The 56,707-nt window shown below is 68.6% G+C and carries 50 protein-coding genes (1 of these 50 cut by a window edge); 21 read left to right on the forward strand and 29 right to left on the reverse strand.

What is annotated here, in order from left to right:
- Positions 1-350, reverse strand: a 350-nt coding sequence (locus tag PV762_RS21430) for a contractile injection system protein, VgrG/Pvc8 family (protein WP_421037028.1), incomplete at its 3' end; no start/stop codon positions are given.
- A 271-nt stretch (positions 351-621) separates the two neighbouring features.
- Here PV762_RS21430 and PV762_RS21435 point away from each other — a divergent pair.
- Both PV762_RS21435 and PV762_RS21440 read left to right on the forward strand, forming a co-directional pair.
- Entirely contained in the window at positions 622-1,344 is a 723-nt protein-coding gene (locus PV762_RS21435) for a hypothetical protein (protein WP_421037029.1), read from the forward strand.
- A complete protein-coding gene (locus PV762_RS21440; protein ID WP_421037030.1) occupies positions 1,344-2,045 on the forward strand; it encodes a hypothetical protein in 702 nt (233 codons plus the stop codon). The genes PV762_RS21435 and PV762_RS21440 overlap by 1 nt, the downstream gene beginning before the upstream one ends.
- Before the next feature lie 246 nt (positions 2,046-2,291).
- On the opposite strand, the gene tssH is transcribed toward PV762_RS21440, so the two are convergent.
- The 12 genes from tssH to tssA form a co-directional block, all read right to left on the reverse strand.
- Complete coding sequence (gene tssH, locus PV762_RS21445; RefSeq protein WP_421037031.1) at positions 2,292-4,943, reverse strand: type VI secretion system ATPase TssH; 2,652 nt, start codon at positions 4,941-4,943, stop codon at positions 2,292-2,294.
- On the reverse strand, positions 4,940-6,166 hold the full coding sequence (gene tssG / locus PV762_RS21450; protein WP_421037032.1) for a type VI secretion system baseplate subunit TssG: 1,227 nt from the start codon (positions 6,164-6,166) through the stop codon (positions 4,940-4,942). Before tssG ends, tssH begins: the two co-directional genes overlap by 4 nt.
- The gene (gene tssF, locus PV762_RS21455; RefSeq protein ID WP_421037033.1) at positions 6,163-8,073 is read right to left on the reverse strand and encodes a type VI secretion system baseplate subunit TssF; all 1,911 of its coding nucleotides are present in this window, start codon (positions 8,071-8,073) and stop codon (positions 6,163-6,165) included. Before tssF ends, tssG begins: the two co-directional genes overlap by 4 nt.
- A 4-nt stretch (positions 8,074-8,077) precedes the next feature.
- Positions 8,078-8,572, reverse strand: a complete 495-nt coding sequence (tssE, locus tag PV762_RS21460) for a type VI secretion system baseplate subunit TssE (RefSeq protein WP_088404496.1) — start codon at positions 8,570-8,572, stop codon at positions 8,078-8,080.
- Positions 8,573-8,605: 33 nt separating this feature from the next.
- On the reverse strand, positions 8,606-9,121 hold the full coding sequence (locus PV762_RS21465; protein ID WP_421037034.1) for a hypothetical protein: 516 nt from the start codon (positions 9,119-9,121) through the stop codon (positions 8,606-8,608).
- Positions 9,106-9,744 carry a hypothetical protein gene (locus PV762_RS21470; protein WP_421037035.1) on the reverse strand — a complete coding sequence of 213 codons (639 nt, stop codon included), beginning with the start codon at positions 9,742-9,744 and terminating at the stop codon, positions 9,106-9,108. The genes PV762_RS21465 and PV762_RS21470 overlap by 16 nt, the downstream gene beginning before the upstream one ends.
- Positions 9,745-10,545: a type VI secretion system accessory protein TagJ gene (locus PV762_RS21475; protein ID WP_421037036.1), complete on the reverse strand. Its 801-nt coding sequence runs from the start codon at positions 10,543-10,545 to the stop codon at positions 9,745-9,747.
- A 57-nt stretch (positions 10,546-10,602) separates the two neighbouring features.
- The gene (locus PV762_RS21480; protein WP_421037037.1) at positions 10,603-11,100 is read right to left on the reverse strand and encodes an Hcp family type VI secretion system effector; all 498 of its coding nucleotides are present in this window, start codon (positions 11,098-11,100) and stop codon (positions 10,603-10,605) included.
- A 185-nt stretch (positions 11,101-11,285) separates the two neighbouring features.
- Entirely contained in the window at positions 11,286-11,765 is a 480-nt protein-coding gene (locus PV762_RS21485) for an Hcp family type VI secretion system effector (RefSeq protein ID WP_067271515.1), read from the reverse strand.
- Positions 11,766-11,982: 217 nt separating this feature from the next.
- Complete coding sequence (gene tssC / locus PV762_RS21490; RefSeq protein ID WP_421037038.1) at positions 11,983-13,482, reverse strand: type VI secretion system contractile sheath large subunit; 1,500 nt, start codon at positions 13,480-13,482, stop codon at positions 11,983-11,985.
- Positions 13,483-13,533: 51 nt separating this feature from the next.
- Entirely contained in the window at positions 13,534-14,043 is a 510-nt protein-coding gene (gene tssB / locus PV762_RS21495) for a type VI secretion system contractile sheath small subunit (RefSeq protein WP_067271509.1), read from the reverse strand.
- Positions 14,044-14,130: 87 nt separating this feature from the next.
- Positions 14,131-15,192: a type VI secretion system protein TssA gene (tssA, locus tag PV762_RS21500; protein ID WP_421037039.1), complete on the reverse strand. Its 1,062-nt coding sequence runs from the start codon at positions 15,190-15,192 to the stop codon at positions 14,131-14,133.
- A gap of 288 nt (positions 15,193-15,480) precedes the next feature.
- On the opposite strand from tssA, the gene PV762_RS21505 reads away from it, so the two are divergent.
- Positions 15,481-16,644, forward strand: coding sequence for a glycosyl hydrolase (locus PV762_RS21505; RefSeq protein WP_421037040.1), 1,164 nt, complete (start codon positions 15,481-15,483; stop codon positions 16,642-16,644).
- Between the two features lie 49 nt (positions 16,645-16,693).
- Here the strand turns inward: PV762_RS21505 and PV762_RS21510 are convergent, their stop codons facing one another.
- Positions 16,694-17,092: a hypothetical protein gene (locus PV762_RS21510; RefSeq protein WP_421037041.1), complete on the reverse strand. Its 399-nt coding sequence runs from the start codon at positions 17,090-17,092 to the stop codon at positions 16,694-16,696.
- A 247-nt stretch (positions 17,093-17,339) separates the two neighbouring features.
- On the opposite strand from PV762_RS21510, the gene PV762_RS21515 reads away from it, so the two are divergent.
- On the forward strand, positions 17,340-18,296 hold the full coding sequence (locus tag PV762_RS21515; RefSeq protein ID WP_421037042.1) for a Crp/Fnr family transcriptional regulator: 957 nt from the start codon (positions 17,340-17,342) through the stop codon (positions 18,294-18,296).
- Positions 18,297-18,372: 76 nt separating this feature from the next.
- Here the strand turns inward: PV762_RS21515 and PV762_RS21520 are convergent, their stop codons facing one another.
- The 6 genes from PV762_RS21520 to PV762_RS21545 form a co-directional block, all read right to left on the reverse strand.
- On the reverse strand, positions 18,373-20,499 hold the full coding sequence (locus PV762_RS21520) for a GAF domain-containing protein (protein ID WP_421037043.1): 2,127 nt from the start codon (positions 20,497-20,499) through the stop codon (positions 18,373-18,375).
- Between the two features lie 8 nt (positions 20,500-20,507).
- Positions 20,508-21,296 (reverse strand): response regulator, encoded by a 789-nt coding sequence (locus PV762_RS21525; RefSeq protein ID WP_421037044.1) that lies wholly within the window; start codon positions 21,294-21,296, stop codon positions 20,508-20,510.
- 9 nt (positions 21,297-21,305) lie between these two features.
- Positions 21,306-22,910, reverse strand: coding sequence for a hybrid sensor histidine kinase/response regulator (locus PV762_RS21530; protein ID WP_421037045.1), 1,605 nt, complete (start codon positions 22,908-22,910; stop codon positions 21,306-21,308).
- A 5-nt stretch (positions 22,911-22,915) separates the two neighbouring features.
- The gene (locus PV762_RS21535) at positions 22,916-23,593 is read right to left on the reverse strand and encodes an MEDS domain-containing protein (RefSeq protein ID WP_421037046.1); all 678 of its coding nucleotides are present in this window, start codon (positions 23,591-23,593) and stop codon (positions 22,916-22,918) included.
- A gap of 130 nt (positions 23,594-23,723) precedes the next feature.
- Positions 23,724-24,851, reverse strand: a complete 1,128-nt coding sequence (locus PV762_RS21540; protein WP_421037047.1) for a hypothetical protein — start codon at positions 24,849-24,851, stop codon at positions 23,724-23,726.
- A gap of 286 nt (positions 24,852-25,137) precedes the next feature.
- Positions 25,138-25,497, reverse strand: coding sequence for a four-helix bundle copper-binding protein (locus PV762_RS21545; protein ID WP_421037048.1), 360 nt, complete (start codon positions 25,495-25,497; stop codon positions 25,138-25,140).
- Positions 25,498-25,924: 427 nt separating this feature from the next.
- Between PV762_RS21545 and PV762_RS21550 the strand changes: the two genes are divergently transcribed.
- The 4 genes from PV762_RS21550 to PV762_RS21565 all read left to right on the forward strand — a co-directional run bounded on the left by PV762_RS21550 (position 25,925) and on the right by PV762_RS21565 (position 31,232).
- Positions 25,925-27,061 carry a TolC family protein gene (locus tag PV762_RS21550; protein WP_421037049.1) on the forward strand — a complete coding sequence of 379 codons (1,137 nt, stop codon included), beginning with the start codon at positions 25,925-25,927 and terminating at the stop codon, positions 27,059-27,061.
- Positions 27,062-27,122: 61 nt separating this feature from the next.
- The gene (locus PV762_RS21555) at positions 27,123-29,267 is read left to right on the forward strand and encodes an ATP-binding cassette domain-containing protein (RefSeq protein ID WP_421037050.1); all 2,145 of its coding nucleotides are present in this window, start codon (positions 27,123-27,125) and stop codon (positions 29,265-29,267) included.
- 40 nt (positions 29,268-29,307) lie between these two features.
- Positions 29,308-30,462, forward strand: coding sequence for an HlyD family type I secretion periplasmic adaptor subunit (locus PV762_RS21560; RefSeq protein WP_421037051.1), 1,155 nt, complete (start codon positions 29,308-29,310; stop codon positions 30,460-30,462).
- Between the two features lie 104 nt (positions 30,463-30,566).
- Positions 30,567-31,232 (forward strand): response regulator, encoded by a 666-nt coding sequence (locus PV762_RS21565; protein WP_421037052.1) that lies wholly within the window; start codon positions 30,567-30,569, stop codon positions 31,230-31,232.
- A gap of 146 nt (positions 31,233-31,378) precedes the next feature.
- On the opposite strand, the gene PV762_RS21570 is transcribed toward PV762_RS21565, so the two are convergent.
- Entirely contained in the window at positions 31,379-32,569 is a 1,191-nt protein-coding gene (locus tag PV762_RS21570) for an EAL domain-containing protein (protein WP_421037053.1), read from the reverse strand.
- A 350-nt stretch (positions 32,570-32,919) separates the two neighbouring features.
- Here PV762_RS21570 and PV762_RS21575 point away from each other — a divergent pair, with 350 nt between their 5' ends.
- Positions 32,920-33,579, forward strand: coding sequence for an OmpA family protein (locus PV762_RS21575; protein WP_421037280.1), 660 nt, complete (start codon positions 32,920-32,922; stop codon positions 33,577-33,579).
- 58 nt (positions 33,580-33,637) lie between these two features.
- Here the strand turns inward: PV762_RS21575 and PV762_RS21580 are convergent, their stop codons facing one another.
- Both PV762_RS21580 and PV762_RS21585 read right to left on the reverse strand, forming a co-directional pair.
- Entirely contained in the window at positions 33,638-33,841 is a 204-nt protein-coding gene (locus PV762_RS21580; RefSeq protein WP_421037054.1) for a hypothetical protein, read from the reverse strand.
- Positions 33,842-33,863: 22 nt separating this feature from the next.
- The gene (locus PV762_RS21585; protein ID WP_421037055.1) at positions 33,864-34,397 is read right to left on the reverse strand and encodes a hypothetical protein; all 534 of its coding nucleotides are present in this window, start codon (positions 34,395-34,397) and stop codon (positions 33,864-33,866) included.
- Between the two features lie 273 nt (positions 34,398-34,670).
- On the opposite strand from PV762_RS21585, the gene PV762_RS21590 reads away from it, so the two are divergent.
- Genes PV762_RS21590 through PV762_RS21610 form a run of 5 tightly spaced genes read left to right on the forward strand, consistent with a single transcriptional unit; the run spans position 34,671 to position 39,621 of the window.
- On the forward strand, positions 34,671-34,847 hold the full coding sequence (locus tag PV762_RS21590) for a DUF1328 family protein (RefSeq protein ID WP_421037056.1): 177 nt from the start codon (positions 34,671-34,673) through the stop codon (positions 34,845-34,847).
- 35 nt (positions 34,848-34,882) lie between these two features.
- Positions 34,883-35,419, forward strand: a complete 537-nt coding sequence (locus PV762_RS21595; protein ID WP_421037057.1) for a ferritin-like domain-containing protein — start codon at positions 34,883-34,885, stop codon at positions 35,417-35,419.
- Between the two features lie 4 nt (positions 35,420-35,423).
- On the forward strand, positions 35,424-36,914 hold the full coding sequence (locus PV762_RS21600) for a phospholipase D-like domain-containing protein (RefSeq protein ID WP_421037058.1): 1,491 nt from the start codon (positions 35,424-35,426) through the stop codon (positions 36,912-36,914).
- Entirely contained in the window at positions 36,905-39,178 is a 2,274-nt protein-coding gene (locus PV762_RS21605; RefSeq protein ID WP_421037059.1) for an AsmA family protein, read from the forward strand. The genes PV762_RS21600 and PV762_RS21605 overlap by 10 nt, the downstream gene beginning before the upstream one ends.
- A gap of 29 nt (positions 39,179-39,207) precedes the next feature.
- On the forward strand, positions 39,208-39,621 hold the full coding sequence (locus tag PV762_RS21610; RefSeq protein ID WP_421037060.1) for a response regulator: 414 nt from the start codon (positions 39,208-39,210) through the stop codon (positions 39,619-39,621).
- A gap of 111 nt (positions 39,622-39,732) precedes the next feature.
- Here the strand turns inward: PV762_RS21610 and PV762_RS21615 are convergent, their stop codons facing one another.
- Genes PV762_RS21615 through PV762_RS21630 form a run of 4 tightly spaced genes read right to left on the reverse strand, consistent with a single transcriptional unit; the run spans position 39,733 to position 44,677 of the window.
- Positions 39,733-41,352 (reverse strand): DHA2 family efflux MFS transporter permease subunit, encoded by a 1,620-nt coding sequence (locus tag PV762_RS21615; RefSeq protein ID WP_421037061.1) that lies wholly within the window; start codon positions 41,350-41,352, stop codon positions 39,733-39,735.
- Positions 41,349-42,596, reverse strand: a complete 1,248-nt coding sequence (locus PV762_RS21620; RefSeq protein ID WP_421037062.1) for an efflux RND transporter periplasmic adaptor subunit — start codon at positions 42,594-42,596, stop codon at positions 41,349-41,351. The genes PV762_RS21615 and PV762_RS21620 overlap by 4 nt, the downstream gene beginning before the upstream one ends.
- Positions 42,597-42,653: 57 nt before the next feature.
- Positions 42,654-44,117, reverse strand: a complete 1,464-nt coding sequence (locus PV762_RS21625; RefSeq protein ID WP_421037063.1) for an efflux transporter outer membrane subunit — start codon at positions 44,115-44,117, stop codon at positions 42,654-42,656.
- Positions 44,118-44,155: 38 nt separating this feature from the next.
- Positions 44,156-44,677, reverse strand: a complete 522-nt coding sequence (locus tag PV762_RS21630) for a MarR family winged helix-turn-helix transcriptional regulator (RefSeq protein ID WP_421037064.1) — start codon at positions 44,675-44,677, stop codon at positions 44,156-44,158.
- A gap of 294 nt (positions 44,678-44,971) precedes the next feature.
- Here PV762_RS21630 and PV762_RS21635 point away from each other — a divergent pair, with 294 nt between their 5' ends.
- A complete protein-coding gene (locus PV762_RS21635) occupies positions 44,972-46,711 on the forward strand; it encodes an ABC transporter transmembrane domain-containing protein (protein WP_421037281.1) in 1,740 nt (579 codons plus the stop codon).
- A gap of 83 nt (positions 46,712-46,794) precedes the next feature.
- Complete coding sequence (locus PV762_RS21640; protein WP_421037065.1) at positions 46,795-47,622, forward strand: thymidylate synthase; 828 nt, start codon at positions 46,795-46,797, stop codon at positions 47,620-47,622.
- A gap of 187 nt (positions 47,623-47,809) precedes the next feature.
- Here the strand turns inward: PV762_RS21640 and PV762_RS21645 are convergent, their stop codons facing one another.
- Together PV762_RS21645 and smc are read right to left on the reverse strand one after the other, a co-directional pair.
- A complete protein-coding gene (locus PV762_RS21645; protein ID WP_421037066.1) occupies positions 47,810-48,943 on the reverse strand; it encodes a cell division protein FtsZ in 1,134 nt (377 codons plus the stop codon).
- Between the two features lie 76 nt (positions 48,944-49,019).
- A complete protein-coding gene (smc, locus tag PV762_RS21650) occupies positions 49,020-52,532 on the reverse strand; it encodes a chromosome segregation protein SMC (RefSeq protein ID WP_421037067.1) in 3,513 nt (1,170 codons plus the stop codon).
- Between the two features lie 324 nt (positions 52,533-52,856).
- On the opposite strand from smc, the gene queF reads away from it, so the two are divergent.
- From queF to PV762_RS21675, 5 genes are all read left to right on the forward strand, one after another.
- Positions 52,857-53,288: a preQ(1) synthase gene (queF, locus tag PV762_RS21655; protein WP_067281975.1), complete on the forward strand. Its 432-nt coding sequence runs from the start codon at positions 52,857-52,859 to the stop codon at positions 53,286-53,288.
- Positions 53,289-53,320: 32 nt separating this feature from the next.
- Positions 53,321-53,746: an SET domain-containing protein gene (locus PV762_RS21660; RefSeq protein ID WP_421037068.1), complete on the forward strand. Its 426-nt coding sequence runs from the start codon at positions 53,321-53,323 to the stop codon at positions 53,744-53,746.
- A 129-nt stretch (positions 53,747-53,875) separates the two neighbouring features.
- Positions 53,876-55,114 (forward strand): succinyldiaminopimelate transaminase, encoded by a 1,239-nt coding sequence (gene dapC, locus PV762_RS21665; protein ID WP_421037069.1) that lies wholly within the window; start codon positions 53,876-53,878, stop codon positions 55,112-55,114.
- Positions 55,115-55,214: 100 nt separating this feature from the next.
- Positions 55,215-56,033 (forward strand): 2,3,4,5-tetrahydropyridine-2,6-dicarboxylate N-succinyltransferase, encoded by an 819-nt coding sequence (gene dapD / locus PV762_RS21670; protein ID WP_421037070.1) that lies wholly within the window; start codon positions 55,215-55,217, stop codon positions 56,031-56,033.
- Positions 56,034-56,089: 56 nt separating this feature from the next.
- Positions 56,090-56,707, forward strand: the 5' portion of a protein-coding gene (locus PV762_RS21675) for a PilT/PilU family type 4a pilus ATPase (RefSeq protein ID WP_421037071.1). The gene runs 549 nt beyond the window's last position; the window shows 618 of its 1,167 coding nt (coding positions 1-618); the start codon lies at positions 56,090-56,092; its stop codon lies beyond the right edge, outside the window.

Genomic DNA, 56,707 nt, shown 5'->3' on the forward strand with positions numbered 1-56,707 from the left:
CGCGCGACCGGGTGGTCCTCGAAGACCTGCTTGACGATGTCGGGGACCGACAGCTCCTGGAAGATCCGGCAGTCCGAGGTCCGAGACAGCAGCCACAGCCACGGCTTGAGCTGCATCTCGTAGACGCAGTGCTTGCCCTCGAAGCCGCGCTGCGCGAAGCGCGTCACGTAGCCGCTGAAGTAACGCGGCGCGTCGTCGCGCAGCGCGATAGTCAGCGTCGCGGGCTTGCCCAGCAGCTCCGAGGCCTGGATGTCCTTGCGCTCGCTCAACAGCGTCAGCACAGTGTCTCCGGCGTCGCTCAGACCCTCCCGCGACACACAGGTGTGCACGCGCAGAGTGTCTTCAGGCAAGGCGGTCTTGAGGCGGAAAGGTGAGGCCATGGATCTTGCTGAATCGTCCTGGCCGCACAGTAGGGGGCGCTTATCGCGCGGGTAAGAGGCGAAGGTCACTTCGGGCGGGGATCGCCCCGAAGTCCAGCGCCTTCCCCCGACATGGGGGCAGTGCTTGCCTCGATTGAAACATCCCGTTGCGAATTCCCGCCTGTGCAGAGGCCAAAGTCACTTCGGCCCGCCCGCCCTGCCCGGTACCGTGCGGAGCATCCGCATTGCGAAGGAAGCGCCCATGGCGACACGCATTCCCGGCCCCCTGGGCGCCGGAGCCAACACACACGAGATCGACGAGGGCACGATGATCCGCTCGGCGTCGCCGCTGGTGTCGCCGGTCGGCGCCGCGCCGCGCGCTGAGAAGGCGGCCGCGATCGACGACGACACCCGCGCACTGGCCGCCGTCGCCTACGGCGAGGGATCGACGGGCAACGTCTACGAGGAGATGGCCGCCATCGCCAATGTGCTGGTGCGCCAGCAGAAGGCGCGCGGCTTCGCGACGATCAGCGCCTTCATCAAGAAAGACAAGACCTTCGCCTTCGCGGCCCATGACGGCAACCAGCGGCACGACAAGCTCAAGAAGGCGACCGCCGACGAGATCGCCGCCGACATCGGCATGAGCGAGGCCGTGCGAGGCGCGCGCAACGCACTCAGCGCCACCGGCACCGACTACGCCAACGGCGGCTACTTCTGGGACGGCGCCGACATCAAGTCGAACTACGACAAGCATCCCAAGGTCAAGGCCGGCATCCATATCACCGATGCGAAGCACAACATCTACGGCATCAAGGACAAGGACGTCCCCGGTGAAGAATGGTGGCGGAGCGCGGCCGGCGCGAAGACCAAGCTGCGCGGAAAATGGGACTACAAGTACGAGTCCACCGCCGCGTACGGCGGGACGATCTTCTGGAAGTACAACGACGCCTTCGTGAAGGCCACCAACAACAAGGTGTACGACTGATGCCCAGCCCGTCCCGACTGCTACAGATCGCCGCGGCCGCCCTCGCCGGCTCGCTCTTCGCCGCGTGCGCGGCGCATGCCGACGCGGTTGCGAGGAATGCGACGGAACTGCGCGACCTGCTCCGCGGCAGCGCGACACCGACCGTCCTGGAACCGATCAAGACCGAAGGCTGGTGCGGCCCGCAGGGCTGCTTCGTCGACGTCGGCGAGCTGCGCCTGGACCGCGACAAGGGCGGTTTCGCCAAGGCGCCGGGCGGGAAGCAGCTCGTGCTCGTCCAGCACAAGCCGATGGGCGTCGAATCGCTGCCGGACATCGACTGGACGTCGACGGACGCCTATCGCGTCATGGCCGGCGGCCAGCGATGGGGCACCTGCATGGAGTTCACGCACACCGGCATCGGCAAGAGCGGCGTGTACCAGCGCTGGACCAGCGTGGTGCTGGTGCCGTTCAGCGGCGACAAGCCGGCGGGACCGGCGCATCGATTCGTCGGGTACTGGGCCGGCTGCGATTCGCTGCAGGCAGCGAGCGCGGGTCAGGTCTTGCTTCCCGTGATCGAGCGCGGCGAGCCCAAGGCCGCCAAGCCGGTCAGGCTGGTGAACTACCAGTGCTCAGCGAAAGGCTGCGAGGGGAAAGTCGACGAGCGGATCGTCGACGGAGATCCGGCGGGCGAGAACGGCGGGATGTCGATCCGGGCGAAGTGAGCGGCTGACTGCCACGGCCGCTGGCCCTCACCCCCACCCTCTCCCGCAGTGCGGGAGAGGGGGCCACCCCAGTGATCCTGCTCCGAACGGCTCGGTGCATTCGAGCCCCCGCTCGCGGGAGAGCCACCCCAGTGCTCTTGCTCCGAATGGCTCGGTGCATTCTCACTCCCTCTCCCGCTTGCGGGAGAGGGCGGGGGTGAGGGCCAGCGACGGTGGCAGTAATGAAGCCCTCTTGGAGCCAGCCTCTCAATCGAACGCGTAGTCGAAGTCCCCGTCCTTCACCGCCAGCTCGACCTTGGTGATCGCCTGGCCGTTGGTGACGCGGGTGAGGTACTCGCGGCTGATGCGCGGCAGCACCGTGTTCGTGAGGATCGCGTCGACGACGCGGCCGCCGCTTTCCACCTCGTTGCAGCGGCTGATGATCAGCTTCACCACGTCGTCGCCGAAGGTCAGCGGCACGCCCAGGTTCTCGCCCACGCGCTTCTGGATGCGGCCGAGCTGCAGGCGCACGATCTGGCCCAGCATCTCCTCGCTCAGCGGGTAGTACGGGATCGTCACCAGGCGGCCCAGCAGCGCCGCCGGGAAGATCTTCAGCAGCGGCTCGCGCAGCGCCTTGGCGATGCCTTCCGGTTCCGGCATCAGCTCCGGATCCGCGCACAGCTTCATGATCAGGTCGCTGCCCGCGTTGCTGGTCAGCAGGATGATGGTGTTCTTGAAGTCGATGTGGCGACCCTCGCCGTCTTCCATCCGGCCCTTGTCGAAGACCTGGAAGAACAGCTCGTGCACGTCCGGGTGGGCCTTCTCCACCTCGTCCAGCAGCACGATGCTGTAGGGCCGGCGGCGCACCGCCTCGGTCAGCACGCCGCCCTCGCCATAACCGACGTAGCCCGGGGGCGACCCCTTGAGCGTTGAGACCGTGTGGGCCTCCTGGAACTCGCTCATGTTGATGGTGATGACGTTCTGCTCGCCGCCGTAGAGCGCTTCGGCCAGCGCGAGCGCCGTCTCCGTCTTGCCCACGCCCGAGGTCCCCGCCAGCAGGAACACGCCGATCGGCTTGCTCGGGTTGTCCAGCCCGGCGCGCGACACCTCGATGCGCTTGGCGATCATCTCCAGCGCGTGACGCTGGCCGACGACGCGCTGGTTCAGCGTGTCCGCCAGCTGCAGCACGGCCTGCACCTCGTTGCGCACCATGCGGCCGACCGGGATGCCAGTCCAGTCCTGCACCACCGCGGCCACCGCCTGTTCATCGACCTGCGGCAGGATGAGCGGCGCATCGCCCTGCAGCGTCGTCAGTTCGGCGCGCAGCCCGGCGAGCTCGCCCAGCAGCGTGTCGCGCTCCGCTTCCTCAGGCGCGCCCTCGCCGTCCTTGCGCAGCAACGCGTGCAGTTCCAGCACGCGGTCGACCATGCCCTTTTCCTTCAGGTGACGGGCGTCCAGCTCGGCCTTGCGAGTCTGCGCCTCGTCCAGCTGCGTCGCCACGCGCTGCTTGCGCTCCGCGACGTCCATGCCGATCGCGCCTTCGCGGCCGATGATCTCGCGCTCGATCTCCAGCGCCTGGATGCGGCGCAGGCAGTCCTCGAGTTCCGCCGGCGTCGCATGCTGGCTCACCGCCACGCGCGCGCAGGCCGTGTCAAGCAGGCTCACCGCCTTGTCCGGTAGCTGACGCGCCGGGATGTAGCGATGGCTCAGGCGCACCGCGGCCTCGATGCCCTCGTCGAGCAGCGCCACGCGGTGGTGCTTCTCCAGGATGGACGCCACGCCGCGCAGCATCAGCACCGCCTTGTGCTCGTCGGGCTCGGGCACCTGCACGACCTGGAAACGCCGCGTCAGCGCGGGATCCTTCTCGATGTGCTTCTTGTACTCGGCCCACGTGGTCGCCGCGATCGTGCGCAGCTTGCCGCGCGCCAGCGCAGGCTTGAGCAGATTGGCCGCGTCGCCGGTCCCGGCCGCGCCACCCGCGCCGATCAGCGTGTGCGCTTCGTCGATGAACAGGATGATCGGCTTGGCCGAGGCCTGCACCTCGTCGATGACCTGGCGCAGGCGGTTCTCGAATTCGCCCTTCATGCTCGCACCGGCCTGCAGCAGGCCGATGTCGAGCATGTACAGCGACACGTCCTTCAGCTGCGGCGGCACGTCGCCCTGCGCCAGGCGCAGCGCGAAACCTTCCACCACCGCGGTCTTGCCCACGCCCGCCTCGCCCGTGAGGATCGGGTTGTTCTGGCGGCGGCGCATCAGGATGTCGACGATCTGGCGGATCTCCTCGTCGCGGCCGGCGATGGGATCGATCTCGCCGTTGCGCGCGCGCTCCGTCAGGTCGACCGCGTAGCGCTTGAGCGCCTCCTGCTTGCCCATGGCCGCGGGCGCGATCGCGCCGCTGGCATCGCCGGGCGCGGCGCCCGGTTCGGCGGCGCGCATCGCACGCTCGGGCGAGCCTTCGAGGATCTGGTTGAACTTCTCGCCCAGGTCGTCGACGTTGATCTTCTCGAACTGCTTGGACACCGACAGCAGCACGTTGCGCATCGACGCCGTCTTCAGCAGGCCCAGCACCAGGTGACCGGTGCGCACCTGCTGGTCGCCGAACATCAGCGAGCCGTAGACCCAGCCGCGCTCGACGGCGTTCTCGACCCAGCTCGACAGGTCGGTCACCGACGTCGCGCCGCGCGGCAGCCGGTCCAGCGAGGCCATCAGGTCGGACGACAGCTGCGCCGCATCCAGGCCGTAATGCTTGACGATGCGATGCAGGTCGGAGTCGGGCGTGTTGAGGATCTGGTAGAGCCAGTGCTGCAGCTCGACGTAGGGATTGCCCCGCAGCTTGCAGAACACGGTGGCGCCTTCGATCGCCTTGTAGGCCAGCGGGTTGAGCTTGCCGAAGAGGCTGGTGCGCGAGATTTCAGTCATGTCGATGCTCCCTTGGATGCCGGCGGCGTGGCCCGTCCCTTCACCCGCTGATGCGGATGCAGGTGCAGGTCGCCCCGGTCGTGACGATGCGGACGGCCGCCCGAGCGGCCCGTCCAGGAAGTGAAGCCCAGGCGCGCGCCGCCGCTGAGCGCCGCGGCGGGCACCTCGTCGCGACGAAGCACGGGCTGCAGCTCCCATTGCAGGTTGTGGCCGACGTATTGCCGGATCCAGTCGTTCAGCGGCCGCCACGCGTCGCCGTCGGGCAGGAAGCCCTCGTACTGGCGCAGTGTGAGCGGGCCCAGGACGACGCGGAAACGGTACTGCCGGTCCCAGGCCTTGTTGCCCGCGGAGGTGTTGCGGCCCAGGCGCGGCAGCTCGCGGCCGATGCGTTCGGGCCGCTGGCGCGCGAAGCCCAGCCGCGTGCGCTCGCCGTCCTCGACGGGCAGCCAGTGCGGCACGTGCTGCTCGATGCGCACCGGCACCTTGAAGTGGGAGGACAGGATCTTGGCCAGGCCTTCCGGATGCTGCGCGCGACCGCCGTGCAGACCGGCCTGGAACAGGCGCGCCGTCTGCGGCAGCGAATCGCCGGGCCGCTGCGCGCCGTCGAGCCCGGTCGCCGCGCCCAGCCAGGCCGCGTAGCGGTCCGTCGCCGGGCGGTCATGCTGGACGGCCGGCTGCGACTGCGCCCAGGCGCGGTAGAAGTGCAGCAGCAGCCGGTGATGGAAGACGTCGAGGAAACGGCTCAACGTCGGATCGCCGCGTTGATGCAGCCGCTCGCGCGTGTACTCGGTCAGGTGCAGCGGCATCGGCCCCTGCGGACCGAGCAGGCCGAAGAAACGCACGCCCAGGCGCGGCGCCGGGTTCTGGCCGCGCGTCAGGCTCTGCAGCGACGCCGGCGCGAAATCGAGCTCAGGCTCCTGGCCCAGCCGGATCGCCTCCTGCGACGGGCGCAGGCCGCGACCGAGTCGCGGCATGTCCGGCGTCAGCCCTTCGATACGCCGCAGCAGTGCGAAGAAATCGTGCGCCCAGGGCGTCGCCTCGACGTCTTCGAACAAGGCGCGCAACGCGGCGGCATCGGGTTCGTTGCGCTTCTCGGGCCGGCGCGCCAGCAGCGAGGCCGGTGACGGCGCGGCGCTGTCATCGGCTGCAGCGTCGGACCCGGTAGCGGACCCCGCATCGGAGCCGGCATCGTCGGAGGTGGTTCCCGGACCCTGCGCGTTCATCCGCGCTCCTCGTCCCGGGCCCGATCGCCGCGTCCTTCGGCGTCGCCGCCGATGCGCGGCGCCCAGCGCTTCACCAGGCCGCGCTGCGTCGTGCGCAGGCTCAGCTGCGTGAAGCTGTTGATCGCCGCGTGACGCGTGAAGTAGCGCTCCAGCACGCTGGCGAAGAGAAAGCTGCTGTGGCCCTGGAAGGCGTGTTCATCGAGTTCCAGCGTGATCTCGGCCCCGGTGCCGTAGCTCAGCGGTCCCGTGAACGGAAGACGGCGCACGACGGGCTTGGCCTCGACGGCGCGCACGCCTTCGACCTGCCGCAACCAGCCCGGGTCGCCGGGAGGTCCGTACAACGCAAGGAGCCGTCGCAGCGTCGCCGCCGCCTGCGCGGGCGGTTCGTCGCCCCACGGCAGCTGCTGCTGCGTCAGCAGGCCGACCAGGCTCCAGCCCGCCTCGCCCGCCGGCTGGCGGTTCACCGGCCGCGTCGGCCCATGCACCGCCTCGACCTTGAGCACCGGACCGGCCGCGTCCAGCCGCCACATGCCCGCGCCGTTGTGAGGAAGCAGCATCGGCAGGTCGCGGTTGGTGACCAGGGCGGACACCGACAGCTGCCGGATGTCCTCGCGATACGGCGCGTGGCGCGGATCGACCAGCGAGATGAAGACCTCGTCGCCGATGTAGCCGGTGCGCGGGCCCTGGTCCTTCTGGCGCGTGGACATGAGCCGCGGTTCGCGCCGCGCAGTGTAGAAACCGGGCGCCTCGGGCGGCGCCTCGTGATACGTGGCGTAGAGCGGCGCGAAGCCCTGCTGGCCGAGCGCGCCGGCACCGTAGCCGGTCACCGACTGCAGGCTGTGGACTTCGTAGTCGATCGGCCGGGTGCGGTCCGGCACGACGTGATATTCCCAGCTCCCCGTGCCGAGCTGGATCCGGTCCAGCCGCTTCGGGAAGAGATTGATCGCGGGCGTGCAGTGCAGCGAGATGCTGTCGGCATCGACCATCGCCTCCAGCGATCCGTCGCCGCGGGAGAAGAACAGCACGATCTCGAAGGAAGTGCCGTCGATGCGCGCCAGGCGGTCGGCGAGCTGATCGATCTCCAGGAACAGGAAGCGCCGCGGCATGGCCGCGAGTTCCTGCATCAGCCGACTGCCGGAAAAGATCCGGTGCGTCTCGGGCAGCAGCGCCTCGTCGGGCGCGAAGCCCAGCGGGCGGATGCTCGTCGCGGTCCGCCATTGCACCGGCACGGTAGCCGCATCGATGCCCTCGCCGGTGACGAAGGTGCCCAGCGGCGCGCCGAGCGCCAGTTCATGCAGCTTGTAGGCGACCTCGTCCGGCGCGCTCAGGTACAGCGCGAGCCGGTCCAGTCCGAGCTGCCGCACGGGGATGCCGCCGCCGGTGCTGATCTTCAGCCGCACGCCGCCGCGGCTGCCCGCCGCATCGGGCAGGCGCGTCATCGGCAGGTCCGGCGCGTGGGTGAAGTACTGGACGTCGTCCAGCGTCAGCGGCCACAGCGTGAGGTCGTGGGCGGTGCGGAACTCGCAGCGCGTGTCCTGCCCGCGCGGGATGCCGGACTGCAGCACGCTGCCGCGCGGCACCGGGTGGCCCTTGGACAGGTTGGGGTCGGTCGGATCGACGCTCAGGCGCGCGATCATCATCGACGGGATGGGCGCCAGGAAGTTCGGGTAGATCGATTCCAGCAGGTGCGAGATCAGCCGCGGGTGTTCCGCGTCCAGCTTGAGCTGCACGCGCGCGGACAGGAAGGCGAAGCCCTCCAGCAGCCGTTCGACGTAGGGGTCGGCGACCTCGGCGTCCTCCAGCCCGAGCCGGGCGGCGATTTTCGGGAAGTCGCGCGCGAACTCGGCGCCGACCTCGCGCAGGTGGGCGAGTTCGTCGTTATACAGGCGCAGCAGGCGCGGATCCATGTCCTCAACCCTCGCGCACTTCGACCTGGCCGGCCTCGAGGTCCATCTGCGTGCGCAGCAGGATCTCCAGCGGGATCGGCTGCGCCCACAGGTGGCCGCGGATGTCGAACTCGATCACGTTGTGCGTGTCCATGACGCTCTGCGTCTCGATCGCCCGGACCTCCAGCGTGTCGGGCAGGATGCGCGGCTCGAAGCGCAGGATGGCCTGGCGGATCTGCTTCTCCAGCAGGTGCACGTCGATGCGCGAGGCCAGTTGCCCCGACAGCGCCGGCAGTCCGAAGTTCAGCACGCTGTCGCCCACGTGGCCGTAGGGATCGCATTCCTTGCCCATCGGCTGGATGGCGTTGAACAGCCAGCCCAGGTCGCGCAGCACCGCCTGGCGCAGCTGCGACTTGGTCATGACGCGGCGTTCCTCCGCCTCGACGCGGTGGAAGGGATCGTCGTCGGTCAGCCGGTCCAGCAGGGCCGGTTGCAGGCGGTCGCGGTGGATCTGGCTCATGAGGTGCGAGGCGATGCCCGTCGGATCGACCGGTCAGGGTGCACTGGAAGTGTCAAGGCGCCAGAACTTCACCTTGTTGAAGGCGGCATCCTTGCCCCACGCATCAAAGACCGTCTTGTCCCCGTTGCTCATGGCACCGGGCCAACTGCCGATGGAGGTCGACATCGCCAGCGGATAGAGACCCGTGGCCCGTGCCCTGATCTGCTTGCCACCGACCGTGATGTCGAATCCGCCGTTGAACTTTTCCGCTCGCGGCAGTGCGACCACGACATGCCCATTTCCGTCCTGCGTCGCGCCGCCGACGATCAACTCGCCTCGGCTGGCGCGTTCCGCCACCTCGCTCAGCGGCGTTTCCTTCCAACGCTTGTCCTGGATCAGCGCCGGGATCAGGGCGTTCGCGACCATGTAGGGCTGGTCCGGCAAGAACTGCTTGATCACATACCAGACGGAATGGCTGCACGACTTCGGGTACTTGATGTAGGCCTCGCCTGCCACACGCTCGAGTTTGGCCACCGCTTGGCGGTCCACCGGTGTCACGACTTCGGACATGGATCTTCCTTGGAGTCGGTCGGGCCGACGGGGTAATAGCGGCGCTGGGACGCATTCCATTGCAGCGTCGGCAGGTCATACGGTCCGCTCACGGCCGGGTTGTCCACATGAATCCTGATCTCTTGCGGGATGCCACCCTTCCAGCGTCCGTGCCGGATCTCCAGCATGGCCGGCTGATCCCACGGGAAGAGCTGCGAGAGTCCACCCAGGCAGCGGAACTCGCGATCCACCAGCAGTGGCGTCGGGAATTTCTCCCAAGGCGCGTCGTCGGGCTTCCCCTCGTAATACTCGAGAGTGAAGATCGAAATCAACGCGACTTGCGCCGAAGCTGCTGGCGCAGCCATCTCGCATCGCCGCGTGAAAGCCAGGTAAGGCTGCCACGCAGCGGGCAGGCGCGCCTTGTCTTCCGCACTCAGCGGCGAGCAGGCACCGGCATCCAGCTTGCGCCAGTCGCCGGGCTTCTTGGCAGTCTTGGTTGACTTGGCGCTCGCGAAGACCGACGCGGGCTCCTTTGCAACACCATCAGCCCAGGCCGACGTAGCAGCCAGGCAACCCACCAAGACCACGGCGAACGCGGCGCGAGCCCCCCCGCGCGAACAGGTGGGCAGCAACTCTCGATTCATTCAAGACCTCAGTTCAATGAGGCGCGCGTCGAGCAGCCCCGTCTCGCCCTGGTCGGTCATCAGCACGCGCTGACCGACGCCGGCGTACTGGTCGTCCTGCGAGCCCGGCAGCGGCTGCCATTCGGTGCGGCGCGCCATCCAGACGCGCTCGTCGTCGAAAGCCACCGTGCGCGGATACCGCGTCGGGATCAGCGCGACGGAGCCGCCGCCGTTGGGGAATTCGAGGTGCGCCGGCGCCCACACGAGGTCGCGCAGGTCGGTCGGCGCCTCGATGTGGATCTCCTTGATCGCGGAGAACGGCACCCAGCAGTAGCGGCCGTTGATCACCGCCTCCAGCACCGGACCGATGCGCGAATCGCCGTCGCAGATCCAGTCGAAGGCCTGGCCGTCGATCGCGCCCGCGCTCGCGGGCGCGGCGTCCAGCGCCTGCGCTCTCAGCTGCCGCGCGCCGGCGATGTCGCCGTCATGCTCGACCTTGAGCGAATGCACCAGGTTCGCGACCCATTCGGCCGGCTCGCCCATCACCATCGGCGTGGTGCGGCCCTCGAAGACGGCCTCGCGCACCAGCTCGCACTTCAGCGCTTCGCGGTAGGTGTTGACCATCGCCAGCGTGCCGGCGTCGAGCTCGCCGCAGACTTCCAGCTGCGCGGCCGCGCGCGCCCACTGGCCCGTCACCGCCAGCAGCTGGAACAGCATCGTGCGCAGCTTCGCGTCCTGCGGACGCTGACGGACTTCCGCCTGCGCCGCGGCCAGCGCCTCAGTCGGGCGGCCCGCCGCCAGCAGTTCCTGCACTGCGCTCATTCAAGACTCCCGTGGAATTCAATGCCCCGGCGGGCCCGCGGGCGCGCCGGAAGGACCTCAGGTGAGGTCGTCGTCGAAGGTGTGCGTGCCGCCCATCGCGCCCTTGGCGTTCTGGGTGCGGTACTCGATGTTGACCTTCTGGAAGCTCATCGAGATGCGCTCCACCGGCGCGCCGGTCTCGTCGCAGTTGATGTCGTAGGACGCGATGCGCGCCTTCTCCAGCGTCAGGCAGAAGTAGTCCTCCTGCGAGCCGCCGGCCTTGCGCAGGTAGAGCTTGGAGCTCTTGACCTCGTCGTTGGTCGCCACGGCGCTCATCAGCGCGGTGCTCGCGCTGTCCAGGCCCTTGGTGATCGTCAGCTGGCGGTAGCTGCGGCGACCGGTCTGCTGACCGGCCACGGCATCGCCCGCCGCCCCCACGCCCCAGCTGAAGCCGCGCACGACGATGTCGTTGGCGTGGCCCGCCGAGGTGGATTCGCCTTTGACCTTGCCCGCGCGCTTGAGCGACAGGTCCAGGTACATGTCGGCGCTGCTCGCGCCGCTGGTCAACGGATTCATCTTTCGCTCCGGCATGGACAACGGATGACGGCACCTGCTGGCACCCGACGGCACTCGACGGGATCACCCACCGCCGTACCGTCATTCGTTGTCCGAGCGCGGCGCGCCGGACCGGAGTCCGTCGCGCCGCGGGATCGTCGAAGAGGAAGCGCCGGCGCGAAGCCGGCCCTTCCCCGTTCAACATATCAACGCGTTTCGGTCGTGGCCACGTTCCAGCCGAACTTGACCGCGCCGCCCAGGCCGCCCTTGGCGTCCTGTGCCTTGTACTCGAACTCGATGTCGGCGTAGGACACCGACACGCTTTCGCTGATCTCGCCGCCGGCCGAAGCGGACGGGGAGACGGCGGTCACGAGGACTTGCTTCAGGGTGACCTTCAGGAAGTCCTGCTGGCCTTCACCGGCCTTGCGGCAGGTCAGCACGGCCTGGTCGAAGTGCTTGCCCGAGGCGCAGGCCTTGGCCAGCACCGGGGACGCCTTGTCGTAGTAGTGCGCGAACACGAACTGGCCAGGAACGCCCTTGCCCTTGCCCGAGCCGGTACCGGCGGCGGCGGTGCTTTCCTGACGCACGTCCCACGACCAGGCCAGCAGGTCGATCTCGCCCTTGTGGTCCTTGTGGGTGGATTCGCCTTCGACTCCGGCGAACTTCAGATTGGCGTCGATCGTCATGGTCGGTTTCTCCTAGATGAACTCTGTGAAAACGGTCTCCGCCTCGACGCTGACCGCGACGGAGACCAGGGATTTCGGACCTCGAAAGATCCGGATGGCGGGGTGCCTCGAAAGTTCAGAACGCGCCTTCGGAGGCGCTCCCTTCAACACGTCGCGCGTCGTCGCGCGCGATTCTCAAATGCTTGGGGCGACGACCGCGCGGCGGTCATCGCCGTGATCACTTGCCCTTCTGCGACGGCAGCGTCGAGACCAGACGCAGCGACACGGTCAGGCCTTCGAGCTGGTAATGCGGGCGCAGGAAGAATTTCGACGAGTAGTAGCCGGGGTTGCCCGGAATCTCCTCGACGACCACTTCCGCGGACGCCAGCGGCTTCTGCGACTTCGTCGTCTCCGACGAGTTCGCCGGATCGCCGTCGACGTAATTCATGATCCACTTGTTGAGCCACTTCTCCATGTCGCCGCGTTCCTTGAACGAGCCGACCTTGTCGCGCACGATGCACTTCAGGTAATGCGCGAAGCGGTTGCAGGCGAACAGGTAGGGCAGCCGCGCGGCCAGGTTGGCGTTGGCGGTGGCGTCGGGGTCGTCGTACTCGGCGGGCTTCTGCAGCGACTGCGCGCCGATGAACGCGGCGAAGTCCGAATTCTTGCGGTGCACCAGCGGCATGAAGCCGTTCTTGGCGAGTTCGGCCTCGCGGCGGTCGCTGATCGCGATTTCCGTCGGGCACTTCATCGCCACGCCGCCCTCGTCGGTCGGGAAGGTGTGGGCCGGCAGGCCCTCGACCGCGCCGCCCGCTTCCACGCCGCGGATGCGGGTGCACCAGCCGTAGGTCTTGAACGAGCGGTTGATGTTGGTCGCCATCGCGTAGGCCGAGTTGGCCCACGTGTACTTGGCGTGTTCGCCGCCGCCGGTCTCTTCCTCGAAGTTGAAGTCCTCGACCGGATTCGTCTTCGAGCCGTAGGGCAGGCGCGCCAGGAAACGCGGCATGGCCAGGCCGATGTAGCGTGCGTCGTCGGACTCGCGGAGCGACTTCCACGCGGCGTACTCGGGCGTGCTGAAGATCTTGGTCAGGTCGCGCGGATTCGCGAGCTCCTGCCAGGATCCCATCTGCATCAGCGACGGGTTCACCGCGGCGATGAAGGGCGAGTGGGCGGCGGCCGAGACCTTGGCGATCTCGCCCAGGAGCTCGACGTCGGGCGGGCTGTGGTCGAAGTAGTAGTCGCCGACGATGGCGCCGAAGGGTTCGCCGCCGAACTGGCCGAATTCCTCTTCGTAGACGCGCTTGAAGATCGGGCTCTGATCCCAGGCCGTGCCCTTGTAGCGCTTGAGCGTCTTGCCGAGGTCGTTCTTCGAGATGCTCATCACGCGGATCTTGAGCTGCTCGTCGGTCTCGGTGTTGTTGACCAGGTAGTGCAGGCCGCGCCAGGCCGATTCCAGCTGCTGGAACTCGGCATGGTGCAGGATCGCGTTGACCTGCTCGGACAGCTTCTTGTCGATCTCGGCGATCATGGCCTCGATCGAGACGATGACGTCGCTGCCGATCAGCGTGGTCTGCGACAGCGCCTGCTGCGCCAGCGTCAGCACCGCCTGCTCGACGGCGGACTTCGCCTCGTCGGTCTTGGGCTTGAATTCCTTGTTCAGCAGCGAGGCGAATTCGCCGCCTTCGTACTCGATGCCCTGCAGTGAAGGCGCGTGTTGCGCGAGGGTCTCATCGGCCATGGTGCGTGCTCCGTGGGGTCCGTCGGTTTCTGGATGACGTTGACGCCGCGCTTACTGCGCGCCGCCGTCGGCCGGTTTCTGGGCCGTGGCCAGCGACTTCAGCAGCGCCTCGTCCTTGACGACCTTGGCGATCAGCTGCTCGGCGCCGGCCTTGCCGTCCATGTAGGTGATCAGGTTGGCGAGCTGCTGGCGCGCCTCGAGCAGCTGCTTGAGGCCGTCGACCTTGCGCGCGACCGCGGCCGGCGAGAAATCGTCCATCGACTCGAAGGTCAGGTCGACCATCAGGTTGCCTTCGCCGGTCAGCGTGTTGGGCACGGCGAACGAGACGCGCGGCTTCATGGCCTTCATGCGGGCGTCGAAGTTGTCGACGTCGAAGTCCAGGAACTTGCGGTCCGACACCGGCGGCAGCGGCTCCGTGGGCTTGCCCGACAGGTCCGACAGCACGCCCATCACGAAGGGCAGCTGCACCTTCTTCTCGGCGCCGTAGAGCTCGACGTCGTACTCGATCTGCACGCGCGGGGCGCGATTCCTGGCGATGAACTTCTGGCTGCTGGTGGCCATGGGGTGCTCCTTGAAGCGGGATCGGGTGAAAGGGGGTGACGTTGAAGAACGGCGTCGGTATCGGGGTCGGTATCGAGGTCGGGCGCTTTATTCGCTGGTCGTGCCGGCGAGCTTCTCGATCTCATGCACGCCGTCGGGATTCAGGTCGCGCATGATTTCCATGAAGCTCTTGCTCATCAGCCGCTGCGCGCGGCGGATCAGCAGCGGCGCGGGGTTGCTGGGCTCGTGGCGTTCGATCCATTCGCAGGCGCGTTGCAGCGCGCGGACGGCGTCCTCGCGGCTGGCGATCGTGCCGGGCGCGGAGACCGCGCCGACGGCCACGCCGCCGAACGCCGCTGCCGGCGCGCCGGTGGCGCCGTCCGAAGCGACGGCGTCGCCGCCGCCCTGCCCCTGCAGTTGCCCGGCGGCCGCGGCCAGCGGCTTGAACAGACGCAGCAGCGCCGAGAAATCAGGCCCCTGGCCGGCGCCGAGCGGCGCTTCGATCGCCGCGACGATGCCTTGCACCGTCGGCAGCGCTTCATGAAGGCGGGCGGCGAAGGCCGGATCGTTGGCGGCCTGCGACGACAGCCCGGCCATCAGGCCTTCGGGCGACGGCACGGACTCATCGCCCATCGGGTCGGCATTGCCCAGCGCCAGTTCCACGTCGCGCACGCGCGGACCGCCGCGCTGGCCGGTGAGGCTCGCGGCCCGCAGGTCGGCGATGCCGGCCATGACGCTGGTCAACGGCTGCAGCGCGTTCATGCGCATCGTGGGATCGTCGTGATCGGAGGCGTCCAGTTGCGGGTGCACATGCGCCCACTGCTGCTCCAGCAGACCGCGGATCAGCGCCAGACCGTCGAGGGCGGCGCTCAAACCCTGGAGCCGGGCACCGGCGCGCACCAGCCACACGGCGACACGCAGGTCGCGGGTCCGTCTGGCCAGCGTCAGGGCCTGCTCCTGGACGGCGTGCCAGTCGGGCTCCTCCGCCGCAATGATGGTGTCGCCGAACTGCTGCTCGGGTTTGCCCGCACCCGCCGCTTCCAGGGCGAGGAAGGCAGGGTCGTACTCCAGGTCGGCGCCGCATGGGGCGTCGTCCTGCAAGGGAGCCAGCAGTGAATCGAGGTCGAGGTCAGCCATCGCGTCGGAGGCAGCAAAACGGTTGCATGCCATGGACTCTATTGAGGGCTGTAACCGAGCGCAGTGGTCGAAAGTCACTTTGGCTCCACAGCGGGGCGCTCAGCCTAGGGATTGCCGCCACAGCGCAAGTCAAGCGCAGGTTCCTCGACCAGGCGCAGGACACCCTCTTCCGAGGTACCAGGATGAATGCCAGCCGTCAGCAACATTAACAATGTGTTTCGGTGCGGGACAAGAACAGCGCGGGCCACTCATACTGCGGCCCCGCAAGACCTGTCCCCTGCGTGGGGGACAGGCGATCCAACGCTGCAAGAGCTCTCCCCCATGAATCACCCGGCTGACTCCCCCCTCTCCGCGCCGACGACGGCGTTGGTCGCGCCGTCCGCGCCCACGCTCGTCGCCCCGTTGCCGCCCGGCGTCGATCGCCGTCGCCTGCTGACGCTGGCTGGCGCGAGCGCGCTGCTGTCCGCCTGCGGCGGTGGCGGCAGCGGCGGAGAGTCGCCGGCGACACCGGCGGCACCGTCCCCTGGATCGCCGCCGGCCTCCCCGCCGCCGTCGGGATCCCCGCCCGCCTCGCCGCCGCCCCCGGCCGCACCGCCGCCGTCGGGATCGCCTCCCGCTTCGCCGCCCCCTCCAGCCGCGCCTCCGCCATCGGGTTCGCCGCCGGCATCGCCCCCGCCGCCCCCGCCGCCCCCGCCATCCCCGGCGCCCGCCCCCACGGTCAAGCGCGGGGTCGCCTACGACCTCAAGGACGCGGCCGACTTCACCGCGCTGTCCGGCGGCAGCGTCGGCTGGTGGGACAACTGGGCGCTCCAGCCGGCGTCAAGCGTGCAGTCGCAGCCGTCGATCGCCGGCGCGCTGGAACACGTGCCGATGCTGTGGAATTTCAACTTCAACACGACGCAGGTCGTGGCGGCGTTGAAGGCGCGTCCGACGGTGAAGTACCTCCTGGTACTCAACGAACCCAACCTGACCGACCAGGCCAACCTCTCGCCCGCCGACGCCGCAGCGCAATGGCCGCGTTACGAGGACGTCGCACGCCAGACCGGCGTGAAGATCGTGGGCCCGGCGATCACCTGGGGCACGATGGCCAACTTCAGCGACCCCGTCGTGTGGATGGATGCGTTCATCGCCGCCTATCGCGCCGCCAACGGCGGTCGCGACCCGCAGATCGATGCGCTGGCCTTCCACTGGTACGACTACGGCCTCAAGGACCAGCTGGACCGGCTCACAAAGTACGGCAAGCCGTTCTGGGTCACCGAGATGGCCAACTGGCATAACGGCGCCGGGCCGCACATCGACACCTCGGACAAGCAGAAGGCCCAGATGGCCGACATGGTCGCCGTCTGCGAAAACCGCAGCGACGTGGAACGTTACGCCTGGTTCACCGGTCGTTGGAACAACGACGTGCACTTCACCAGCCTGTTCGGCAACACCGGCGTGCTGACGCCGGTCGGCCAGCAGTACAAGACGCTGCCGAAGGCTTGAGTCCTCCGCTCGGGGCGGCTCGACGCAATTCAACGCGATTCAACGCGACTCAGCGCAGCGCGGCCAGCAGCGCCGCCTGCAAGAGGCGGCGGCGCTCCGCCGCCTCGATGCCGCGCCCGACGGCGGGCGCGTGCATCGCCTGTACCGTCTGCACATCCAGGACCGGCACCACGGCGGCCGCCGCCAAGCGGCGCATCACCGCCGGCGGCAACCCGTCGCACGCGATCGCGCCATACAGGTGACCGAGCAGGCCCGCCATCTCTTCCAGCGCGGCGCCGTCCTCCAGCACCCGGACCGCATCCAGCACCGTGACCTGCGCGCCGAGTTCCACGGCCGCCTGCTTGAGCAGCGTCGGTCCCGGCGCGGCCTCATCCCCGCACACCATCCCCAGACGCAGGCCCAGCAAGGGCTGAGGCGTCATACGCAGATGCGGGTCGGCTGGGGGCATGTTCGGAACGAACGACGAGAGAAGCGAGGTGTGCAGCCTAGTCAGCTTCCGGAAGAAGGGGTTGATCGATGTCAACGAGCACGACGGCCAGCACTCGCGGGCGTCCTCCGCCTGTCCGGGCTCGGCAGGTCGTTACCGAACCGTCACCGAGGGTTCACCGACTGTTGCTGATCGATGTCAAGGATTGACTCCGTGTTTGCGGGCGATTCCTAGCATCACCAGCAATCCCTTCAACCACGAGACCATCATGCACAGCGCCATCGCCCTCGCCTCCCCTCCGAGCGACCTTCCCCGCGACCGCCTGCGCGATGTCCCGGCCAGCCGGCCCCGCCAGGCGCCCGCGGCGAACTCGGCGAACGCCGTCCCCCGCGACCTCGCCAAGCCGCTGCCGCTCGCCGACACGATCCTCGCGGGCGCCACGCCCGGCCTGATCGCTCCGGACCTCCGCCCGTCGGCGCGCCCGCCGCTGCATCTGTCCGTCGCGGAACCGCAGGTGTTCCCCCGCGATCCGCAGCAGCGCATGCTCGAGGTGATGCGCACCATCCGCGACATCATCCAGCCCGCCGCCAAGGTGGTGCGTGCCGGCGACATGCTCTTCCGCGCGGCCCAGCCCTTCAACACGGTCTACCTGATCAATGCCGGCGCGTTCAAGCTGGTGAGCCGCAGCCTGGACGGCCGCGAGCAGATCGTGAGCCTGAAGTTCCGCGGCGACTGGCTGGGCTTCAGCGGCATCGCGCAGGGCCGTCACCCCTGCGACGCGGTGGCCATGGACACCGGCAACATCTCCATCATTCCCTACGACACGCTGCTGCAGGCCTGCGCGCGTTATCCCGAGATGATGGCCGTGGTCCACGAAGGCATGAGCGCGGAGATCACCCATGAACGCCAGTCGCTGATGTCGGTCTGCACGTTGGCCTCGCTGGCGCGGGTGGCGGAATTCCTCTGCGCCTGGGCGCGCAGCATGCATCAGCGCGGTCTGCGCGCCGATGAACTGACGCTGCGCATGACGCGTGCCGATCTCGGCAACTTCCTGGGCATGACGCTCGAGACGGTCAGCCGCTGCCTGTCCAAGCTGAACCGCGAGGGCCTGATCGTGTTCGGCGAACGCGGCCGGCGCCAGATCTCGATCCCCAACCGGGAAAGGCTCGAACAGTTCGTGATCGGCGGCTCGATGTCGCGCGGGAAGCTGGCCGCGGCGGCGTGAGCCGGCCGACCCATCGACCGAACGATCGACCGACCGATCCGCCTGTCCGCGGCGCCTCGCGGCGCCGGCCCAGGTCTCAGCGCGCCAGCACCTTCCCGATCGCTCGCGCCAGCGCGGCCCGCTCGTAGGGCTTGGGCAGCAGGTCCCAGCCCAAGGCGCTCCCCGGCCCCGAAGCCAGCAGTTCCGCGGAGAATCCCGACATCAGCAGCACGGCGATCTCCGGCCAGGTCTGGCGGACGCGCGTCGCCAGTTCGGTGCCGCGCATGCCGGCCCCGAGCGCGATGTCGCTCAACAACAGATGCGGCAGAGGACCGCCGGCGGCGGGCTCGCCCGGATCGACGGGGTCGGTCAGTGCGCTCAGGTAGCGGAGGGCCTCCTCGGCATTGGCGCAGGCCGTGACGCTGCACTGCAGATCGTTCAGATACCGGCGCGCGACCGCGCGCACCTCGGCGTCATCTTCCACCAACAGCACCCGCAGGCCCGGCGGCACCGCCGCGGACGCTGCCTCGTGCTCGGCCGCCTCGCGGGGCGTGACCGGCGGTTGCGGCAGGATCAGCGACAGCGTCGTGCCATGACCCGGCGCGCTGTCGATGCCGATCGCCCCGAGCGACTGGCGCGCGAAGCCGTAGACCGTGCTCAGGCCGAGACCGGTGCCCCGGCCGGCCTGCTTGGTCGTGAAGAACGGCTCGAACGCGCGCTCCTTGACCTCCTCCGGCATCCCCGTACCGCTGTCCGACACCGCGATGCGGACATAACGCATCAAGCCGTCGCCGGCCCCTGCCGGCGTCGGCGCGTCCTCGTCCTCTTCCAGCTCGCGACGCAGTGCGGGCGGGATGGCCGCCAGAGGCTCGGCCTCGAAGACCAGGTCGCCCCCGTCGGGCATCGCGTCGCGGGCATTGATCGCGATGTTGAGCAGCGCGGATTCCAACTGCGCCGGATCGGCTTGCACGTCGGGACAGTCCGGAGCCACCTCGATGCGGATGCGGATGCGCTGGTCGAGCGTGCGGCGCAGCATGTCCGCCAGCGAGCGGATCATCGCGCCGACGTCGACGCTGGTCGGCTGCAGACGCTGACGGCGAGAGAACGCCAGCAGCTTGCCGGTCAGTTCCGCGCCGCGTCGCGACGCCCGTGTGGCCGCCGCGACCAGTTGCGGCGCGAAGCCGTCGTCGGTCACCGCGGGCAGCTCGGCCAGCACCTGCAGATTGCCCTGGATGACCGTCAGCAGATTGTTGAAATCGTGGGCGATGCCGCCCGTCAGTTGGCCGACGGCCTCCAGCCGCTGCGAGTGATGCAGCGCCTCCTCGGTCTGCGCCCGCTGCAGGCAGGTGCCCAGCAGGTTGGCCACCGATTCCAGGAAACGGACCTCCGCCTCGCCGAAGCGCCGCGGCTGGCGCGAACGCACGGCCAGGGTGCCCACGGCCCGTCCCCGGTCGGACAGCGGGACCGCCAGCGATGACACCAGCCCCGCCTGCCGATACGCCCCGGGCACGGCGAAGCGTCGTTCGCTGCCGTAATCCTCCACCACGACCGGTCCGCCCTGCGCCAGCACGAACCCCTGCGGCGTGTCGGGGCGGTTGGGCACCAGGAAGCCGGGCCCTTCCTCTGCCAGCAGCCCGATGCCGCCTGCGACGCGCAAGGCGGTCCGTCCCGGTTCGAGCAGGAACACCACCGCCACGTCCGCCTCCAGCGCCTGCGCCGCGATCGCCGGCACCTGGCGCAACACCTCCCGCGGGTCGAGCGAGTCCACGGCAACCTTGCCGAGTTGTGCCAGGTGCTCGCTGTAGCGCGCCCGTTGCAGCGCCTGGCGCACCCGCGGGTACTCCGCGACGCTGCGGATCGAGGCCATGGTGTACGGCAGCCCCAGCGGCTGCAGCGGGCTCAAGGCGATCTCCACGAGCACCTCGGACCCGTCACGGCGACGCGCGACCAGCTCGGTGGCGGTGCCGCCCATCGGCCGGGCGCGCGGTGCCCCCTCGTAGGCCCGCCGGTACGCGGCATGTCCGGGGCGGATGCTGTCGGGCACCAGCATCTCGACCGAGGCCCCGATCAGTTCCTCGTTGGGATATCCCAGCAGGAGGCTCGCCGTCGGATTCGCAAGCCGGATCAGGCCCTGGTCGTCCACCAGCAGCAGTCCATCCGGCGATGCGGCGAACAACGCGCGGAACACGGCGGATTCATCGACAACAGACGAACGCTCGCTCATGGCGACGCTCAGATCGAGCGCGTCGAGGTGACCCTCGGCGCGAACAGGTAGCCGGCACCCCGCACCGACTTGATCCACTGGCCTTCGCCGGAATCCGCGCCGAGCTTCCGACGCAGCCGCCCGACCTGCACGTCGATCGTGCGGTCGAATGGCCCGGACTCGCGTCCCCGGGTCTGCTCCAGCAGAAAGTCGCGCGACAGCACGCGGCCCGGATGCAGCAGGAAGATGTGCAGCAGGTCGAACTCGCCGGTCGTCAATGCGGCTTCCTCGCCGTCCGGCCCGGTCACGCGACGGGCGGGCACGTCGACGGTCCAGCCTTCGAAATGCAGCAGCGGATGAGCCGACGCGTCGACTACCAGCGACTGTGCCGGCGGCGGCGCCGGCACGGGCGCCAGGCGACGCAGGACGGCCTTGGCGCGGGCGACGAGTTCGCGCAGGTCGAAGGGCTTGGTGACGTAGTCGTCCGCGCCGACCTCCAGTCCGACGACCTTGTCCACCGCATCGCCGCGTCCGGTGACGATCACCAGGCCGCAGCGCCAGTGCTCGCGCAGTTGACGTGCGATCACGAAGCCGTCCTCGCCCGGCAACCCCAGGTCCAGGAGCACCAGATCGGGCGTGTCCGCCACCATCAGGTCCATCAGCGCGCGGCCGGTGTGGAGCTGGGTGGTGCGAAAGCCGTGCGAGCCGAGGTAGCCGGCCAGCAGCTGGGTGATGTCCGGCTCGTCGTCGAGGATGGCCACATGCGCCGGCGCGGGGGCCGGGGCGGGCGAGGAGAGGAGTAGATCGGGCGCGCTCATGAGCCTCGATTAGAGCGCGTCCGCGCGGATCAGCCGCTCCAGGGTGCGCGTCAGGCGATCCAGATCGATCGGCTTGACCATGTGTTCGTCGAAGCCGCTGCTCAGCGCCTTGTCGCGGTCGGACGCCTGACCGTAGCCGGTCAGGGCGATCAGGCGCGGCGCGGCCTCGCCGAGTTCGCGGTGGATCAGCGTCGCCAGCTGGTAGCCGTCGATGACCGGCATCCCGATGTCGAGCACCGCGGCATCGAAGCGCGACGCGCGCACGCGCTCCAGCGCCTCCTGCGGCAGCGTGGTCGTCACGACGTCGTAGCCGGCGTATCGCAGCGCCATGCCCAGCGTCTCGGCGGCGTCGCGGTTGTCGTCGACCACCAGCACCCGGCCCTGCACAGGCGGCAGCGTGTCCAGCGCCTCCGTGGCCGGTCCCGGCAGGGGCGGCACGGCGTGGATCTCCGCCGGCAGCGTCACGCGGAAGGTCGCGCCCTGCCCCGGACCGGCGCTGTGCACCGCCACCTGGCCGTGATGCATCTCGACCAGCTGCTTGACGATCGCCAGCCCGATGCCGAGGCCGCCCTTGGAGCGGTCCAGCGTCGTCGAGCCCTGCTCGAACAGCTCGAACACGCGCGGCAGCATGTCCGCGTCGATGCCCGCGCCGTTGTCCTGCACCTCGATCACCAGCGCATCGCCGACGGCCCGTGCCGCCACGCGGATCTCGCCGTTCGTCGGCGTGTACTTGGCGGCGTTGCTCAGCAGGTTGACGACGACCTGACGCAGCCGGGCCCGGTCGCCCATCAGGCGCAGCTCCGGCCCGACCTCGCAGGCGACCCGCAGCAGGTGATTGCGCTCCTCGAGCAGCGGGCTCACGCCCTCGATCGCATCGGTCAGCAGGAAAGGCACGTCCACGGGCTCGCGCGAGAGCTCGATCTTCCCGCGCGTGATGCGGGTGATGTCGAGCAGGTCGTCCACCAGCTTGGAGAGATGGCCCACCTGCCGCTCGATGATTTCATGCTCACGCGAGAGCTGGCCCGTCTGCAACCGGATCAGGTGGAGCGCCGTGGAGATCGGCGCCAGCGGGTTGCGCAGCTCGTGCCCGAGCATGGCGAGGAATTCGTCCTTCGCGCTCGCGGCGCGCTCGCGCTCGTGGTCCAGCCGGGCCGCATGCAGCCCCGTCGATGCCAGCGTCGCGGCCGCGCGCATGAAAGCGCTCTGATGGGGCGACGGGAAATCGGGCCGGGAGGAGCCGAACCACAGGCTACCGGCCCGCCCCGCCGGCCCCAGGTACAGCCGCACCACGCGCAGGGTGCCCAACGGCGATTCCAGCGCCGTCGCGCTGTCGGCGGTGTCGGGCATCTGCCGGCAGGCGACGATGAAATCGGTCCAGGCGTCCTGCGAGACGCGCACGCCCCCGAGCTGGAGGACCGTCGCCGGCGCGGCGTCCGGCACCAGCGGCGCATGCAGCAGGCAGACCGCCGTGCCGACGATGCGGTTCACCGCCTCGGTGGTCAGCTGGAGCACGGTGGCGGCGTCGCGCCCCACCCACAGGGCCGGCAGCGCGAGCAGGCCCATCAGGTCGCGCAGCGCCTGATCGGCCGCGGACGGTTCTCTTTCTCGGGACATCGTGGTCATTCAGTCCGCCGGTGAGGTCCCGGCATGGGGAGCGCCACCGGAGCGGACCGTCCCCGGCGCCTGGCCGTGGCACGGCGCGCGGACAGCTCGCGCAACATCTCGGCCGGCGGCGTGAAGAACGGATTCTCTCGCAGCACGCCGCCGATCATCGTCAGCGGATGCGTCCGCAGCAGATCCATCATCGTGGCGCCGTCGAGCGGCGCGAGGTCGTAGACGCAGATCGCCAGGCGGCGGTTCGTGTCCAGCACGCCGTTCAGGCGGGCCTCGTACGACAGCAGGTCCAGCCGGTCCATCCCTTGCCGCAGCGCCCATCCCATCTGCGCCATGACGCGGACACCGGCGAAGCCGTCCGGCTGGTGGTCCACATGGTCGCCCACATGGCGGCCGGACGCCGCCGTCGCCTGCGCCATGGCCGCGAGCAACGTGTCGACATCCACGCCCTCGGCGCCCGCCGGCCACGTCTGCAAGGCCAGTTGGCGGCGGTGCTCGCAGGCCACCACGTCGATACCGGCGCCGATCAGTCTCGCCCGATGTTCGTCCAGGCAGCCCGGCTCGATCAGGTGCAGGTTGCGTTCATTATTCTGTTCAGCCTCGCGATAGAACGGCGCCAGCACCTGGCACGCATCCTCACGGCTGTCGACGAAGGCGCAGATATGGAAATGACGGGTGATCACTGCTCTCTCGCTCCGCCCGCGGCGCCTGGGCCGACGGACGTCCTCCATCCCGAGTTGCATCGGCCAGTCGACTGGCTCTTGAGAATCGATGCGTGGATGTTAGCCGTGAAGGCCGAGGGCGAGGAGCAGCTCACACGGGATGATTCACCGTCTTGAGATAGTGACGCGCGCTGCACAAGCGCCTTTGGAAGTGCCAGAGGGCCATGTCGACCGCTTCGGGGCGCTGCCCGCCGACGCCGATCAGGTGCTGGCGGTACCGCAGGGTCTGCTGGCGCACGGATCGCACCCAATCGGCGCCTTGGGCATGGCACGCGGCACTGCGCAGCAACTGCAACCAGCCCCCCAGCACATTGACACCGAGCGCCACCATCAGGCCCGCGAGCTGCTCCGGTGCGCCCGCGGCTTGTGGCGCGTACCGCTCATGGAGCAACAGCAGCCGCATCATCAGCGCGGGATCCTTCGCCGCCGCCTCGGCCACCGCCTGGGGCGAGGCGCGATCGCGCAGCAGCCGCTGCAACTGGACGAGCACCTGCGCGTCGCAGCCCGGCAGTGTCAGCAGGGGCCGGGTCACGAGCGACGAGACGAACAGCCCCTGGAACTGCGTCACGCCCAGCTTGCAGAGCCGCCGGTGGGCGTCCATCGAGTCAACGCGTTTGCCGATGACCGCCAGATGACGTTCCGCCGCCTTGGCGGCCAGGGGCGCCAGTTGATCGGGTGGCGCGGATGCATCCAGCTTGATGTAGTCCGAATAGGGAGCGAAGTGCCAGCGCGGGTCCGATGGGTCGCGCAAGCCATCGATGCAGAAGCGCTGCCCGCGAGCATGCAGGCGGGCGACGCGCATCAGTAAGCGCGCATCGGCGGCGACGGCGCTGGTCAGATTGATCACACCGATCCGCGCGGTCAGCACGTCGGCGACTGGGCCCATCAACGCCGATTCCCCCAGGTCCAGGAACAATGATCCGGACGTCGCAAAGCCTGCGACCGAGGCATCCAGCAGCGCGTGACTCAACGCCTTCGCCGGGAGGGATGCGTCCGACGTCGACGCGTGAGGCCAGGGCGAGTCATCGTCTGACACGCTGAGGTCGTGTCCGAAGACCCGGCCGTCCTCGCCGACGATTTCCTGGTAGTCGAAGCAGGCGAAGGGATTGTCGGCCGCGACATCCTCCGGCTCGGCCAGGCTGGCGAACCAGGCATCGCGCGCGGGTTTGGGCAGCGTCGGCCGCGATGGGTCAAATGGAATGGTGTCCGGGAACGTCATGATGGGATTCCTGTTCAGAACACCGTCTCAGTGCCTGGCGACTTGACCGGACGTTTCCACCCATTTGATCGGATCGCGATTTATTTCACACGGCAACAGCTTTCAAACCGGGACCGTGAAACGATGTACGCCGTCGAGAGATATCCAGAAATATCGAGAAACTCGTCGAGGCGCACACCTTTCCGACGCCGTGCGGTGTGCTCTTCATCAGAATAGCGGTAAACATGCGGGCCGGCAGAACAGTTGTCGGCAAACGGATGCCGGCAAACGGGTGTGCGCCAAGGGTTCACGCGGAGGCGTCCAGCCTGTGGCGCTCACCCGCATGCACATCGCACGCCGCCGCGCAAGCCCTGCAGGCCTGGGCACAACGTCTGCAATGCGCATGCTGATGCTTGTCGCACTCCTCGGCGCAGGCCCGGCACAGATGGGCGCACAAGGCGCAGAAGTCGCCGTGATGCGCGGACTCCCGGGAAAGCACACCAAGGGTCGTCTCGCAGAGGGCGGCGCAGTCCAGATTCAGCAGCGCGCAGGCCTCCATCAGGCGATCACCGGAGCGGATGCAGGCGTTGGCGCACTGACTCGTCGCGAGCAAGGCTTCCGCGCAAGCCTTCATGCAAGGTTCAAGGTCTTCGGTCGGCGTCGTCATGGCTGGTCCTTGTGGAGAGAGGGACCTCCCTTCTGGCAACGGTCATTCCCCACGGCATGACTAGCAGACATTTGCTAGTTTCTTTGTGCAAACAACCCATCAATGACTGTCGACGCCGAGAGGCTGACAAATAGATGTCATTGTGAGAGGACTGGACTGGAAACGAAACTGCGCAGCATTGTGAAACAGCCCGCGGGGGTTTCTCTTGAACTGCCGTCCCATTCTCCAGATCCACTCGCCAGCGAATATTCATACTGCCAGCCGATGGCAATATCTGTTCGCTTCTCTGGCATTGATCGCCCTTCCCGCCCGCGCGGAGCGTGAAATCCCCATGCCAGCGGACGCCACAACGGCCATCCCTGTCCGATCCGTCGGCGCGTCCCACGCGGCGCCGGCCTCCCCCGATGGCGATCGCTGGGGAACGGCCATGGCCGACTTCCTCGGCGGCGCCTTGTCGGCCGATCCGTCGATCGAACGCGCCAGGGCCTCGATCGCTGCCGCGGAGGACGGCGTCACCGCCGCGAAGTGGCAGTTCGGCCCGTCGCCTAGCTTCTCGCGTCAACTGGCCGCGGGGACCAAGCGGTATGTCAACGTCCTGAGCCTCCAGCAGCCGATCTACACGGGGGGCTTGCTGACCGCCAGCCTCAACTCGGCCAGGACCGCATTGCGCAGCAGCGAAATGGAACTGCGTGCCGCCCAGCTCCAGTTGAAATTGCGCATCGTGCAGACCTGGTCCGACTGGGCCAAGGTTCGCGGGCGCATCGACAGCCTGGAGGCCTTGCACGCGGAGCACCAACAACTGCTGGACATGATCCGCCGCCGCAACCAGGCCGGCGTCGCCACCAATGCCGACGCCGCGCTGGCCGCATCCCGGCTCAGCGCCGTGCAGGCCGAACTGGCACAGGCACGGCTCGAGGAGGCGCTGCAGCGCGACCGGCTGCAGCGTCTGGCACGCCGTCCGGTCGACGACCCCCTGCGCTCGGTGCTCGATGGCGAGCTCCCGCCACCGCCGACCTTGAACCAGGTGCTCGACCGCATCCAGCTGTCGCCCGAGATGGCGATGGCCCGCGCCAACGTCGATCTGTCGCGCGATGAACTGGCCAAGGCCAAGGCTGCCCTGATGCCGACGGTGAGCCTGCGCCTGGACCGCCAGAGCGGCGCCTACAAGGACGACCACATCGGCTTCGTGTTCCAGGCCGGACTGCCTGGCGGTCTGGGGGCGCTGGCGGGCGTGAACGCGGCCCGCTCCCGCATCGCCGCGGCGGAGGCCGCCGTCGCCTCGACCGAGCAGGACCAGCTCAGCAACTATCAGCTGGAGTTCACCCGGTATGCCGCCGCGGTCGCCTCATTGCGCAACGCCGCGCTGACGACCGCGACCAGCGACGAGGTCCTGGCCTCGTATCGACGCCAGTTCGAGGCCGGCAAGCGTGCCTGGCTGGACCTGTTGAACATGGTCCGGGAAGCCCACGCCACGCGGCAATCCCAGCGTGACGCCGCCATCGACGAGCGCACCGGGATGTACCGACTGAAGCTCCTGCTCGACGACGCCCCGACCCCTGGCTGAACGTGCTCCCCTTGTTTCCGCACGTCCTCCTCCCGCACTGCGCCACTCCGAGATCACCGTCATGACATGGAATCCCTTCAAGCGCCCTGCCGCCTCGCCCACACCGCCTTCGGCCGCCCTCGCGACCGCCCTGGCGCACTGGATGCGGCTGAAGGGGCATCCCGTTCCCGTCGACCTGGTGCGCCAGCGTCAAATGGCACTGGCGCTGCCAGGCGAGGACCTTTCCACGGCGCGACGGCTGGCCGGTGCGATCGATGAACGCTCACGATTCATCCTGCTGGACGCTCCGCAACTCGCCGCGCTGCCGCTGCTGTGCCACCACGCCGAGCACGGCTGGCAGGTGATCACCGCGCGGACGCCCGAAGGGCTCTGGACCTGCGTGGGCAGCGACCACGTCCGTCGCCACCTCGTACTGGACGATCAGGCCTGCCTGCATGCGGCCATGGACGGCCAACTCGAGCCGGCGGCGGCTCGCAGCGCGCGCGGGATGATGCTGTCGCAGATCCGCGGCCAATGGCCGATCTTCCTGGAAGCGGCGGGACTGTCGCTGGTGCTGTCGACGATCGGCATCGCCATCTCCTTCTTCTCGATGCAGGTCTACGACCGCGTCATCCCCAGCCAGGGGCACCAGACGCTCTGGGTGCTCACGCTGGGCGTGGCGTTGGCGGTGGTGATCGAGTTCCTGCTCAAGCTCGCCCGCGCGGCCTTGCTCGAACCCCAGTTGAAGCAGTTGGACGTCGGGATCTCCCGGGCCTTGATGGCGCGGCTGAACGCGGTCCGGATGGACCAGCGACCCGGCTCGGTCGGCACGCTGGCGTCGCAGGTGCAGAGTTTCGAATCGATCCGCGGCATCCTGTCTGCCAGCACCCTGTTCCTGCTGTTCGACATGCCGATGGCGCTGATCTTCGCGCTGGTGATCGCGGCGATCGGCGGATTCTGGATGGCGCTGCCGGCGGTGGTGCTGTTCTGCGTGACCGTCCTGACCGGGCTGCTGCGCGCCCGTCGCATCGCGCGGCTGACCGCGAGCACTCAGTCGGGAGCGAATGCCAAGACCGGGTTGCTGGTCGAAACCATCGAGGGAACCGAGGCCATCAAGGGGCTCGGCGCGACCTGGCGTTTCGAGGCCCGGTGGGCCGCGCTGTGCGAAGTGAACGCGGCCCAGAGTCTCGCGCTGAAGCACGAGAGCGACACCACCTCCTACCTGTCCGCCGCGCTGCAGCAGGCGAGCTACATCTCGCTGATCTGCGTCGGCGCGGTGCTGGCGATCGACGGACACCTGACGCAGGGCGCCATCGTGGCGTGCTCGATCCTGTCGGGTCGCGTGCTGTCGCCGCTGGCATCCATCCCGCCGCTGCTGGTGCAATTGGGCAGCGCGCGCGCGTCCATGAAGGCATTGGATGCGATCTTCAAGCTGCAGGTGGACAACGAAGGCATCGATCGAGCGATCGTGCCCCAGGCCATGCACGGCGACCTGCGCTTCGAAGACGTCGAATTCGCCTACCCCGGCCAGAAGGAGCCGCTGCGCATCGGCAACCTGCACTTCCGGCCCGGCGAGAAGGTCGCGATCCTGGGCACCATCGGCGCCGGCAAGAGCACCCTGCTGTCGCTCGCCTGCGGGCTGACCAAACCGACGCGCGGCACGGTATACCTGGACGGCGTCGACCAGCAGCAGATCCATGCGGGATGGCGCGCGACCCAGTTGGGCTACGGCCCCCAGCACGCCTGGCTGTTCGCCGGCACCTTGCGCGACAACCTGCTGTTCGGATTGCCTGACGTCAGCGACGACCTGCTGGTTGCCGCCTGCCAGCGGACGGGGCTGTGGGCCATGGTCGCGCAGCATCCTCTCGGCCTGGATCGCAAGCTCTCCGAAGGCGGACGCGGTCTGTCCGGCGGACAGCGGCAACTCGTGGCGCTGACGCGCCTCGTCCTGGCCGATCGCGCCGTGTGGCTGCTCGATGAGCCGACCTCGGGCATGGACGACGGCCTGGAGCAGGCGACCGTGCGGCTGATGCGGCAGATGCTCAAGCCCGAGGCGACGCTGCTGCTGGTGACCCATCGTCTGTCGATGCTGGCGCTGGTCGATCGCGTGATCGTGCTGGCGCCCCAAGGCGTCCTGGCCGACGGCCCCCGCGACGAGGTGCTGGCGCGGCTGCAGGGCCGACCGGCCCCGGCTCCCGCTCTCGGATCCCCCGCCCCGGTCGTCTGAGCCCAACTCGTTCCAGGACTTCCGACATCAGGAGATTCCCATGACAATCAAGACAAGTCTTCACGAGGGCCCGGCGCGGGTGCGCTGGACCGTACTCGCCACGGTGGCGGCGCTGGGTGCCGGTTTGTGGTGGGCCTCCCAGGCGCAGCTCGAGCAGGTCACTCGCGCCGCGGGCAAGGTCATGGCATCCTCTCGCACACAAGTGATCCAGGCGCCTGATGGAGGTGTGGTGGAAAAGCTGTTCGTGCACGAGGGGGATGCCGTCCGCAAGGGCGACCTGCTGGCCCAGCTGGACAACACCAAGGCCAGCGCGGCGCTGGCCGATTCCAGCGAGAAGGCTGATGCCCTGAACGCCTCGCTGGCACGCCTGCGTGCCGAGACGCTGGGGACGCCCTACCGACCCGCCGGCACCGGCTCGTTCAACGAGTTGCAACGCCAGCTCTACGAACGGCGCAGGACGGCGCTGCAGGAGGAACTTGCGGTCCTGTCCACCTCCGCGGAGCTCGCCCGCCGCGAGGTCGAGCTCAATGAACCGCTGTACAAGGCCGGCGATATCAGTGCGGCCGAGTTCCTTCGACTCCAGCGGACCGCGAACGAGGCAGCCGGGCAGGTCACGACCCGACGCAACCGATTCCTGCAGGATTCGCAGGCCGAGCTGGCCAAGACCGAGGAAGAACTCGCCAGCGTGCAGCAGATGCTGAACGACCGGCGCGGCAATCTCGAGCACACGCAATTGCGCGCACCCGTCGACGGCGTCGTCAACCTGATCACGTTGACCACAGAGGGTGCGGTGCTGCGTCCCGGCGACGAGATCATGCAGCTGCTGCCCACCGGCGACGACCTGATCATCGAAGCGCGGCTGCGCGCTGGCGACATCGGATTCATCCGCCGCGGCATGCCGGCGGTGGTCAAAGTGGACGCCTTCGACTACAGCATCTACGGCGCGCTCGACGGCAGCGTGACCTACGTCAGCCCCGACGCGCTGACGGAACGTACGCCACAGGGCGAGCAGGCCTACTACCGCACCCATATCCGCATCAGCGGCAAGCGCTTCAAGGGTGAGAAAGCGGATCGCATCGTGATCCAGCCCGGGATGACGGCCACTGCGGAAATCATCACCGGACGTCACACCGTGCTGGACTACCTGCTCAAGCCGGTGAAGAAGACGGTCTCGGAATCACTCGGCGAGCGCTGACGCCGCGACGACCGCACGACGCCTGCGCAAGCCCCACTCACTTCACGTCATCCACCTTCATCGGCCACCATCAACAACAACTCCGAACTACAGGGGAACATCACATGATCACCGTGACCATCATCGAAGACGACGCCACCGTCCTGCAACGCCTGATCGACGTCGTGTCGGCCAGCAGTGCCTGCCAGATCGTCGGCATCGGTCGCAATCGCGGCGAATCGGTGTCCGCGATCCTCGCCAACCGCGCGGACATCTACCTGGTCGACCTGGGCCTGCCCGACGTGGACGGCATCGACCTGATCAAGCTGATCAACGAGAAGTGCCCCGATGCGCACAGCATCGTGATCAGCACCTTCGGCGACGCGAAGCACGTGATGCGCAGCCTGCGCTCGGGCGCTGCGGGCTACCTGCTGAAGGAGGAGATCCAGCCCAGCCTGATCGACAAGATCATTGCCACGCACAACGGCCATGCGCCGTTGAGTCCCGCGGTGTCGCGGCTGGTGCTCGACAAGCTGGAAAGTCTCGAGACCGGCGTGAAACCCAAGGTGGACAAGGCGCAGAAGCTCAAGGAACTCGGTCTGGGCCAACGCGAATGGAGCGTGCTGAACTTGCTGATCGAGGGTCTGCCGATCGTCGACATCGGCAGCCGCCTGTCGATTTCCCGCTTCACCGTGAACCAGCACCTGCGCTCGATCTATCGCAAGCTGAACGTCAACTCCCGTGCCATGGCCACCAGCGTGGCCCGGCTGCATGGATTGATCGACGAATGAGCCCGCGGACGACACCCGTCGTCCACCCGTCCAAGACAGAAGCCGCCCTCGGGCGGCTCTGTCGTTCATGGTCGCGGTTCCGGTTGCCCTCGCGGATCCGGACCAGGAGGCAGTCCGGCGGCGCTCAAGCTGCGGTCAAGCAGTGCTCAAGCAGCGATCCTGCCCGGGCCGCTGGCCGATCCCGCATCGCCGCTCGTCGTGGCACGACGCTCGGGGCACTGGCAGGCGGCTACAGGTCTTGCGGACAAGCGCATGCGCACCAATTGCTTGCAGAGCACGAAAGACGCCTGTTCGAGGTCCCCAGAGGTGCCCACCCGTCCCTCGCGACGCAGCCGCAGGCGGCCATCCGCAAGTTCGCCGCGCAGCAGCCGCGCCAATTCACGGTCCCTCCCGTGCACGGCGGCGATGTTGAACACCCCCAGCCAGGCGATCAGGACCGCACGCGGCAGCGATTCCAGGACATCGGCCAGCGTCTGTGCCGTCGCCACGCACTGCGGCGCGTGAATGGCCTGCACCCCCAGCAATCGCGCGACGAGGGCGGGATGACGCCCCGCGAGCAACGCCAGGGACGACGCGGCGACGCCGGCGCGGGCCAGCAAGAACATCTTCCCGGCCAGCCCCGCGTCGCACCCGGGCAGCGCGTGCACGGCGACGGTGGACGGCCTGGCAATGTCATAACCCTGGAAGTAATCTGCGCCGGCGCGGCGTGCGCGGCGCAAGGCTTCCTCGTCCTCGATCTTCTCGGCGATCACCGCCAATCCCAGTTCATGCGCCTGGCGCACCAGCGCCGGCAGCTGATCGGAATCAATGCCGACGACATCGATCTTGGCGAACTGCACCCAGGGGGCCAGCGCCCAGCGGGGATCGTCCGCGCTCACGATGTCGTCCAGCGCGAAGCGGTAGCCGCGCCCGTGGAGATCGCGGATGCGCTGCACGAGCAACGCGTCGACCTCCACGGTCTCCAGCAGCTCGATCACACCGATGTCCGGCGTCAGGGCCTCGGCGATCGGACTCAACAGGGTGCGACGATCCATGTTGACCAGCAGGTCGCCGAGGGGGTGCTCCGCGGCCGGCGCGCCGGTCAGCAGGGCGCCGTCGATCAGCGCGTTCGACAGCGCGGCGGCGGTGGCGTAAGCCCCCAGTTCGGGACCGACGGCGGCGTCGCTGGCATTCCAGCGGAACAGCAGTTCGGTGGCCACCACCCGGCCGGTCCTGTCGATGATCGGTTGGGTCGCGTAGCGCAGATGGGAGCCGAGATGCTCGTTCTCCCAGCGCGGCGTGGCGGAGGATTCGGCACCGCTGACGGGGGTGGAACCGGGTTCGGGCGAACGGGACATGGGCACTCCGCAAAGCGGTTGGCGACGAAGGCTTCATGCTATGAACCATGCTCCTCGCACTGAATAACAAGCACTTGTCATCCCACACCCGGAAATAACAGTTATCTGTGGGAGCACTGACTGCAACACGGGGCGAACGCGGCAGGTGCCGCGCTTGCCCTCCTGCGGCACGTCGGACGCGCAGGCGCATCGGAACCCGATCGGAACTCCGGTACGACGCGCGGGCAACTCATCCAGCGGCCCCGGAACTGCGCCGCCGCCACGCGGGATACTGTCTCGCGCCGGCAGCGGTACAGCCGCGCGGTTCGCTGGGTTTTCTTACCCGTATCACAAGGAGAAGCAAGATGCAGATGCGACACACCCGACTGGCCGCGGCCGCCCTGGCGGCAGCCGTCCTGGCCGGTTGCGCGAACATGGATGAACGTCAGCGCGGCACCGCGGGCGGCGCCGCGATCGGCGCCGTGTCCGGCGCGGTCATCAGTTCCGCCACCGGCGGCAAGGCGGGCACCGGCGCGCTGATCGGTGGTGCCCTGGGCGCCGTGGCCGGCAACGTCTGGTCTCGCCACATGGAAGACAAGCGCCGCGCCATGGAGCAGGCCACGCAAGGCACCGGCGTGGAGGTGACCCGCACCGCCGACAACCAGCTCAAGCTGGACGTGCCGAGCGACATCTCGTTCGCCACCAACAGCGCGGCAGTCGAGCCGCGGTTGCGGCCCGTGCTGGACGCGTTCGCGAACGGGCTCAACAACAACCCGTCGCCGACGGTCGTCCGCGTGGTCGGTCACACGGACAACACCGGCTCGGACGCGATCAACGATCCGTTGTCGCTGCGCCGCGCCGAAAGCGTTCGGACCTATCTGGCCGACCGGGGTGTCCGAGCCGACCGGATCGAGGCGGCCGGCCGAGGCTCGCGAGAACCGCTGGTGTCCAACGACACGGCCGAAAGCCGCTCCAAGAACCGTCGCGTCGAGATCTTCCTGCGCGAGCCGCAGCAAGGGTCGGGCGGCTGATAGCAGAAACGGAAAAGGCGCCCGCAATGGGCGCCTTGTCGTTTCCTGACTGTGGCGATCAGGACGCCGACCGGGTGGGACCGGGTCCCATGTGAGGCCCCGAACCATGCAGCGCACCGCCCTCGCCTTCCCAGGTAGTGACTTCCTCGGGCTTGGCGTGAGAGGTCCTGTGGCGCTGGTCGTGGCGCCGCGCCTGCCATTGCCACAGCGCGTAACCGGCGAGGCTCGACAGGGCGAGCGGAACGAGGCGTTTCATCAACATGGTGTCGGTCCTCTTCAGTCGATCAACGGGCGGGTGCGCTGGCCTTGGGCTGGCGCGGCGGCGGAACATCGGGGCCTGGGCGCATCGTCGCGCTCGGCGGCTCGGCCGGAGCCGACGGAACGCCGGCCGCGGTCGGATTCTCCTGCACCATGCGATCGATGCGGGTGAGGATGCCGCCGCTCTTCACGCTGCCGTCGCGGGTCCCCTGCCCCATCACCATCATGCGGCAGTCCTCGCGATCCTCTTCGGCGACGCGCTGGCAGCGCAGCATCGCATTGTTGGCCAGGTCCTGGGTGCTCGCGGTGCGCAGGTTGCCGCGCTGCATCTCCTGGCGGGCCGCGCCCGCTTCCTTCAGGCAGGTGGCCTGGGCCTGGCCGGTCTTGCCGGCGAGGCAGTTGGCGCGTTCCTGCTCATAAGTGGACTGGATGTCCGACTTGGAGGCGGCGCCGGCCGCGAATGCCGGCGTGGTCACGATCATGACGGCAGACAGCACCGCCCCGGCAGTGATCCAGGCGGCGGCGGAAGGCGACGTGAGGGTCTTGTTGAACTTGATCATCTGAGTTCCTTTCCAGCGCTTGGCGCCGAGGTCGGAAGACGGGGGGAGAAGATGATGCAAGGCTAGGCCCGTCGCGGTTCGTCGTCTGTCGTACCGCGCCGAAGCCGCTTGTAGGACGAGTCCGGCATCCGCGCCCACCGCACGCGGCGGCCGCTGCGGCGGCGTCCTGTCCTACACCCGGACGTGTGCCCTGCTGATCCCTTCGGTCCCCTCCCCGCTTCTACAGTGAGCCCAAGCGCCGCGCCGCGGCTGACTGCACGAAAGGACATCGTCATGTTGAAGTGGGCCCTGATCTTTGCCGTGATCTCGCTGGTGGCGGGCGTCCTCGGCTTCACCGGTCTCGCCGCCGGCGCGGCCGGCATCGCCAAGATCCTGTTCGGGATCTTCCTGGTCATCTTCCTGGTGTTGCTGGTGCTCGGGATCACCGGCTTCAACGCGCTGCGAAAGTGACCTTCGCCCTTTCCTGAACCCAGAGGAGCCAGCCCATGAACGCCCCCGAACACAAGCACCTGAAGCTTGATGAAACGGCCTTGCAACGCGCTCGCCAGCACCTCGACGAAGGCCCGGTGACGCCGAGCTATGGCCCCTGGCGCGAGGATGTGATCCGTCTGCTCAACGACGCGCTTGCAACCGAACTCGTCTGCGTGCTGCGCTACAAGCGCCACTACTTCACCGCGCACGGCCTGAACTCGCCCCGCGTCGCGGAGGAGTTTCTCGAGCACGCCACGCAGGAGGCGGTCCACGCGGACCGCATCGCCGAGCGCATCGTGCAGCTGGGCGGCGATCCGGACTTCAAGCCGGACTCGCTGACGCAGCGCAGCCACGCCGAGTACGACGAATCCAAGGACCTGAAGGCGATGCTGCGATCGAACCTGATCGCCGAGCGCATTGCCGTGGAGGCCTATCGGCAGATGATCCAGCTCATCGGCGACAAGGACCCGACGACGCGCCGCATCCTCGAGGAAGTGCTCGCCGAGGAGGAAGAGCACGCCGACGATCTCGCCGACCTGCTGAGGGACTGAGCCCATGCGCCGACGCGTCGCCGCCCTGCTCTTCGCGCTCGGCGCGAGCGTCGGTCTGGTGGCCTGCGGGACGCCGCGGGCGCCGGTGAACGGCCGCGTGCCTGATCCGCCGACCGCGGTGCCAGCGCTCACGCGGGTCGCCGCCCAGGTGGACGTGACCGGTCCACGCGGACAGATGAACCAGTCCAGTCGCGAGCAGGCGCTGCAGTCCGCGGCGGCGCAAGGGAAATCAGAACTTCTGAAGCGTCAGATCGCGGCGATGTCCGCGTTTGGCGACGTCGACCTGTATGCGGGCAATGACGCGCAACTGCTAGTCGACGGCCCGGCGACCTTCGCCGCGATGTTCGCGGCGATCGAGAAGGCGCGCCGTCAGATCATCCTCGAGAGCTACATCATCGAGGACGCCGACGTTTCGCGCCGGCTCGCCGAGCTGCTGCTGAAGCGGCGGTCGGACGGGCTGGAGATCGCGGTGCTCTACGACGGCGTCGGCTCGATGGGCACCGACGAGACCTACTTCGATCGCCTGCGCCAGGGCGGCATCGCCGTGTGCGCCTTCAACCCGGTCAACCCGCTCAAGCAGCGGACGAAGTATCACAAGATCACGCAGCGCGACCATCGCAAGATGCTGGTCGTCGATGGCGAGACAGGCTTCACCGGCGGGATCAACATCAGCGCGGTGTACTCGTCGGGCTCAGGCGGTTTCGGCAGCCGCGGCTCGTCCAAGGCGCCTCCGCGCAAGGCCGCGTCGAGCGGCTCCGGCGACGGCAAGGCCTCGGGCAAGACCGATGACAAGGCGGAGGAAGAAAACGGCTGGCGCGACACGATGGTCCAGGTGAGAGGCCCTGCGACGCAGAAGCTGCACACCCTGTTCCGCGAAGTCTGGTCGCAGCAGCACTGCGAGGGCACCGTCGCCGCGATCGCACCTCCCCCCGGCCCGCCCGCGGGTCAGCAACTGATGCGCGTGGTCCCTTCCTCGCCGCAAGACACCGAGAACCGGATCTATACGCTGCTGCTCGGCAGCATCCGCGCCGCGCAGCGCAGCGTGTACCTGACGATGGCTTATTTCGCGCCCGGGCAGGACATGGTCGACGCCCTGTGCGAAGCCGCGCAACGCGGCGTCGACGTGCAGCTGATCCTGCCTTCGCGCAGCGACTTCGGCCCGGTGATGCACGCGGGCCGCAGCCATTACGAGCGCATGCTGAAGGCCGGCGTGCGCATTCATGAACTCCAGGACGCGGTGCTGCACGCCAAGACCGCCGTCATCGACGGCGTGGTCTCCACGGTCGGCTCCAGCAACATGGACTGGCGCAGCTTCGTTCATAACAACGAGGTCAACGCCGTCGTGCTGGGCGAGGACTTCGGCGGCGCGATGACGCGCATGTTCGAGCGCGACCGGACCGCCTCCAGGACGATCGAGCTGCAGCGCTGGCAGGACCGGGGTCTGTGGCAACGCAGCAAGGAATACTTTTCCAGGATGTTTGAACAATGGTGGTGAACAACGCGCCCTCCTCCACGACGGCGCCCGCGCCGGGTCCTCGACGACGAGGCCTCCACGGCTGGGCCCTCGGCCTGATCGTGCTGCTGGTGCTGCTGCTGATCGGCGTCGGCATCTGCGAATGGCTGGGATGGCCTTTCCTGCGCCGCCCGGCGGAGCAATGGCTGAGCCAGAAGCTCGACCGCCAGGTGCGTTTCGACGGCGATGAAGACAACGCCGCCTGGCAACTTCGGCTGATCGGCGGTCTGCGGCTGCGCACGCACAGCCTCACGATCGCCGGCCCGAGCTGGAGCACGCTGGGCGGCCCGATGGTGCAGGCGCAGGACGCCGCGCTGGCGTTGCGCTACGGGGACCTGCTGGCGCTTCGTCACGAGGGTCAGGCCTTGGAGGTGAAGGCGCTCCGCGCGGGCGAGCTGACGATGCGCCTGGAACGCGACGTCGAAGGCCGCGCGAGCTGGCAGTTCGGCAAGCAACCGCCCAGCGACACGCAGGTGCGCAAGCGCCCCAACATCGACGGCATCCGTTTCGACCTGCTTGAGGTGGGCCATGGCACGGTGCTGGTGGACGACAAAATCCAGCAGCTGTCGCTGCTGGGCCGGTTCGCCTTGCGCGAGACCTGGACGACGGCGGAGGAAGCCGCTTCGGCGGTGCGCTCCGGCCGAGCGGCTTCGAGCACGGTGGAGCAGCAGCGCGCGCCCACGGCCGCGGCGCGCGTGGCCAGCGCGGCGGCTTCGGGCACCCGGCTGGCCGTGGATTTCGGCGAGCGCGTGGCGGGCAAGCCCCAGGGTGCGTCGGCGCCTGCCGATGCGTCCCGTCCGGGCGAAGGTGGTCGCTACGGCATGACGGCGCAGGCCGAGGGGCATTGGCGCGACCTGCCGATCAAGGCCAACCTGCAGACCGGTTCGGCCCTGCCCTGGCTGTCCTCGGACCCGAACGCGCCGGCCGTGCCGGTCACATTGCGCGGCAACATCGGCAAGGCGCAATTGAGCTTCGACGGCCAGGTCCGCGACCTGCTCGTCAGCCAGGGGTTGTCCGGCCAGTACACGCTGGCGGGGCCGTCCCTGGCCGCGGTGGGCGAGCCCCTCGGCGTCACCTTGCCGACCACGCCGGCCTTCGCGATGAAGGGAAAGCTGACCCGGGACGGTACGCGCTGGACGACGGCGGTCAGCCAGGCCACGATCGGCAAGAGTCATCTGAATGGCGAATTCGTCTACGACAGGAAGGACAACGGCATGCCGACGCTGACCGGCGAGTTGCGCGGTCGCGAACTCTGGTTGGCCGACCTGGGGCCGGCGGTCGGTGTCCCTGCCGAGCCCGGCGCGCCCAAGGCGAAGAAAGCGCCGTCGCGCGTCCTGCCGGACAAGCAGTTCGACCTTCCCTCGCTGCGGGCGATGAACGCCAATGTGAACGTGAAGCTGGCGCGCTTCGAATCCGGCACCGCGATCCTGCAGGCGGCCGAGCCGCTGAACGCGCGGATCGTGCTGCAGGACGGCGTACTGGAACTGCGCGACATCGACGCGCGGGTGGCGCGTGGCCAGGTCGCAGGCAACATGAAGCTGGACGGCCGCGGGCCCCAGGCGAAGTGGCAGGCGCGGTTGCGCGTCGGCGGCGTGCACCTGGAACAGTGGCTGAACCTGGAACGCAAGAACGGTCAGCGCTGGGTGACCGGGCTGATGGGCGGGCGCATCGCGCTGGACGGCGAAGGCAAGTCGACCGCCGAGCTGCTGGCAAGCGCCGACGGCCGCATGGTGCTGTACTGGACCGACGGGACCATCTCCCACCTGATCGTGGAGGCCGCCGGCATCGACATCGCCCAGGGCCTGGGCATGCTGGTGCGGGGCGATGAAGCGCTGCAGGTCAACTGCGGCGTCGCCGATCTGCGTGTCAAGGACGGCGTGGTCACGCCGCGTCCCATGGTGATCGATACCAAGGACTCGGTGGTGCTGGTGGACGGCGGCATGTCGCTGGCGACGGAGCGGCTGGCGCTGACGGCCAAGGTCGATCCCAAGGACAAGAGTCCGCTCACGCTCCGCACGCCGCTGAACATCCAGGGCACATTGGGCGACCCGCAGCTCAGCCTGCAGAAGACGCCACTGCTGCGCAAGCTGGTGCCGGCGGCGGTGCTGGGTGTGGCCGTGACGCCGCTGGCCGCGATCGTGCCGCTGATCGACCTGGGCGAGGACGCGGACCCGGAGAGCATGAAGGCGCTGTCTGAATGCAACGCACGGCTGGCCCCGACATCGAAGCGGGGCTCGGGATCGTGATAATGGGCGCCTCGCTCACGCCCATGCCCATGTCCACCGTTCCCGTCACCGCACCGACGCCCGGCACGCTGAACTGCTTCCTGGTCGAGGACAGCCCGCTGATCCGGGAGAACCTTGTCGCGACCCTGCAGGAAATGCTCGACCTCGACGTGGTCGGCACGGCCGAGGACGAGGCCGGCGCGCTGCGCTGGCTGCACGACGACGCGGTCCCCTGCGACATCCTCATCATCGACCTCTTCCTGAAGCGCGGATCGGGCATGTCGCTGCTGCCCAAGGCCCGGCTGCTGCAGCCCGAGGCCAAGGTCATCGTCTTGACCAACTACGCCACGGCCGACATGCGCCAACGCTGCGAGGGGCTGGGCGCCGACAAGGTCTTCGACAAGTCCAGCGAGCTGGACGAGCTCATCGCGTACTGCCTCGAGCTGGCATCGTCGAAGGCTTGACACCGCACGCCACCGCGCGGTCCGACCGGAAAGCATCGATCGCACGGCAGAAAGGGGTCCCGTGAGACCCCTTTCCTTCATCGAGCGATGTCGAAGTCGGCGACCGAACCGTCAGTGCGCCCCGCCCGCGTCCACCGGCGCGCCCACCTTCGGTGGCCGCTTCGTCAGCCACACGAACGCGATCAGCACGATGAACAGGACCGCGGAGGCCAGGAAGATGTCATCCGCCGCCCGCGTGAACGCCTGCTGGTCGACCAGCCGGTTCAGGTAGGCCAGCGCCTGGTCCTGGCTGAAGCCCTGTCGCTGCAACGTGTCCAGCGCCGCCGTTTCCGCCGGGTCGCCCAGCGCGAGCCGCTCCGCCAGGTGATGGTGGTGCAGCGTCGCACGGTTCTCCCACAAGGTGGTGGAGATCGACGTCCCCATCGCGCCCGCGGTGATCCGCACGAAATTCGACAAGCCCGCCGCTGCGGCGATCCGGTCCGGCGTGATGCCCGACAGCGTGATCGTCGTCAGCGGGATGAAGAAGAACGCCAGCGCCGCGCCTTGCAGGACGGTCGGGATCATGATGGTCGCGAGGTCCGTGTCGGTCGTGAAGTTCGCGCGCATCCCCAGGACGATGGTGAACATCACGAAGGCGAAACTCGCCATCAGACGCGGATCCCATACCGAGACCTTCTTCCCCGCGAGCGGCGAGAGCAGGATGGCCAGCACCCCCACCGGCGCCAGCGCGAAGCCGGCTGCGGTCGCGGTGTAGCCCATGTGCTGCTGCAGCCACAGCGGCAGCAGCACCACGTTGCCGAAGAACAGCCCGTAGGCGATCGACAGCACCGAGGCCCCGAACAGGAAGTTGCGGCGCGCGAAGAGACGCAGGTCCACCACCGGGTGGTCGTTGGTCAGCTCCCAGACGATGAACACCGCCAGGCCGACCACGGCCACCACAGCCAGCGCGATGATCTGGTTGGACTCGAACCAGTCCAGTTCCTTGCCCTTGTCCAGCATCACCTGCAGCGAGCCCACCCACAGCACCAGCAGCGACAGCCCGACGGTGTCGATCGGCAGCTTCTTGGTCGGGGTCTCGCGGGTGCGATAGATGCTCCAGGTCAGGCCGGCAGCGAACAGGCCGACCGGCACGTTGATGTAGAAGATCCACGGCCAGGTCACGTTGTCGGTGATCCAGCCCCCCAGCAGCGGGCCGACCACCGGTGCGACCAGCGTGGTCATCCCCCACAACGCGAGCGCCGTGCCTGCCTTGTGCTTGGGATAACTCGACAGCAGCAGCGTCTGCGACAGCGGGATCATGGGACCCGCGACGAGCCCCTGGAACACGCGCGCGGCCACCAGCATCTCCAGCGAATGCGCGAAGCCGCACAGCCAGGACGCGAGCACGAACAGCAGCACGCTGGTCGTGAACAGCCGCACCGCGCCGAAGCGCTGCGTCAGCCAGCCGGTGAGCGGCACCGAGATCGCGTTGGCGACGCCGAAGCTCGTGATGACCCAGGTGCCCTGCACGGGACTGACACCGAGGTCGCCGGCGATCGCAGGCAGCGACACGTTCGCGATGGACGAGTCCAGCACGTTCATGAAGGTTGCCAGCGACAGCGAGAGGGTGCCCAGCACCAGCGCGGTGCCGGTCAGCGGCGCGGGGCCGCCGGGCGGTCCTGCGGGTGCCGGGGACGCGGACGGCCCGGGGGCTGCCGGCGCGCCAGGCGCAGTGGGAGTGGCGTCGCTCATTGCACGCGGGTGGTGGTCGACTTGGCCGCGGCCTTGCCGAGGTTGGTGGCGATGATCCTGTTCACCTGCTCGTCGGCGGCCTTCTCCTGGACGTCGTAGATCGTCGTCTGCAGGCGCGGCGCGCTGGCGCCGGTCGCGGCGGCCAGCATCGCGCCGCCCTGCTCACGGATGTCGACCTGCACGTCCATCGACAGGCCCACGCGCAGCGGGTGCTCCTGCACTTCCTTGGGGTCCAGCGCGATGCGCACCGGCACGCGTTGCACGACCTTGATCCAGTTGCCGGTGGCGTTCTGCGCCGGCAGCAGCGCGAACGCCGCGCCCGTGCCCGCGCCCAGACCCTGCACCGTGCCGTGGTACTCGGTCTTCTTGCCGTAGACGTCCGCTTCCAGCGTCGCCTTCTGGCCGATGCGCAGCTTGGCCAGCTGGCTCTCCTTGAAGTTGGCGTCGACCCAGACCTGCTGTAGGCCGACCACCGCCATCAGCGGCGCGCCGGCCGCGACGCGCTGGCCCAGTTGCACCGAGCGGCGCGCGACCCAGCCGTCCACCGGGGCGATCAGCTCGGCGCGCTGCAGCGCCAGATAGCTCTCGCGCAGGCGCGCGGCGGCGCGCAGCACGTTCGGGTGATCCTCGACCTTGACGCCGTCGGTCAGCACCTGGTTCGAGGCCAGCTGGTCCTTCGCGGCCTGCAGCGCCGACTGCGCGGCGGCAGCCTGCGCGCGGGCCGAAGTCAATTGCGACTGCGCGTGTTCCAGCTCTTCCTTGCCGACGGCGCCGGTGGCGACCAGCGGCTGGCGGCGGGCGACGTCGGACTGCAGGCGTTCCAGGTCGACGCTGACGCGCTTCAGATCGGCCTCGCGGACCTTGACCTGCGCTTCGAAACCGCTGTTGTTCGCATACAGCGTGCGGACCTCGCGGACGGTCTGCGCCAGCTGCGCCTGCGCCTGTTCCAGCGCGACGCGGGCGTCGACCGGGTCCAGGCTCACCAGCTTCTGACCGGCCTTCACGAAGTCGGTGTCGTCGGCGTAGACCGCGCGGACCGTGCCGCCGACCAGCGGCGTGATCTGCACGACATTGGCCTGCACATAGGCGTTGTCGGTCGACTCGTAATGGCTGCCGACCCTCCATTCGTAGGCGGCGTAGCCCAGGCCGGCCACGATGACGACGGCGGCGATGGCCGTCAGGCCCTTCTTGCGGGTGCCGTTCTTGACGGGAGCTTGCGTGTTGTTCGGAGGCGTTGCGCTCATGATGTGCTCTTCGGGATTCTTGTGATTCGGGAGGCGATGGCGTCGGCGATGCGTCGGTCAGCGGCGATCGGCGGAGGCCGTCGTCTGGGCCGGGTCCCGTGCGGGCTCGGCGTAACCGCCCCCCAGCGCACGCATCAAGTTGATCTGCGCGTCGACGGTCAGCGCCTGCAGATCGATCTGGCCGCGCTGCTGCAGCAGCTGGTTCTGCTGCGCGCTCAGCACGGCGACGCGGCCGGTCAGGCCGGCGCGGTGGCGCTGATCAGCCAGCGCGGCCTGGCCGTCGGCGTTGGCCACCAGCGCGTCCTGCTGCGTGCGCTGCTGGCGCAGCGATTCGAGCGTCGTGTACTGGTCGCTGGCGTCGCGCACGGCGTCCAGCACGGCGACGTTGTAGCTCGCGATCGCGGCGTCCTGCTCGGCGGCGCTGCCGCGCAGGTTGGCGCGCAGCCGGCCGCTGTCGAACAGCGGGAGGTGCAGCGCCGGGCCGGCGCCGTACTGGCGGCTGCCGCTCTTGAACAGTTCATCCAGGCCGATCGAGTTCAGACCGGCGAAGGCCGTCAGGCTCACGCTCGGATAGAACTGCGCGCGGGCGACGCGGATGTCCTGCGCCGTCGCCTCGACCCGGGCGCGCGCGGCGGCCAGGTCCGGGCGGCGGCCCAGCAGATCCAGATGGGGCGCCTGCCGCCAGTCGAGCGCGACCGGCAACGCGGCGTCCAGCGACTCGGTCGCCTTGGGGCCCTGGCCGGTCAGCGCGGCGAGCTGGTGGCGCAGCAGCGCCTGCTGCTCGCGCAGCACGACCTGCTGGCGCTGGATGTCGGGCAGCGGCGCCTCGGCCACGCGCAGGTCCTGGCCGTTGTCCAGCCCGGCCGCGCTGCGTTGGCGCACCAGGTCGAAGGACTGGTCGCGCAGCGTCTTCTGCTGCTCCAGCAGGCGACTCTGCGCCTGGCTGCGCGCCAGCGCGACGTAGGCCTTGGCCACCGCGTTGGACACGCTCAGGCGCGCGGCGGCGGCATCGGCCTCCGCGGCGCGCCGCTGGCCGAGCGCCGCCTGCAACGCCGCGTCGTGTTTGCCGAAGAAGTCGAACTCATAGCTCAGGCCGGCCTGGATGTTGGCCAGCGTCCGCACGCTGCCGGCCAGCGGCGGCGGGTAGATGCCGTTCTCGGTGATGCGCTGGCGGGTGACGTCGGCTTCCAGTTGCGCGGAGGGGCGCTTGGCCGCTTCGGCGTTCTCGGTCATCGCCGCGGCGCGGTCGATGCGGGCGCGGGCCAGCGCCAGGTTGGGCGAGTTCGCGATCGCCTGGTCGACCAGCGCGTCCAGCTGCGGATCGCGAAAGGTCTTCCACCAGGCGGCGTCCAGCGCGGGGCTCTGGCTGTCGTCCAGGGCGAGGCGGGCCGCTTCCGCGCCGTCGATCGGGCGGCCGGGTTCGGCCAGCTTCGGGATGGGCGCGCAGGCGGTGAGCACCATGAGCAACGCCGCGCCCATGGCCAGGACCAGGGTGGTGCGGTGAAGGAAACGGGAAGTCATCGGGGGTTCCTCAGGACTGTTGTTCTTGTGGAGAGCGTTCATTCGCATTTGTCGAGGGTCGAGGATTCGGAAGTCAGACCCGCGTCGCGGATCGCCTGGCCGTTGACAACGATGCGCTGCAGCAGGCCGATCAACGTGCGGAACTCCTGATCGGTGAATCCCGCCAAGTGGTCGTTGAACACCTTGGACAGCACGCCGGGGGCGGCGGCCATCGCGTTCACGCCGACCTCGGTCAGCGACACCATCACCACGCGCCTGTCCTCGAGCGATCGTTCGCGGCGCACCAGGTTCTTGGCCTCGAGGCGATCGAGCAGACGCGTCATCGCGCCGCCGTCCATCGCCAGTTCGCGGGCCAGCGCGGCGCTGGACATCGGGCCGTTGAAGCGCAGGCGCAGCATCGGCGCCCACTGGGCGTGGGTCAGGTCATGCTCGCCGAGCATCTTGTCGGCCTGCAGGACCATGGACTGCTTGATCTGACGCAGCAGCCAACCCAGGCTGGGCTCCGACGTGAAGCTGTCGGCGCTGTAGAAATCGGCGGACGGGGGCAACTTGGCACTCATGGCGTCGTCTTTCATGACTTCGGATTTCCAGGACGGATCTTCCGGAAATGCTTGATGACAATTATTGCTTAGGCAATGATTGCCGTGCCAATCACTGCCTGGGATAGGCTTTCCGCGCGTAGGGACATTCCCGCAACACGGCGCCCCTAAACTGAGCCCATGTCCGCCATGTCCCCTCCTTCGATGTCGTCGACTCCCCCGAGTACCGCCCCGGCCGCCCCCGGGCCGCAGGTGTCCCCCATCTCAACCGGCGGTCAGGCAAATGCCGTGCGCACACCGCCCCCGTTGCGGGCCATGGCGCCGGCGTTGTGGCCGTTCCTGCGGCCGTACCGGGGGCGGATCGCCGCGGCAATCGTCTTCCTGATACTGGCGGCGGGGGCAACCCTGGTCTTCCCGATCGCGCTGCGACAGCTGATCGATGAGGGCTTGATCTCCGCCGATCCGGGGGATCGGCTGATGGCGTTGCGAGAGCATTTCCTGTGGCTGTTCGCCGCCGGCGCGGCGCTGGGCGTGTTCTCGGCGCTGCGCTTCTACGCAGTGACCTGGCTGGGCGAGCGCGTCAGCGCCGACCTGCGCACGGCGGTCTACAGCCACGTGCTGCGCCAGAGCCCTGAATTCTTCGAGACCACCCAGACGGGAGAGGTCATCAGCCGCATCACGACGGACACCACGGTGATCCAGAGCATCGTCGGTTCCAGCCTGTCGATGGGGCTGCGCAACGTGATCATGGGGCTGGGCGCGGTGGCGCTGCTGGTCTACAGCAACCCGTGGGTGATGACGCAGGTGCTGGGCATCCTGGTGCTGGTCGTGGCGCCGGCGATGTTCTTCGGCCGTCGCGTGCGACGGCTGTCGCGGTCGAGCCAGGACCGCATCGCCGACACCAGCGCGATCGCGGCGGAGATGCTCAACGCGATCACGGTCGTGCAGTCGCATGCGCAGGAGGCGCGCGAGGCCGTGCGTTTCGACGTCGCGAGCGAAGCCGCGTTCGACACGGCGCGCAAGCGGACGAAGGTGCGTTCGTTCCTGGTGGCGTTCATCATCACGGCGACCTTCGGCGCGCTGCTGTGGGGGCTGTACCAGGGCACGCAGGCGGTGATGGCCGGCAAGATCTCGGCCGGCCACCTGGGGCAGACGGTGGTCTACGTGATCCTGCTGGTGTCGTCGGTGGCGGTGCTGGCGGAAGTCTGGGGCGACCTGCTGCGCGCGGCGGGCGCGATGGAGCGCCTGATGGAGCTGCTCGCGGCGCAATCGCCGGTGGCCGATCCGGCGGCGCCGGTCGCCTTGCCCGCTTCGACGGGCCCGGCGCGCGTGAGCTTCGAGCAGGTGCGATTCCACTACCCGTCGCGCCCGGACCGTGCGGCGCTGGAGGACTTCACCCTGCGCATCGAGCCTGGCGAGACGGTGGCGCTGGTCGGCCCGAGCGGCGCCGGCAAGAGCACGGTGCTGCAGTTGCTGCAGCGCTTCTTCGACGTGCAGGGCGGCAAGCTGCAGCTGGATGGCGTGAGCGTGGATCGCGTGAAGCTCGCCGAACTGCGCGCACGCATGGCGTTGGTGCCGCAACAGAGCGTGATCTTCTCGGCGAGCGCGCTGGACAACATCCGCTACGGCCGACCGGAGGCAAGTCCGGAGGAAGTGATCGCCGCCGCCAAGGCCGCGCACGCGGACGAATTCATCCGCCAGTTGCCGCAGGGCTACGACAGCTTCCTCGGCGAGCGCGGCGTTCGACTGTCCGGCGGTCAGCGGCAGCGCATCGCGATCGCGCGGGCGATGCTGCAGGATGCGCCGCTGCTGCTGCTCGACGAGGCCACAAGCGCGCTCGACGCCGAAAGCGAACGGCTGGTCCAGCAGGCGCTGGACGAGGCCATGCGCGATCGCACGACGCTGGTCATCGCGCACCGGCTGTCGACGGTGCAACGCGCCGACCGCATCGTCGTGATGGACCACGGCCGCATCGTCGAGCAAGGCACGCATGCCGAGCTCGTGGCGCGCGGCGGCCTCTACGCGCGCCTGGCGGCGCTGCAATTCAACGCTTGACGCTTACCGCGCTCTCCCGCTTGCCGGAGAGCGCGGGGATGAGGACCAGCGGCCTCCTTCCCCACCCCTCTAAAATCATCCCCATGAACGCCGACCTCACATCCTCGCGCCCTGTTCGCAGCCAATTCGAAGACTTCATGCGCCACGTCTACGAGCACGGCGTGGCCAAGGGCGACCGGACGGGGACGGGGACGCGCAGCGTGTTCGGGCACCAGATGCGTTTCGACCTCAACGAGGGGTTCCCGCTGGTGACCACGAAGAAGGTGCACCTGAAGTCGATCATCCTGGAGCTGCTGTGGTTCCTGCGCGGCGACTCGAACGTGAAGTGGCTGCAGGAGCGCGGCTGCACGATCTGGGACGAATGGGCGCGCGAGGACGGCGACCTGGGCCCGGTGTACGGCGTTCAGTGGCGCAGCTGGCCGAAGGCCGGCGGCGGGCATGTGGACCAGATCGCGGAGGTGGTGAAGCAGCTCAAGACCAATCCGGACTCGCGCCGGATCATCGTCTCGGCGTGGAACGTGGCGGAACTGGACCAGATGGCGCTGATGCCCTGCCACGCGTTCTTCCAGTTCTACGTGGCCGAAGGCAAGCTGTCCTGCCAGCTCTACCAGCGCAGCGCCGACATCTTCCTGGGCGTGCCGTTCAACATCGCCAGCTACGCGCTGCTGACGCAGATGCTGGCGCAGCAATGCGGGCTGGGACTGGGGGACTTCATCTGGACGGGTGGGGATTGCCACATCTATTCGAATCATTTCGAGCAGGTGGAGACGCAGCTGTCGCGCACGCCGTTCGCGTATCCGACGATGCACATCCAGCGCAAGCCGGAGTCGATCTTCGACTACGAGTTCGAAGACTTCGAGCTGCAGGACTACCACCACCACGCGGCGATCAAGGCGCCGGTGGCGGTGTGAGCAGCGGGAGACCTGTTCATGGCTCCATCTTCTCAACAGTGGGAGCCTCCTCAGAACCCGGCGCGATCCACACGAACTGGTGGCCGCTCGTTTGAGCGAGCCCATGGATCGCCGCCAGCCCGCACACTGGAAGTAGAAACGGGCACCTTGCGAGTGCCCGTCGTCCCCTCGAAAGCGCGAATGTCGCTCAGTTGAACAAGCGCCTCGCCACCGGACTGCCCGCGGCGAGATCGCGCGCGGCCAGCGACTTGTAGAGTTCCGACAGTTCCTGCCCGATCGACTGGAACGCATGCAGGTTCAGGATCTGGTTGCGGTCGTCGCAGAGGTCGGCCTCGAAATCGCGCGCCAGGTTGCGCGCCGATTCCTGCCAGGTGGCGAACGGCTCCAGCGCCTCCGGCGTCTGCAGCACGTCGAGCGCCAGCGTCAGTTCCCGCAGCGACGAGGCCTGCGGATCCTCCGCGAGCGCCGCCTGCGCATCGAAGATCAGCGTCAGCACCGGCGGCGCGCCCTCCTCCGCCGCCGGCATCACCAGCCGCCCGGGAATCGACCCGGGCACGAAACCGTGTCGCAGCGCGCCCTGATGCACGAAGCCCAGCGTCCACGCCGCGCCCCGCGCGCGCAGCACGATGGCCAGTTGCGCGTCGTGCCCGGCCGCGAACTGGTCAAGCTCGCGGGCCCGGCCGACGACGTCCAGCATGTCCGGGAACTCCGGCATCGCACCGATGCCATCCGCGAAGCCCTGGATCTTCTGCACGAACTCGGAGTACTCGATCTCGTTGAGCGCGCCGCTCCGGTTGGCCATCTGCAGCCCGGCCTGGAATTCGCCGTAGCGCTGGCCCGGATGCGGCAGTTCCCACTCGCCGCTGTCCGCGTTCAGGCCTTCGATGTGGAAAGGCTTGGTGCCCGCGCGACGGCTGCCCGGCAGGTGCGACAGCGCCATCTCGCCGCTCACCGGCGACTCCGGCGTCATCGTCGCGATCGCATCGATCAACGCGTCGATGCGGGTCGAGGCCTTGCGCGCCCGCGCCATGGCCGGCACCCGCTCGTCGAGCGCGCGCAGGTCCATCGCGCGCGAGTCCAGCGCCTCGCCGTCGGCGCGGCCGTCCAGCGTGACCGGCGATTCGCCCTTGGCGCCGCCGCCCGCGCCGCCCCCTGCTGCGCCACCCAGGCTGGGCTCCTGGCGGTCCCCCGCGGGAACGATGGTCTCGGCGCGCCGCGGGCCCGCCTTGCGCGCGCTCCACCAGCCCTGCGCCAGCAGCCCCACCAGCACCACGCCGCCCAGCGCGGCCAACAGCGTCGTCAGGTTCCAGTCCGTCGTCATCGCTCTTTTGCTCCTGCGGCCCCGCGCGCCTGGTCAGCCTGATTGGCCCCGTGCGTCGCGATCACCGTCGTCGTCCTCATTGCTCGGCCATCGCCAGCGCGGATTCCATGTCCACCGCCACGATGCGCGACACGCCCTGCTCCTGCATCGTCACGCCGATCAGCTGCTTGGCCATCTCCATCGCGATCTTGTTGTGCGAGATGAACAGAAACTGCGTGATCTTGCTCATCTCCGACACCAGCCGCGCGTAACGCTCGGTGTTGGCGTCGTCCAGAGGCGCGTCCACCTCGTCCAGCAGACAGAACGGCGCCGGATTCAGCTGGAAGATCGCGAACACCAGCGCGATCGCCGTCAACGCCTTCTCGCCGCCCGACAGCAGGTGGATGGTCGAATTCTTCTTGCCCGGCGGCTGCGCCATCACCTGCACGCCGGCGTCCAGGATCTCGTCGCCGGTCATCACCAGCTTCGCCTGACCGCCGCCGAACAGGCTCGGGAACATGCGCCCGAAGTGTTCGTTGACCTGGGTGAAGGTCGATCCCAGCAGGTCGCGCGTCTCGAGGTCGATCTTGTGGATCGCGTCCTCCAGCGTCGTGATCGCGCTGGTGAGGTCGGCCATCTGCGCGTCCAGGAAGGTCTTGCGCTCGCGCGCCGCGCCCAACTCGTCCAGCGCCGCCAGGTTGACCGCCCCCAGCGCCGCGATGTCGCGGTTGATGCGGTCGATCTCGCCCTGCAGGCCATAGAGCTTGACGCTGCCCCCTTCGACGCTCTTCGCGAGCGCCTCGAGGTCGACGTTCTGCGCCACCAGCTGTTCCATGAACTGCTGGCCGCCCAGCGCCGCCGCCTGCTCGTCGAGCTGCAGTTTCGTGATGCGCTCGCGCAGCGGTTCGAGGGCGCGCTCGATCGTCATGCGCTGCTCTTCGCTGCGCTTGAGGCGCAGGCTGAGGTCGTCGTAGTTGGCGCGGACCACGGCGAGCGCCTGCTCGCGCTCCATCTTCAGCGCCAGCGCGTCCTGCAGGCCGGCCTGTGCGGCGGCGTCGTCGAGTTCGGCGCGCTCCTGCGCCATGCTCTGCACCGTCTGCTCGTTGACCTGCACCTGCTGGCGCGAGGTCTCGATGCCGCGCTGCAGTTCGCCGCGCTTGGCCGCCAGCGCGCGGGCGCTGAAGACGGCTTCCTGCGCGCGACGCTCCAGCACGCGCTGATGCTCGCGGGCCTCGGTCAGCTTGCGTTCTGCGTTGATCACGGCCTCGTCGAGCTCCGCGTGCTTCTCCTGCGTCGTCGCCAGCTGCTGGTCCAGTTCCTCGAAGCGCGCCTCGCCTTCCATGCGGCGCTCCATCAGCGCCTCGGTCTGGGCGTCGATCTCGCCGAGCTCGTCGTCCAGCTGCATGCGGCGCGCGACGGCGGCTTCGGTCTGCTGCGCCAGGCGCAGCAATTCGACCTGCAGCTGATGCGCGCGGGCCTGCGTCTCGGAAGCCTCGCGGCGCACCACCGCCAGACGCTGCGACGCGTCCGTGTACGCGGCTTCGGCGCGCACGGCCTGGGCGCGCGCCTCGTCGGCGATCAAGGTCTGGGCGCGCTGTTCGCGTTCGAGGTTCTCGATCTCCTGCGAGCGCGCCAGCAGACCGGCGGTCTCGCTGTCCGGCGCGTAGAAGCTCACCGCGAACTGGCTCACCGCGTGGCCCTCGCGGGTCATGATCAGCTCGCCGTGGCTCAGCTTCGGCCGCTGCGCCAGCGCGTCGCCGATGGACTCCGCCGTGTAGATGCCTTCCAGCCAATCGTTCAGCAGCGCCTTCAGGCCGTTGGACTCGAGCTTGAGCAGATCGCTCAGCGGCGACAGCGCGCGGTGCGTGTTGACGATCTCGCCGCTGGGCAGCGAATAGAACGCGAGCCGCGCCGGCGGTGGGTCGGACGCGAAGGCCTGCACCGTCTCCAGCCGGCCCACCGACAGCGCGCCCATGCGCTCGCGCATCGCGGCTTCGAGGGCGTTCTCCCAGCCCGGCGTGATGTGCAGCTGCGTCCACAGGCCCTTGATGTCCTGCAGGCCGTGCTTGGCCAGCCAGGGCTTGAGCTTGCCTTCGGTCTGCACCTTCTCCTGCAGCGCGCGCAGCGCGGTCAGACGGGCGACGATGTCCGTCAGCTGGGCGGCCTGCTGCTGCGATTCGCGCTGCGCGTGCTGGCGCGCCTCGTCGGCGGCGGGCGCGGCCTCGGCCAGCTCCGCGAGGCGTGCATCGGCGACGGCCTGCTGCTCGTCGGCGGCGACCGACAGGCGCTTCACCTCGTCGAGCTTGTCGTGCTGCGGCGCGGCCAGTCCCTGGCGTTCCTGTCCGAGGCGCTCGCGACGGCCGCGCAGGCCCTTGAGCTGCTCGTCGACGCTGCGGCTCTCCGCGGCCAGCACCTGGATCTGCTGCTGGACCTGCGTCACCTGCGTGCGCTGCTCATTGGCGCGGCCCTGCGCGGCGCGCACCTGGTCCTCGACCTCGGGCAGCTTCATCGCCTGCTCCTCGGCCTGGGCGGCGAGGATCTCGCTCTGCTCCTCGGCCTGGGCGATCTGGGTGGCGACGTCCTCGAGCTCCGCCTGCGCCTGTTCGGCGCGGTCCTGCCACTGCTGGTTCTGCGCCTGCAGTTCGATCAGGCGCTGCTCCAGCCGCTGGCGTCCTTCGACCACGTAGCGGATGCGCTCCTCCAGCCGGCTGACTTCCATCTGCGCCTCGGCCATGCGGCCCTGCTCGGCGTGCAGCTCGTCGCCGGCGCCGTAGTGGGCCTGGCGGATGGTTTCCAGCTCGGCTTCGAGGTGGCGCAGTTCGGCCATCCGGGCCTCGAGCGCGTTGACCGCCTCCGAGTGCTCGGTCTTGACCCGCGTGGCCTCGCCGGACGCGTCGCGATGCTTCAGGAACCACAGCTGGTGCAGCTTCAGCGTGCCCTGCTCCTGCAGGTTGCGGTAGTTCGCGGCAACCTCGGCCTGGCGTTCCAGCTTCTCGAGGTTGTTGTTGAGCTCGCGGAGGATGTCCTCGACGCGGGTCAGGTTCTCGCGCGTGTCGCGCAGGCGGAGTTCGGTCTCCCGTCTGCGTTCCTTGTACTTGGAGACGCCGGCGGCCTCCTCGAGGAACATGCGCAGTTCCTCGGGCTTGGATTCGATGATCCGGCTGATCGTGCCCTGGCCGATGATGGCGTAGGCGCGCGGGCCCAGGCCGGTGCCCAGGAACACGTCCTGCACGTCGCGGCGGCGCACCGGCTGGTTGTTGATGAAGTAGCTGCTGGTGCCGTCGCGGGTCAGGACGCGCTTGACGGCGATCTCGGTGAACTGGTTCCACTGGCCGCCGGCGCGCGCGCTGGCGTTGTCGAACACCAGTTCCACGCTGGACCGGCTGGCCGGCTTGCGGTTGCCCGAGCCGTTGAAGATCACGTCCTGCATGGACTCGCCGCGCAGTTCGCTGGCCTTGCTTTCGCCCAGCACCCAGCGCACCGCATCCATGATGTTGGACTTGCCGCAGCCGTTGGGGCCGACCACGCCGACCAGCTGCCCGGGCAGCTGGAAGGTCGTCGGATCGGCAAAGGACTTGAAGCCCGAGAGCTTGATCGAGTTCAGTCGCATCGGGTGGGATCACCGGCTGTCGCAGCCCTCACGTGATCTAAGCCTTTGATTTGATTGTGGAAACGCCCCTTGACGGGGCGCTCGATTCGCGGCGGATGATACCATCGCGCCCTTCGCATTCCGGCCGCCGCCGCCCTCTGAAGCAGCGACCCGGCCGCCACCCGCATTCATCCCCCGCCCATGGCCAAGAACACCCCCGTCAAGCCCGCCTCGACCGCGTCCGCCGCGTCCGCCACCAAGGCACCCAAGGCTTCGAAGCTGAAGATGGTCGCACCGATCAAGGCTGCCAAGGCCGACACGGCCGTCCCGCCCAAGATGCGCGACATGCCGCCCAATCCTCCCAGCCGTCCGAGCAAGGAGATCCACGTCTTCCCCAACCCGGCGCCGGAACGCGACTACGTCATCCAGTTCCAGATCCCCGAGTTCACCTGCCACTGCCCGCTGACGGGCCAGCCGGACTTCGCGCACTTCACGATCGACATGATCGCGGACCAGTACTGCGTCGAGCTCAAGAGCCTGAAGATGTACTTCTGGAGCTACCGCGACGAGGGCGCGTTCCACGAGAAGGTGACCAACACCATCCTCGAGGACATCGTGAAGGTCACGAACCCGCGCTTCATCCGCATCACCGCGAAGTGGTACGTGCGCGGCGGCATCTACACGAACGTTGTGACCGAGCACCGCAAGAAGGGCTGGAAGCCGCTGCCCGCGGTGGACCTGCCGGCGCACGGCTTCGAGACCGGCCTGCTGCGCTGAGCGGCTGAGCCGGAGTTCCGGGACAGCCACGGATGGCCCTCGCCTATGACACGGACACGCAGTTCGTCGCGGTGGCGCTCAAGCGCAGCCGCATCGACGGCTACGGCGTGTTCGCGGCCGAGGCCATCCCCGCCGGCACGCGGCTCGGGCTGCTGACCGGCGAATCGATCACCGTCGCCGAGGCGCGGCGCCGCGCCCAGGAGAGCCAGCGGCTGATGCTGGTGGAGCTGTCGCCGGCGCGCGCGATCGACGCGAGCCGCTCGCAGGACGCGATGCGGTTCACCAACCACAGCTGCTCGCCGAACGCCCGCATCCAGGTCGAGGACGGCGAGATCAGCTTCTTCGCGCTGCGCGACCTGAGTGCCGGCGACGAGATCACCGTCGACTACGGCCTCACCCACCACGAGGGGCGCCTGGCCTGCCGCTGCGGCACGCCGGGCTGCCGAGGCTCGCTTTGAAAGCTCGCCGCAGTCCTCGGCCGCCGACGCCGCTGCCTGCGCAGGCCCCACGACCGTACGCCTGAACCACAACCCTCCGTTGTCGAGTGAAGACGGCCCGCTGGACGCTCGCCGCCTATGATTCCGCCCATGAGCCTCGTCCCTGCCACGCCACCGGTCAATCCACGACTGGCGCTGCTGAACCCCTACCCCTTCGAGCGGCTGAGCGCCCTGACCAAGGGCATCGTTCCCAACCCCGAATTGCGGCCGATCTCACTGGGCATCGGCGAGCCGAAACATCCGGCGCCCAAGCTGGTCGAAGACGCGCTGATGGCCAACCTCAAGGGGCTGTCGGGCTATCCGGCCACCGCGGGTCAACTGCCGCTGCGCGAGTCCATCGCCGGCTGGCTGCAGCGGCGTTATGCGCTGAGCCTGGACCCCGCCACGCAGATCCTGCCGGTCAACGGTTCGCGGGAGGCGCTGTTCGCCCTCGCGCAGGTGGTCATCGATCCGTCCCGACCCGGCGCGACCGTCGTCTGCCCCAATCCGTTCTATCAGATCTATGAAGGCGCCGCGCTGCTGGCCGGCGCGACGCCCGCCTTCGCCAACTCCGACCCGGCGCGCAACTTCGCCCCCGACTGGTCGCAGATCGACGAGGCCACCTGGTCGCGCACGCAGCTGCTCTACGTCTGCTCGCCGGGCAACCCGACCGGCGCGGTCATGCCGCTGTCCGAGTGGCAGACGCTGTTCGAGCTCAGCGACCGCCACGGCTTCGTGATCGCCTCGGACGAGTGCTACTCCGAGATCTACTTTCGCGACGGCCCCGACGCCCCGCCGTTGTCGGGCCTGCAGGCCGCCGCGCAACTCGGCCGTCCGGACTTCCGCAACCTGATCGCATTCACCAGCCTGTCCAAGCGCTCCAACGTGCCGGGCATGCGCTCCGGTTTCGTCGCCGGCGACGCCGCGTGGATCAAGCGCTTCCTTCTGTACCGGACTTATCACGGCTCGGCGATGAACCCGATGATCCAGGCCGCCAGCATCGCCGCCTGGGACGACGAGGACCACGTCGTCGCCAACCGCGACCAGTACCGCGCGAAGTTCGCCGCCGTCACGCCGCTGCTGGCCGAGGTCCTGGACGTCGCGCTCCCCGACGCGGGTTTCTACCTGTGGGCGGCCGTGCCAGACGGTAACGATATTGGCTTCGCCCAGGGGCTGCTCGCTCAATACAATGTCGGCGTCCTGCCCGGCAGCCTGCTGGCCCGCGACGCCCATGGGATCAACCCCGGCGCCGGCCGCATCCGCCTGGCACTGGTGGCCGAACAGGCCGAATGCCTGGAAGCCGCGCACCGCATCGTCTCCTTCGTGAAGCAACTCAAGACGTCCGCCTGATCCGGCCCCGCCGGTCCGCCCCACGATCTCCCCCCAAGTTGAGCTTCACCCCTCCTCCGCATTCGTCCCTCATCCCCCTCCCTCTCCGAACCTCCGCACCATGACGCAAGACCTGCAATCCATCATCGACCTCGCCTGGGAAGGCCGCGCAAACCTGACTTCCGCCAACAGCCCCGAAGTGCGCGCGGCGGTGGACGAGGTCATCGCCGGGCTGGACGCCGGCACGCTGCGCGTGGCCGAGCGCAAGGCCGTCGGTGAATGGACCGTGCACCAGTGGGTCAAGAAGGCCGTGCTGTTGTCCTTCCGCCTGAACGACAACCGCCAGATGGGCGCCGGCGACATGACCTTCTTCGACAAGGTCCCGACCAAGTTCGGCGGCCAGAGCGACGAGCAGCTGCGCGCCGCCGGCGTGCGCGTCGTGCCGCCGGCCGTCGCGCGTCGCGGCAGCTTCATGGCGAAGAACGTCGTGCTCATGCCGTCCTACGTGAACATCGGCGCCTACGTCGACGAAGGCACCATGGTCGACACCTGGGCCACCGTCGGTTCCTGCGCGCAGATCGGCAAGAACGTCCACCTGTCCGGCGGCGTCGGCATCGGCGGCGTGCTGGAGCCGCTGCAGGCCAACCCGACCATCATCGAGGACAACTGCTTCATCGGCGCCCGTTCGGAGATCGTCGAAGGCGTGATCGTCGAAGAGAACTCGGTCATCTCGATGGGCGTCTACATCGGCCAGAGCACCCCGATCTACGACCGCGAGACCGACACCGTCTCGTACGGCCGCGTCCCCGCCGGCTCGGTCGTCATCAGCGGCAGCCTGCCGAAGAACGACAAGTACAGCCTGTACGCCGCCATCATCGTCAAGAAGGTCGACGCCGGCACCCGCGCGAAGACGTCCATCAACGAACTGCTGCGCGCCTGAAGCCACGAGCTTCACGACGCCACGCCGACGACAAGCATCCGTCCGGAGGAGACTGCATGAGCACGGGAAACATGGAGCGCATCCTGCGCCTGATGGCCGAAAAGGGCGCATCCGACACCTACCTGTCGGCCAACATGCCGGTGCTGATCCGGATCAACGGGCAGATGCTGCAGCTCTCTGACCAGTTGCTGACGCCCGCGCAGCCGCGCGCGCTGATCTCCGAGGTCATCGACCCGCAGCACCTGGCCGAGCTCGACGCCAATGGCGAGCTGAACCTCGCGGTCTCCATTCCCAAGGTCGGCAGCTTCCGGCTGTCGGGCTTCCGTCAGCGTGGGTCGATCGCGGCGGTGTTCCGCCACATCCCGCACGTCATCCCGACGCTGGACAGCCTGGGCCTGCCGCCCATCCTGGGCAAGCTGATCACCGAGAAGCGCGGCCTGATCCTGATGGTCGGCGCGACCGGCACGGGCAAGAGCACCACGCTCGCGTCCATGCTGGAGCACCGCAACCAGACGATGACCGGCCACATCCTCACCATCGAGGATCCGCTGGAGTACCTGTTCACCAACAAGCGCTCGCTGGTCAACCAGCGCGAGGTCGGCCGCGACACCGCGTCGCTGGGCGTCGCGCTGAAGAACGCGCTGCGCCAGGCGCCGGACTGCATCCTGATCGGG

This window comes from Mitsuaria sp. CC2, assembly GCF_048957715.1.
Lineage (GTDB): Bacteria > Pseudomonadota > Gammaproteobacteria > Burkholderiales > Burkholderiaceae_C > Roseateles.

Excerpts from the sequence above, each read along its gene's own strand:
- PV762_RS21605 (WP_421037059.1), top strand. The coding sequence starts at position 36,905 with ATGGTGGTGAACAACGCGCCCTCCTCCACGACGGCGCCCGCGCCGGGT.
- PV762_RS21475 (WP_421037036.1), bottom strand. The coding sequence starts at position 10,545 with ATGAGCGCAGTGCAGGAACTGCTGGCGGCGGGCCGCCCGACTGAGGCG.
- dapD (WP_421037070.1), top strand. The coding sequence starts at position 55,215 with ATGACGCAAGACCTGCAATCCATCATCGACCTCGCCTGGGAAGGCCGC.
- PV762_RS21595 (WP_421037057.1), top strand. The coding sequence starts at position 34,883 with ATGAACGCCCCCGAACACAAGCACCTGAAGCTTGATGAAACGGCCTTG.
- PV762_RS21530 (WP_421037045.1), bottom strand. The coding sequence starts at position 22,910 with ATGTCCCGAGAAAGAGAACCGTCCGCGGCCGATCAGGCGCTGCGCGAC.
- PV762_RS21660 (WP_421037068.1), top strand. The coding sequence starts at position 53,321 with ATGGCCCTCGCCTATGACACGGACACGCAGTTCGTCGCGGTGGCGCTC.
- PV762_RS21540 (WP_421037047.1), bottom strand. The coding sequence starts at position 24,851 with ATGACGTTCCCGGACACCATTCCATTTGACCCATCGCGGCCGACGCTG.
- PV762_RS21510 (WP_421037041.1), bottom strand. The coding sequence starts at position 17,092 with ATGCCCCCAGCCGACCCGCATCTGCGTATGACGCCTCAGCCCTTGCTG.
- PV762_RS21515 (WP_421037042.1), top strand. The coding sequence starts at position 17,340 with ATGCACAGCGCCATCGCCCTCGCCTCCCCTCCGAGCGACCTTCCCCGC.
- PV762_RS21480 (WP_421037037.1), bottom strand. The coding sequence starts at position 11,100 with ATGAATCCGTTGACCAGCGGCGCGAGCAGCGCCGACATGTACCTGGAC.
- PV762_RS21590 (WP_421037056.1), top strand. The coding sequence starts at position 34,671 with ATGTTGAAGTGGGCCCTGATCTTTGCCGTGATCTCGCTGGTGGCGGGC.
- PV762_RS21640 (WP_421037065.1), top strand. The coding sequence starts at position 46,795 with ATGAACGCCGACCTCACATCCTCGCGCCCTGTTCGCAGCCAATTCGAA.
- PV762_RS21625 (WP_421037063.1), bottom strand. The coding sequence starts at position 44,117 with ATGACTTCCCGTTTCCTTCACCGCACCACCCTGGTCCTGGCCATGGGC.
- smc (WP_421037067.1), bottom strand. The coding sequence starts at position 52,532 with ATGCGACTGAACTCGATCAAGCTCTCGGGCTTCAAGTCCTTTGCCGAT.
- PV762_RS21525 (WP_421037044.1), bottom strand. The coding sequence starts at position 21,296 with ATGAGCGCGCCCGATCTACTCCTCTCCTCGCCCGCCCCGGCCCCCGCG.
- PV762_RS21580 (WP_421037054.1), bottom strand. The coding sequence starts at position 33,841 with ATGTTGATGAAACGCCTCGTTCCGCTCGCCCTGTCGAGCCTCGCCGGT.
- PV762_RS21620 (WP_421037062.1), bottom strand. The coding sequence starts at position 42,596 with ATGAGCGCAACGCCTCCGAACAACACGCAAGCTCCCGTCAAGAACGGC.
- PV762_RS21645 (WP_421037066.1), bottom strand. The coding sequence starts at position 48,943 with ATGACGACGGACTGGAACCTGACGACGCTGTTGGCCGCGCTGGGCGGC.
- PV762_RS21635 (WP_421037281.1), top strand. The coding sequence starts at position 44,972 with ATGGCGCCGGCGTTGTGGCCGTTCCTGCGGCCGTACCGGGGGCGGATC.
- tssG (WP_421037032.1), bottom strand. The coding sequence starts at position 6,166 with ATGAACGCGCAGGGTCCGGGAACCACCTCCGACGATGCCGGCTCCGAT.
- tssC (WP_421037038.1), bottom strand. The coding sequence starts at position 13,482 with ATGGCCGATGAGACCCTCGCGCAACACGCGCCTTCACTGCAGGGCATC.
- PV762_RS21600 (WP_421037058.1), top strand. The coding sequence starts at position 35,424 with ATGCGCCGACGCGTCGCCGCCCTGCTCTTCGCGCTCGGCGCGAGCGTC.
- tssB (WP_067271509.1), bottom strand. The coding sequence starts at position 14,043 with ATGGCCACCAGCAGCCAGAAGTTCATCGCCAGGAATCGCGCCCCGCGC.
- PV762_RS21630 (WP_421037064.1), bottom strand. The coding sequence starts at position 44,677 with ATGAGTGCCAAGTTGCCCCCGTCCGCCGATTTCTACAGCGCCGACAGC.
- PV762_RS21435 (WP_421037029.1), top strand. The coding sequence starts at position 622 with ATGGCGACACGCATTCCCGGCCCCCTGGGCGCCGGAGCCAACACACAC.
- PV762_RS21560 (WP_421037051.1), top strand. The coding sequence starts at position 29,308 with ATGACAATCAAGACAAGTCTTCACGAGGGCCCGGCGCGGGTGCGCTGG.
- tssF (WP_421037033.1), bottom strand. The coding sequence starts at position 8,073 with ATGGATCCGCGCCTGCTGCGCCTGTATAACGACGAACTCGCCCACCTG.
- PV762_RS21545 (WP_421037048.1), bottom strand. The coding sequence starts at position 25,497 with ATGACGACGCCGACCGAAGACCTTGAACCTTGCATGAAGGCTTGCGCG.
- PV762_RS21520 (WP_421037043.1), bottom strand. The coding sequence starts at position 20,499 with ATGAGCGAGCGTTCGTCTGTTGTCGATGAATCCGCCGTGTTCCGCGCG.
- PV762_RS21565 (WP_421037052.1), top strand. The coding sequence starts at position 30,567 with ATGATCACCGTGACCATCATCGAAGACGACGCCACCGTCCTGCAACGC.
- PV762_RS21570 (WP_421037053.1), bottom strand. The coding sequence starts at position 32,569 with ATGTCCCGTTCGCCCGAACCCGGTTCCACCCCCGTCAGCGGTGCCGAA.
- PV762_RS21485 (WP_067271515.1), bottom strand. The coding sequence starts at position 11,765 with ATGACGATCGACGCCAATCTGAAGTTCGCCGGAGTCGAAGGCGAATCC.
- PV762_RS21555 (WP_421037050.1), top strand. The coding sequence starts at position 27,123 with ATGACATGGAATCCCTTCAAGCGCCCTGCCGCCTCGCCCACACCGCCT.
- queF (WP_067281975.1), top strand. The coding sequence starts at position 52,857 with ATGCCGCCCAATCCTCCCAGCCGTCCGAGCAAGGAGATCCACGTCTTC.
- PV762_RS21610 (WP_421037060.1), top strand. The coding sequence starts at position 39,208 with ATGTCCACCGTTCCCGTCACCGCACCGACGCCCGGCACGCTGAACTGC.
- PV762_RS21505 (WP_421037040.1), top strand. The coding sequence starts at position 15,481 with ATGAATCACCCGGCTGACTCCCCCCTCTCCGCGCCGACGACGGCGTTG.
- PV762_RS21440 (WP_421037030.1), top strand. The coding sequence starts at position 1,344 with ATGCCCAGCCCGTCCCGACTGCTACAGATCGCCGCGGCCGCCCTCGCC.
- PV762_RS21575 (WP_421037280.1), top strand. The coding sequence starts at position 32,920 with ATGCGACACACCCGACTGGCCGCGGCCGCCCTGGCGGCAGCCGTCCTG.
- tssH (WP_421037031.1), bottom strand. The coding sequence starts at position 4,943 with ATGACTGAAATCTCGCGCACCAGCCTCTTCGGCAAGCTCAACCCGCTG.
- PV762_RS21615 (WP_421037061.1), bottom strand. The coding sequence starts at position 41,352 with ATGAGCGACGCCACTCCCACTGCGCCTGGCGCGCCGGCAGCCCCCGGG.
- PV762_RS21470 (WP_421037035.1), bottom strand. The coding sequence starts at position 9,744 with ATGAATCGAGAGTTGCTGCCCACCTGTTCGCGCGGGGGGGCTCGCGCC.
- tssE (WP_088404496.1), bottom strand. The coding sequence starts at position 8,572 with ATGAGCCAGATCCACCGCGACCGCCTGCAACCGGCCCTGCTGGACCGG.
- tssA (WP_421037039.1), bottom strand. The coding sequence starts at position 15,192 with ATGGCATGCAACCGTTTTGCTGCCTCCGACGCGATGGCTGACCTCGAC.
- dapC (WP_421037069.1), top strand. The coding sequence starts at position 53,876 with ATGAGCCTCGTCCCTGCCACGCCACCGGTCAATCCACGACTGGCGCTG.
- PV762_RS21550 (WP_421037049.1), top strand. The coding sequence starts at position 25,925 with ATGGCCGACTTCCTCGGCGGCGCCTTGTCGGCCGATCCGTCGATCGAA.
- PV762_RS21465 (WP_421037034.1), bottom strand. The coding sequence starts at position 9,121 with ATGTCCGAAGTCGTGACACCGGTGGACCGCCAAGCGGTGGCCAAACTC.
- PV762_RS21585 (WP_421037055.1), bottom strand. The coding sequence starts at position 34,397 with ATGATCAAGTTCAACAAGACCCTCACGTCGCCTTCCGCCGCCGCCTGG.